Origin of the sequence: Alistipes senegalensis JC50, from assembly GCF_025145645.1 — a bacterium.
Taxonomy (GTDB): Bacteria; Bacteroidota; Bacteroidia; order Bacteroidales; family Rikenellaceae; genus Alistipes; species Alistipes senegalensis.
The window spans coordinates 1,614,205-1,671,875 of record NZ_CP102252.1; the positions used below are offsets into that span (position 1 = coordinate 1,614,205).

Below are 57,671 nucleotides of genomic sequence, written 5' to 3' on the forward strand. Positions count from 1 at the left end.
AAGTTCGGCAAGGAGAACCGGCTGGGACTTTCGGTGGGCGTCATCGACATCCTCAACCGTCCGGACTATGCTTCGACGGTGTTCGAAACCGACTACATGCGCACCTCCTCGATCTCCTACCTGGGCCGTTACGGCTATCTGCGCATCGCGTACACATTCTGAACGAAACGGAACCGAAATGCGAACGAGTTTCGGATTATTTCGGGTATTTTCACATATTTTTGTAACTTTGGAGTCGTAACGACATTTATAGACCCCAACCCATGATGAAACGACTGCTAACCATCCTCTCCGCCGCGCTGACCGCAGGCGCGGTGTCCGCCGCTGCCCCGCAGCAGCTCATCGACATCCGCACCGACGACGTATCGATCGTGCTCGCCGCCCGTCCGGACGGAGAGGTTCATTTCCGCCACTTCGGAAGCCGCATCGACGACCCCTCTCCGCTGGCCGACTACAAGAGCTCCCGCCGTGCCGACCACGGAACCGACGACCTGGCCTGCCCCGCGATGGGCGGGCGGAATTTCCGCGAACCGGCCCTGCGCATCACCCACGCCGACGGGGATATGAACACCGATTTGCGCTACGTGTCGCACTCGTCACGGCAGCTGGCCGATCCCAACGTCACCGAGACGGTCGTGAAGATGACCGACTGCTGTCAGGCGCTGGATGTCGAACTGGTCTTCACGGCCTACGCCCGGGAGAACGTCATCACCACGCACACGGTGATCCGCAACCGCGAGGAGGGTCCCGTCACGCTCCACAGCTTCTATTCCTCGGCCGTGACGCTGAAATCCGACAAATACCTGCTGACGCACCTCTACGGCGCCTGGGCGCGCGAAGCGCAGGTCGATCACACGCTGCTGACCCACGGGTCGAAAAGCATCGAGTCGATGCGCGAGGTGCGCACCACCCACACCGAAAATCCCGCCTTCATGCTCACGCTGGGCAGCGGATCGTTCAGCGAGAACTGCGGCGAGGTCATCGCCGGGGCGCTGGCGTGGAGCGGGAATTTCCGGCTCAACTTCGAGGTGGACGAATACGACGTGCTGACCGTGCTGGCCGGGGCCAACCCCAACGGCTCGGAATACCGGCTGCGCCCGGGCGAATCGTTCACCACGCCGGAGATGATCTACACCCACTCGCTGCGCGGCGCAGGAGGCGCCTCGCGCAACCTCCACGACTGGGGGCGCAACTACGGCGTCTACCACGCCGAACGGGTGGTCCCGACGCTGCTCAACAGCTGGGAAGGGGCCTATTTCGACTTCGACGCCAAGGTGCTGAAACAGATGATCGACGACGCGGCCTCGATGGGGCTCGAAATGTTCGTGCTCGACGACGGATGGTTCGGCAACAAATATCCGCGCAACGCCGCCAACGCCGGACTGGGCGACTGGCAGGTCAACCGGAAGAAACTCCCGGCAGGCATCGACGACATCGCCTCGTACGCACACCGCAAGGGGCTGAAATTCGGCATCTGGATCGAACCCGAAATGGTCAACCCCAAGAGCGAACTGGCCGAGAGGCATCCCGACTGGATCGTGCGCCCGCCGAAGCGCGAAGCGCCCGAAACCCGCAGACAATGGCTGCTGGACCTCTCGAACCCCGCCGTGCAGGACTTCGTCTTCGAGACGTTCGACAACACGATGAAGCTCTCGGACAAGATCGACTACATCAAGTGGGACGCCAACCGCAACGCCAACAACGTGGGTTCGGCCTACCTCCCCGCCGACGAACAGTCGCACTTCTGGATCGACTACGCGCAGGGATTCTATAAGGTGATGGAGCGCATCCGCGCCAAGTATCCCGACGTGCTGATCCAAGCCTGCGCTTCGGGCGGCGGCCGCGTGGAGTACGGGGCGCTGCGGTATTTCGACGAGTTCTGGACCAGCGACAACACCGAAGCGTTGTCGAGGGCCCGCATCCAGTACGGCACGAGCCTCTTCTATCCGGCCGTGGCGATGGGTTCGCACGTCTCGGCCGTGCCCAACCACCAGACGGGCAACGTCACGCCGATCAAGTTCCGCTTCGACATGGCCTGCGCCGGACGCCTCGGCATGGAGCTCCAGCCCAAGCAGATGACCGACGCCGAGAAGGAGTTCGCGCGCCGCGCCATCGCCAGCTACAAGGAGTACCGCGACATCGTGATGCAAGGCGACCTCTACCGCATCGGCACGCCCTACGACGAGAACGGATGCTACGGCGTGCTGTACGTCGCCAAGGACAAGCGGCAGGCCGTGCTGTTCGCTTACAGCCTGCGTTACCAGGGGCGTTCGCTGATCCCGAAATTCCGCCTCGACGGACTCGACCCCAAGACGGGATACACCGTGCGGGAGCTGAACGTCGATAAACCCCGCTTCTGGTTCGACGGAAAGACCCTCAGCGGAGAACTGCTCATGAACGCCGGCATCAATCCCCATCTGTCGAAGATATACGACAGCGCAGTATTCATCCTGAAAGCCAAGTGACGGGTCCATGAAACTGCGGAAGCCCATATTCCTGCTCCGAAGCCTGCTGTTGTCCGGCATGGCCGTGCTGACCGCCTGCGGCCGGAACGACACCGCCACGCTCGAAGGAGAATTGGACTATATGATCAGGAACAAGCGGCTTTTCGACGAAAAGAAGGAGGAGCGCATCGACGGATTCCGGCGGATGCTGTGTATGACCAGACTGACCCCAGAGCAGGAGTACGCGATCAACGACAGTCTCAGCGAAGTTTTCTACAAATACCGGCTCGACTCCGCCATCCGCTACGGAGAACGCAATCTGGAACTCGCCCGCCGGCTCGGCGACCGGGAGCGCTGCGCCTCCGCCGCAATCCGGCTCGCGCGATTCTACTCCTCCCGCGGCGCCTGCATCGAGGCCCGGCAGCTGCTCGACTCGATCCGCAGGGAGCTGCCTCCCGGCTTTCTCGAACTCTATTACCGGACCTACATCTTCTTCTACGACTGCTACGGGGTCTTCTCCGGCTCCAGCCGGCCGACGAACAACCGGGCGGTTTACCGGGATTCGCTCCGGCGGCATCTCGGAATCCCGGCCAATACGTCCGAAACCAGGGAGCAGGCCGAACAACGGCTGCTGAACCAACTCACGCAGATACCGCCCGGAACCCCCGATTATGCCATGATCGCCAACTCCCTGGGCAGCCACTACCGGGCGAACGGCGACGACTGGCTGGCGAAAAAATATTACACCCTCTCGGCGATCGCCGACATTCAGAACGCCACGAAGGAGAACGACGCGATACTCTCCCTGGCGAAAGTCTACTTCGATCACAAGGATTATTCGAGGGCCTACAAATACACCCAGTCGGCCCTCGAAGACGCCCTTTGCAGCAACATGCAGTTCCGGATCGTGCGGATGACGGAACTCGCCTCGATCATCATCGCCTCGCACCAGGACAAAGAGGCCAAAACCAAGGTCAAACTGCAACACTATCTGATCCTGATCAGCGTCCTTTCGGCGGTGCTCATCCTGCTGTTCGTATTCGTCTACAAGCAGGTGAGGAAGCTCTCGCGGGTGCGGAAAGAGCTCTCGGGGACCAATGCCGAACTCGCCCGGCTCAACATCGAGCTGAACGAGATCAACGAACAGCTCTCCGACGCCAACGCCGTCAAGGTGCAGTACATCGCCCGCTTCTTCGACCTCTGCTCGATGTACATCGACAAGATGGACAACTACCGCAAGTCGCTGAAAAAACTGGCGCAGGAGCGGCAGCCCGACGAACTCTACCGCCGGCTGAAATCGACCTCCATGCTCGAAAACGAGCAGGAGGAGCTTTTCCGGAATTTCGACGAAATCTTCCTGAACCTCTACCCGACCTTCATCGAGGAGTTCAACGAACTGCTGGTCGAGAGCGAGCGGATCACGCCGAAATCCGGGGATCTGCTGAACAAGGAGCTGCGCATCTACGCCCTGATCCGGTTGGGCATCACCGACAGCGTAAGGATCGCATCGTTTCTGCGCTGTTCGCTGAGCACGGTCTATAATTACCGGACCCGGATGAGAAACCGGGCCGCCGCCTCGCGGGAGGATTTCGAAAAAAAGGTCATGAAAATCGGAGGCATACACAGAAACGACGCGTGAAAAGTTACAGAATCACTACATTTTTTCGGCCCTTCCGGAATATCAACCGGCTGAAAAATAGTAATATAAACAAAAACAGGCACTACATTTTCAGGTATAGTTTTCCGAACCGATATTTATAAAGGCTATTTTTGTAAAGCAGACCGCCGATCTCGGGATTCGGGGGATTCTGCCGAGTTAATCAACCTTTACCAAACTACAAATGAACCCCATCAGAATCGGTTTGATCGGCCTCGGCCGAATGGGAGGATTTTTCCTCGAAGAACTCCGGAAGAGCGAAAAATGGGAGGTCGCCAGCATCTGCGACATATCGCCCGAATCGCGCGCCCGGGCCCGGGAACTCGCCCCGGAGGCGAAAGTGATCGCCGACGAACAGGAAATCTTCGACGACCCCACCATACAGGCCGTGGGACTGTTCGCCCTGGCCGACTCGCGGAAATCGCAGATCGAAAAGGCTTTCGCCAGCGGAAAACACGTCATTGCCGAAAAACCCATTTCCGACAACGTCGAAAACGAATGGAAAGCCGTGGAACTGGCCGAAAACACGCCGCTCTTCTCCACGGTCAACCTCTATCTGCGCAACTCCTGGTATCACAATACGATCAAGGATTTCATCGCCCAGGGCGAGATCGGCGAACTGGCCATCATCCGGGTCTGCCACATGACCCCGGGACTGGCCCCCGGCGAAGGGCACGAGTTCGAAGGCCCGGCATTCCACGACTGCGGCATGCACTACGTGGACATCGCGCGCTGGTATGCCGGTTCGGAGTTCAAGACCTGGAACGCCCAGGCCGTGCGGATGTGGAACTACAAGGAGCCGTGGTGGCTCCAATGCCACGGCACGTTCGAGAACGGCGTGGTGTTCGACATCACCCAGGGGCACGTCTACGGACAGCTGGCCAAGGACCAGACGCACAACTCCTACATAGACATCATCGGCACGAAGGGCATCGCCCGCATGACCCACGACTTCAAGACCGCGATCGTCGAACTCCACGGCGTGACGCAAACCCACCGGCTCATACAGCCCTACGGCGGCAAAAACATCGACGTGCTGTGCAAACTCTTCGCCGAGTCGATCGAAACGGGCCGCCGCAGCGCGTCGCTCCCCACGTTCCGCGATGCGGCGAAGGCTTCGGAATACGCCTGGCGGTTCCTGCAGGACGCCCGCAAACACGACCTGCCGGCCATCGGCGAGCTGGAGACGCTCCGGCAGATCCACGAACGCCGCCGCACGATGAAAAACGGATACGGCCTGCTCCGCAAACATGCCTGAACGACAAACGACAAGATCTGATTAAACCTCTAAAAAACTATCGACCATGAACAATCCACTATTTTTCGGCAACCTGGGTGCCGGCGAGATCATCGTCATCGCGCTCATCGTCCTGCTGCTTTTCGGCGGTAAAAAGATCCCCGAGCTCATGAAGGGAATCGGAAAGGGCGTCCGGAGCTTCAAGGAGGGGATGAACAATATCGAAAAGGATATCGAAAATCCCGACCCGGACCCCAAAGACAAGACCAATCACTAATCCAACCTTAAAATCTCTGAAACGATGTCAAACGAAATGTCGAGAAGAAAGTTCCTGAAAACAGGAGCTGCCGCCGCACTCGGTCTGGCGGTCGTGCCCAGCACGGTGTTAGGTAAAAAATTCGGCCACACCGCCCCCAGCGACAAGCTCAACATCCTGGGCGTGGGTATCGGAGGCCGCGGCGCCTCGGTGCTGAAAGGGCTCGAAAGCCAGAACATCATCGGCCTGTGCGACGTGGACTGGAAATACGCCGACCACGTGTTCAAGCGCTACCCGGCAGCCAAGAAGTACAACGACTACCGCAAGATGTACGACGAACTGCTCAAATCGGCCGACGCCGTAATGGTCGCCACGGCCGACCACACGCACGCCATCATCGCCGCCGACGCCATCACGGCCGGCAAGCACGTCTACGTCGAAAAGCCGCTGACCCACACCGTCTACGAATCGCGCCTGCTGACCAAACTGGCCGACAAGCACAAGGTAGCCACCCAGATGGGCAACCAGGGAGCTTCGGGCGAGGGCGTCCGCAAGGTCTGCGAATGGATCTGGAACGGCGAGATCGGCGAGGTGCGCAAGGTGGAGACCTTCACCGACCGTCCGATCTGGCCGCAGGGACTGGCCCGTCCCGAGAACGACGAGCGCATTCCGAAGACGATGAACTGGGACGCCTTCATCGGTCCGGCCCCCTACCGGCCCTACAACTCGATCTATACGCCGTGGAACTTCCGCGGATGGTGGGACTTCGGCACCGGCGCCCTGGGCGACATGGCCTGCCACATCCTGCATCCGGTGTTCAAGGCCCTGAAGCTGGGCTCCCCGACCAAGGTTCAGGGCAGCTCGACGCTGCTTCTGAACGAATCCGCCCCCATGGCGCAGCGGGTGAAGTTCGTCTTCCCGGCCCGCGACAACATGCCGAAGGTGGCCATGCCGGAGGTCGAAGTGCACTGGTACGACGGCGGTCTGATGCCGGAGCGTCCCGAAGGGCTGCCCGCAGGCAAGGACCTGAACATGAGCGGCGGCGGCGCGATCTTCTACGGCACGAAGGATACGCTGATCTGCGGATGCTACGGCAAGGACCCCTACCTGGTTTCGGGCCGCGTGCCCGAGGCTCCGAAGGTGCTGCGCGAGATCACCGAATCGCACCAGATGGACTGGGTGCGCGCCTGCAAGGAGGACCCCGAATACCGCACGCCGAGCGCCTCGGACTTCAGCGAGGCCGGACCGTTCAACGAGATGGTCGTCATGGGCGTACTGGCCGTGCGTCTGCAAAGCCTCAACCGGGAGCTCGAATGGGACGGTGAAAACATGCGTTTCACGAACATTCCCGACGATGCCATGATCAAGACGGTCATCAAGGACGGTTTCCACATCAAGGACGGACACCCGACCTTCGACAAGACCTGGACCGATCCGGTCAACGCGCAGCAGTTCGCGCAGGAACTCATCAAACACACCTACCGCGACGGTTGGAAACTGCCCGACATGCCGCGCTGAACAAATTCGTAAAACCTAAAAAAACAGAAAGAATATGAAAAAGACTCTTTTATTCTCGGCTTGCGTGGCGCTGACCGCGTCACTCGTATCGTGCGGAGGCCCCGGCGGCAAAGCGAAGACGGCCGGCGACGCTTCGGCCAAGGCGGAAAGCGAAACGCCCGCAGTTCCCGAATACACCGTCGTGGACAACGCGCAGGTGGACCTCGCGTCGTTCCCGCAGGACAAGGACGGCTACTACGTGATCTTCGACGGCAAGACGCTCAACGGCTGGCGCGGCTACGGCAAGGAGAACGTTCCTTCGCGCTGGACGATCGACGACGGCGCCATCAAGTTCAACGGCTCGGGCGGCGGCGAAGCCCAGACGGGCGAGGGCGGCGACCTGATCTTCGCCAAGAAGTTCAAGAACTTCGAACTGGAGATGGAGTGGAAGGTTTCGAAGGGCGGCAACTCGGGCATCTTCTACCTGGCCCAGGAGGTTACAACCCAGAAGGACGGCAAGACCAAATACGAGCCGATCTACATCTCGTGCCCCGAGTACCAGGTGCTCGACAATGCGAACCACCCCGACGCCAAACTGGGCGTTGACGGCAACCGCCAGTCGGCATCGCTCTACGACATGATCCCGGCCGTTCCGCAGAACCAGAAGCCCTTCGGCGAGTGGAACAAGGCCAAGATCATGGTTTACAAAGGCACGGTCGTACACGGACAGAACGACCAGAACGTCGTGGAGTACCACCTCTGGACGCCCCAGTGGACCGAGATGCTGGAGAACAGCAAGTTCAGCCCGAAGAAGTGGCCGCTGGCGTTCGAACTGCTCAACAACTGCGGCGGCGAGAACCACGAAGGCTACATCGGTCTCCAGGACCACGGCGACGACGTTTGGTTCCGCAACATCCGCATCAAGATCCTCGACTAATCTCCCGCGACCGTGAAGACCCGTTTTCTGACAACGGTTTGCGCACTTCTCACCCTGGCGGTGCTCCTCGGCGGATGCTCCGCCGGGGCGGAGAAGGCGCCGAAAAAGGAGGTCGGCATCCAGCTCTACTCCGTGCGGAGCCTGATCGGAGCCTTCGGCAACAATCAGGAGGACTACAAACCCGTGCTGAAACAGCTCGCCGACATGGGCTACACCTCGGTGGAGGCGGCCAGCTACAAGGATGGCAAAATCTACGGACAGACCCCCGAACAGTTCCGCAAGGACGTGGAGGAGGCCGGCATGAAGGTGCTCTCCACGCACTGCACGATCAATCTTTCGGACGAGGAGCTGGCCGCAGGCGACTTCTCGAAGGCCCTCGCATGGTGGGATGAGTGCATCGCGGCGCACAAGGCCGCCGGTGCGGAATACATCGTCGTCCCGTCGATGCGGAAGGTCTCGACGCTCGAAGAGCTGGCGACCTACTGCCGCTATTTCAACGAAGTCGGCGCCCGCTGCAAGGCCGCCGGACTGAAATTCGGCTACCACAACCACTCGCGCGAATTCGAGAAGATCGAGGACCGGGTGATGCTCGACTACATGATCGAGAACACCGATCCCGACAAGGTGCTGTTCGAAATGGATGTCTACTGGGCCGTGATGGGAAAGGCCAGCCCGGTGGACTATTTCAAGAAGTACCCGGGGCGGTTCAAGCTGCTGCACATCAAGGACCGCCGTGAGATCGGCCAAAGCGGGATGGTGGGATTCGACGCCATCTTCGCCAACGCGGAGACCGCCGGCGTCGAGAACATCATCGTCGAGATCGAGGGATCGAGCTACGACGACATCGTCCGCAGCGTCCGCGAGTGCATCGACTACCTGCTCGAAGCGCCCTTCGTCGAAGCCTCTTACGGGAAATAAACCGCGGCTGTCATGGAAGAAAAACAAATGACGTTCTGGGCGCACCTGGAAGACCTCCGCTGGAGCCTGATCCGCGTGGTGGCCGTGCTGCTCGTATTCGTGATAGTTTGTTTTTGCGCCATGCCCTATCTGTTCGACCACTTCGTGCTGGCACCGACCACCTCGGACTTTCCGCTCTACCGGTGGCTGTCGCAGATCAGCGGCTCGAACAACCCGCTGCTCCCGGATTTCAGCAACGACAACTACTCCGTGGAGATCATCAACATCAACGTCGCGTCGCAGTTCCTGACCCACATCAGCACGTCGTTCTGGTTCGCGCTGGTGCTGATGTTCCCCTACCTGATCTTCGAGATCTGGCGGTTCGTGCAGCCGGCGCTGTTCCGCGAAGAGCGCCGGAGCGTCGGACTGGCATTCATCGGAGGCACGTTCATGTTCTTCCTCGGGTGCGCCGTGGGCTACATGCTCGTGTTCCCGTTCACGTTCCGCTTCCTCACGGAGTACCAGCTGAGCACGTCGATCGTCAACCAGATCTCGCTGACCTCCTACATGGGGAATTTCCTGATGCTGATATTCGTCATGGGGATCGTCTTCGAACTGCCGCTGCTGGCGTGGCTGCTCTCGAAAATGGGGCTGGTGACCAAGTCCTTCTTCCGGCAATACCGCAAGCACGCCGTGGTCATCCTGCTGGTGCTGTCGGCGCTCATCACCCCCTCGGGCGATCCGTTCACGCTGATGGTCGTCTTCCTGCCGATCTACCTGCTCTACGAGCTCGGCATCAAATTTTCGAGGGACTGACCCCGACATCCGTTCTGCCGAAACCGGGATTTCCGCCGTGGAAATCCCGGTTTTTCATCTCTCCGGCAGTGCCCGGACAAGCTGCGCCCGGCAAAATACAGGCAAACTTGCGTTTGCTCCCGGCTTGCACTACTTTGGCTGCGCCTTAGACAGGCGGCGCCTCGGCAAAATGCAAGCAAGCTTGCGTTTGCTCTCGGCTTGCACTATCTTTGCATCCAAAGACTTCCGAACATGATCGAACAAATCATCTCCCGACGACTCCGAATCGCCCTGCCGCAGGTGCAGGGCACCGTGCGCCTGCTGCGCGACGGTGCGACGATCCCCTTCATCAGCCGCTACCGCAAGGAGGCGACCGGCTCGCTCAACGAAGTGCAGGTGGGCGCCGTCAAGGAGCAGCTGGAACGCCTCACCGAACTCGAATCCCGCCGCCAAACCATACTCACGACCATCGAAGAGCAGGGGAAACTGACTCCGGAGCTCCGCCGGCGCATCGAGGAGTGCTGGGACCCGGTGGAGCTGGAGGACCTCTACCTGCCCTACAAGCCCAAACGCCGCACCCGCGCCACCGTGGCCCGCGAACGGGGGCTGGAACCGCTCGCCGACCTCGTCATGGCACAGCGGGCCCGCGACACGGCACAGCAGGCCCGGCGTTACGTCTCGGCCGAGGTGCCGACCCCCGAAGACGCCCTCGCCGGGGCGTGCGACATCATCGCCGAACGCATCTCGGAGAACGAACAGGCCCGCAACGGCCTGCGCCGCACCTTCGCCCGCGAGGGCATCGTGCACACGAAGGTCGTGAAGGGCAAGGAGGCCGAAGGAGCCAAATATTCCGACTATTTCGACGCCGCGACGCCGCTGCGCAGCATCTCGTCGCACCGGTTTCTGGCCATGCGCCGCGGAGCCGACGAAGGCGTGCTGAAGATCACGATCGACATCGACGCCGACCGCTGCATCGAGGGGCTTTGCCGCCAGTTCATCCGCCCCGGCTCGGCGACGCGCACGTGGATGGAGGCAGCAGCCGTGGATTCGTTCAAACGCCTCATACGCCCCTCGATCGAAACCGAACAGCTGGCGGCGGCCAAGGAAAAGGCCGACGACGAAGCCATCCGGGTCTTCGCCGAAAACCTGCGGCAACTGCTGCTTTCGCCGCCGCTGGGACAGAAGCGCGTGATCGCCCTCGACCCCGGGTTCCGCACGGGGTGCAAGGTCGTGGTGCTCGATTCGCAGGGCGGCCTGCTTCACAACACGACCGTCTATCCCCATGCGCCGCAGAACCGCTATGCCGAGGCCGCCGAAACCCTGAAAACGCTGGCCGCGAAGTACAAAACCGAGGCGTTCGCCGTCGGGGACGGCACGGCGGGCCGCGAAACCGAACAACTGGTCCGCGGACTGGGGCTTGCAGGCGTCGAGATCTTCATGGTGAGCGAGGACGGCGCGTCGGTCTACTCGGCATCGGCCGCGGCCCGCGAGGAGTTTCCCGACCACGACGTGACGGTGCGCGGGGCCGTGAGCATCGGACGCCGCCTGATCGACCCCCTTTCGGAGCTGGTCAAGATCGACCCCAAGTCGATCGGCGTCGGACAGTATCAGCACAGCGTCGATCAGGGAAAACTGAAATCCCGGCTCGTCACGGTCGTGGAGAGTTGCGTCAACCGCGTCGGCGTGAACATCAACACCGCTTCGAAACACATTCTGACCTACATTTCGGGACTCGGCCCGGCGCTGGCGGAGAACATCGTGGCCTACCGCGCCGCGAACGGGGATTTCAAAAGCCGCCGAGAGCTGCTCAAAGTGCCGCGGCTGGGAGCCAGGGCTTTCGAACAGGCAGCCGGATTCCTGCGGGTCGTGGGCGGAACGAATCCGCTGGACAACAGCGCCGTACACCCCGAATCATACCACATCGCCGGGCGCATGGCCGCCGATGCGGGCGTCACCGTGGAGCAGTTGCTCGCGGACAAGGCCCTGCGCAAATCCATACGGCCCGAACGATACGTGGACGGCGACGTGGGGCTGCCGACCGTGACGGACATCCTCGAAGCGCTCGACAAGCAGGGCCTCGACCCGCGGGAGCAGTTGCAGGTCTTCGCGTTCGATCCCAACGTGCACACGATCGACGACCTGCGCCCGGGGATGCAGCTGCCGGGCATCGTGACGAACATCACGGCGTTCGGGGCTTTCGTGGACATCGGCGTCAAGCAGGACGGACTGGTCCACATCTCGCAGCTGGCCGACCGCTACGTCGCCTCCCCGGCCGACGTGGTGCACCTGGGACAGCACGTCGAAGTGCGGGTGACGGGCATCGACACCGTCCGCAACCGCATTTCGTTGACCATGCGCAGGGACGGTTAGGCGACACCCTCCCCCGGCTTACGGCCGTTCGCTCAGCTCTTTATAAAGCTCCATCCTCAGTTCGCAGCAGTTTTCGATTATTCCGGCCGCCTGCTGAACGCGGTCCATGTGCATCTCCATTTCCTGCGGAGCCATACGGAATTCGGCGCTGTAGGGCGTTTTCATCAATACCTCCTTCAGCCGCGGCAGCGTGAAGATGTTTTCGATATGGTTGTCGTCGAACACGAGCATCAGTTTGGTCGAAAGCGTCCGCATCCGGTCGTGCATCACCACCGGATCGTGGATGTCGAACTCCTGCCCGTGATAGACCCAGTAGAGCGTGTGGTAGAAATAGACCGCGGCCTGCGCCGTGAACTGCGCCGCCAGACGCACGTTGCGGCCCTCGACCAGGGCGTTCTGCGCCTGCTCGAGCAGGTCGCCGCCAAGCGTACGGAACGTGTCGAAATGGAACCGCGCGTCCGCATACGCCTTTGCAAAGTCGATCGGACGCTTCGGGCGGCGGAAACGGCAGTGGTCGCTGCAATAGAGCAGTTCGCCCTCGCTGTGGGCGAAATAGAGGAACGGCGTCCGGTTCGATTCGACGCAGTTCAACGGCAGGATGTAGAGATTGATGTAGGCGATCTTTCGCAGGCGGGGCGGCATTTTGCAACGCAGAATGCGTTTGGCCTGAATCCAGTCGTATTCCGGCGTATCGCGCACCACGACGAGCAGGTCGTAGGCCGCGGCATCGCTGTGCGGCGTGCCGCCGGCCAGTTTCCCGAACAGCAGGATATATTCGGGCTTGAAATAACCGTCGGTGAGGATGCGGACGATCTGCGCGGCTTCGGCGGGATCGTAAAGTCGTTCGGCAGGCTGTTCCTGCACGGAGTTTTGATTCGTTTCCATGTGATCGATTGTTGAAAATTGGACATAATGAGGGCTATCCTTATCGTGCGGCATCGCACGACAAAGAGAATAACGACTTGGTCAGCAACCAGTTGCTAATCGGGCGAATGGAAACGGAAACGAATCGGGAGGTTGCACGGCGGAAACCGCCTGCGGCTGGCCTTGCGGCGTGTCTGCGTCGGAACGCGGACGATGTGTGATGTTCGCATAAAAACAAAAAATGCGCAGCTGCGAACATCACACATCACTATATTTCAAGCTCTGGGAGTACCGTTCACGGACGAAAGCCCCAACGGTTCTGCGCAAATGGTTAAGTGCCATACTGCCCAAGAGCGTATAGAAACGTAGTGGTTATATCTATGATGTTCGCAGGAGCAAAGATAAGAATTAATCATTGTTTTTTCTATTTATTTAGAAATGTTTGTATTTTTATAACGACAAACCTTTTATGGTTGTATCTTTGCACTCCAAAAATAAAAGGATAAATGTGATCAAAAGAATAATAATGATTATATTTGTTAATCTATAAAATTACAGTGATTATGGCATTGACTCTAAAACAAGATTTTGCACCAATCATAATTATTGGGCATTGGAATAAATATATTTTCACTCAAGAGTGGTTGACAAAACTATCTTGGGGACAAGATATACCTATGCGAATAGATATTCCCCTTAACTTAGATGCCTCTGCAAAAATTAACGCACTAGATATTAGTATTAATACTATAGGAGAAAGATTGATATTTAGCACGGTAAAAGCATCAACAACAACATTCAATTTAATCCAGAACAAAGCAATAGAGATTTGTCGATTATTATCACAAACACCTATTTCTTCTTTCGGCTTAAACATACTTCTAGACTGCCCTATCGAGGAAGTTGATCTAGAAAAAACAGGGTTACATATGAATTTTGGAGACAATATCGTTAATTCGATAACTAGAACATTCAATCTAAAAGATTGTGTATTAACTCTTACTATTTCTCAACATGATGAATTATGTCGATTTGATTGTAATTTCCATTATCAAGTATCGAATATCGAAACATTAATCGACATTTGCTCTGAAGAAATTTTGCTTGACAAGAAAAATACGTATGCAAACGATTTTATCAGTGAAAACTTCTTAAAACCGTAATGTAATGACAGACAATCAAAATAACATCCAAAATGGCGATTTCAAACCTCAAGAAACTGTAACTAGCTTTTCTGGAGAGTTAAATGATTGTGTTTCCACAAACAAAGACACAAATACCACATCAATAAATGAATCGCTAAAATTAAAACAAGACACAGAAACAGAAATAGAGATTTCCACTCGTCCAGCTAATGTATTCGATGTAGCCACATATATATTAGAACATATCGGCCCATGCTCATCTATGAAGCTACATAAATTATTATACTATTGTCAAGCGTGGTCTCTTGTATGGGATGATAAACCATTATTTGATTCCCCCATAGAAGCTTGGGCGAACGGTCCTGTTGTGCGAACTATATTTAATTTCCATAAAGGTCTCTTTCTTGTCAACACAAAGACTTTTGCTTTGGGAAATCCTAATATATTAAATACTAACCAAATTGAGACTATTAAAAGTGTTTTAGATTTTTATGGGAACAAGCCGACCCAATGGTTAGTTGATTTGACACATAGTGAAGACCCTTGGATAAAAGCTAGAGTTGGTCTAACTCCTACAGATAGAGGATCGAACGTAATAAGCCTTGAATCAATGGCGGAATATTATAGTTCATTATAAAAAGATGCCACCAAGAACTCCAGTTGTAAAGTCATCCCCATCTTTTGAAAAAAAACCTATTGCAAGAGAAGGAACCAACTACAAACGGTTCAAACCATCATGGCAATTAAATTGTTTCGATATCAATTGTAAATGGGGAATTTCATGCTTTGATACGATAAAATTTCAGTGGTCAACCGAACTTGTTCAGGATTTATTAGATAAATCCCATAATGATTTATATACTATCCTTGATCATCTTGCAGGAAAAGAATTAGCATCACATAATACTTTTTTTTCTAAATTAATTACCTGCAGAGATCAACACATTGATTTTACCACATTAAAGCATCTATCTAACAACATTATACGCAATTTTTTCCTTAACGAAATATTCCCAAAATTAAAATGTTTTGAAACCTGTACATGGGAAGAAATAGAACGCGAGAAGACAGGAAAATTAGGACGTTCAAAACACCATTATATTAAAAAAGAAGACCTTAGCCCAGATGCACAACAACGATTGTCTGAACTAAAAATGGATGATATTGACGAAGTATTTTCACTACGTCTTGATGGAACAAAGCGATTGATAGGGATTAGAGAATTGAATTATTTTAAGATATTGTGGATCGATCTTAACCATGAAGTATGCATCTCCCATCTAAAAGGAACATGATTTTAATAAAATACGACTTTCCCTCGGAAATTAATACCTCTTCCTTGTTAAACGCCTCTTGCATGACAAATGTATGACAAAACAAAACCAAAACCGCGTTGCAGCAATCTGCAACGCGGTTTTAGTGAGGTCTGAAGCGGATTCGAACCGCTGTACAAGGTTTTGCAGACCTTTGCCTAGCCACTCGGCCATCAGACCATTATTTCCCGCATATGCCCCCTTCCTCGGCCAATCTCGAAATCCGGCTCGGAAAACGCTAACGCCCAATTCCGGACGCATCGGGAGTGCAAATATACAAACATTTCTAATTTCTGCAAAACTTCCGCCCAACTTTGCGTTATTTCCCGGATAAATTCTCGTTATTTCCCAAAATTCGTTACTTTTACCCATCGAAAAAAACGTCATTCCATTCGCGTCCATGACCATCGAGGATATTGCCCTTCAAATGACTCCGGGCATCGGTCCGAAAGGCGCCGTGCATCTGCTGGAGCAGTTCGGCGATGCGCGGAGCGTCTTCGCAGCCACCGCCGACGAACTGACCGGCAAAGCGGAACTGCGGCCCGATCTGGTGCAGCAGATCGTCCGCCGGAAGGGCTTTTCCGCGGCTGAAAAGGAGCTCGCCTACTGCCGCCGCAACGGCATTGCGGCCATCGCCTCGACCGACCCGGAATACCCGCCGCTGCTGCGCGAAATCCCCGACTATCCCCACGTGATCTACGTCCGGGGCAGCGTCGAGGCCCTCTCGGCGCGATGCGTTTCGGTCGTGGGGACGCGCGAAGCGACGCCCTACGGGCAAACGGCCTGCAACCGGATTGTCGAAGGGCTGGCGGAACGGGTTCCGGGGCTTTGCATCGTGAGCGGACTCGCTTTCGGCATCGACGTTGCGGCGCACCGGGCGGCCCTCGCGGCAGGCGTGCCGACCGTCGCGGTGCTGGCCAATCCGCTGCCCGGCGTAACGCCCGCACAGCATACGGACGTGGCGCGCGACATCCTCGCCCACGGAGGAGCGTTGGTCACGGAACTCCATTCGCAGTCGAAGCAGAACGGCAACTTCTACCTCGCCCGCAACCGCATCATCGCGGGGCTGAGCGCCGGATGTATCGTCGTCGAATCGCCGGACTCGGGCGGTTCGCTCTTCACGGCCCACTGCGCCGACGCTTACGACCGCACGGTGATGGCCGTGCCGGGACGCATCACCGACCGGGCGTCGTCCGGCACGAACCACCTGATCCGCAACCGCAAGGCGCAGTTGGTGCTGACGGCCGACGACGTGGTGCGCGAACTGATGTGGGACCTCGGCGAAAACCCCTCCCGGCTGCGTCCGAAGCCCGCAACCCCGGAACTCACACCCGACGAAGCCGGACTGCTGGGGTGTTTCCGCACCGACGATCCGCTTTCGGTCGAGGCCCTCGGAGAACTCAGCGGGCTGAACCCCGGCGAACTGGCGACGCTGCTCGTAGGACTGGAGCTGGCCGGCGCCGTGCGGCAGCTGCCCGGAAACCGATACATGAAGCTATGAAACTGATCGACACCCATTCGCATCTCTACGACGAGGCGTTCGACCCCGACCGCGAAGAGGCTCTGGCACGCGCCGCGGCCGAAGGCGTCGAAACGCTGTTGCTGCCGGCCATCGACTCCGAAAGCCACGGGAGGCTCTTCGAACTCTGCCGCCGCCATCCGGAACGCTGCGTCCCGATGATGGGACTGCACCCCACGTCGGTCAACGACAACCCCCGCTGGCGCGAGGAGCTGGCGTCGGTCGAACAATACCTGCAAACCCCGCCCGAGGGCATTCCGGCCTTCTGCGCCGTGGGCGAAATCGGGCTGGATTTCTATTGGAGCCGCGATTTCCGCGAGGAGCAGATCGAAGCCTTCCGCCGTCAGATCGAACTGGCCCTGCAATACGGACTGCCGATCGCCGTGCATACGCGCGATGCATGGCCTGAAACCGTCGCCCTCGTACGCGAATTCCGCGGCCAGGGGCTTCGGGGCGTCTTCCACGCCTATTCGGACGGCATCGAAACCTGCCGGGAACTCCGGGAGCTGGGCGATTTCGTCTTCGGAATCGGGGGCGTGGTGACCTTCAAAAAAAGCCGGCTGGCCGAGGTCGTGCGCGACATGGAGCTGCGGGAGATCGTCCTCGAGACCGACTGCCCCTACCTGACGCCCGCACCCCACCGGGGCGAGCGCAACGAATCGGCCTACGTGCGCTACGTGTGCGAAAAAGTCGCCGAAATCAAGGGGCTGACGCCCGCGGAAGTGGCTGCCGCGACGGCCGAAAATGCAAAACGAATCTTCAAAGGAATCTGACCCTATATGCGTTCATCCATCCTGATTATCTACACGGGCGGAACCATCGGCATGAAGACCGACGCCGTCACCGGGGCGCTGGTGCCCTTCGATTTCAGCGCCATTTACGACGAATTTCCCTCGCTGAAACGCCTCAACGTAGACATCGACGTGCACACCGTGTCGCCCGTGATCGACTCGTCGAACGTCGAACCGGCCCACTGGATCGCCCTGGCCGAACTCATCCGCGACAACTACGCCCGTTACGACGGTTTCGTGGTGCTGCACGGCACCGACACCATGTCCTACACGGCCTCGGCGCTGAGTTTCATGCTCGAAAACCTCAGCAAACCGGTGGTTTTCACCGGGAGCCAGATCCCGATCGGCGTGCTGCGCACCGACGGGCGCGAGAACCTCATCACGGCCATCGAAATCGCCGGAGCGCATCTCGACGGCCGGCCCGTGGTTCCCGAAGTGTCGCTCTATTTCCAGAACCGGCTCTTCCGCGCCAACCGCACCACCAAGCGCAGCGCCGAGGCCCTGAGCGCCTTCCGGTCGTACAACTACCCGCCGCTGGCCGAAGTCGGGGTCAACATCGCCTACAACCGGCCGGCGATCCTGCGCCCCGCGGAGTTTTCGCAGGAGCTGCGCATCGCCACGAAGCTCTCCGGAGGCATCGAGCTCATCAAACTCTTCCCGGGAATGGGCGGGGAGATGCTGCGGGCCATGCTCTCGGCCCCCGGACTGCGGGCCGTGGTGCTCGAAACCTACGGCGCAGGCAACGCCCCCACCTCCGAATGGTTCATCCGCATCGTGCAGGAGGCCGTCGATCGCGGGATCATCATCCTCAACATCACGCAGTGCGGCGGCGGCCGGGTTTCGATGGAGCTCTACGAAACCGGACTGAAACTCCAGAAAACCGGGGTCCTGTGCGGCTACGACATGACCACCGAAGCCGCCGTCACCAAATTGATGTACGTGCTCGGGCTGGGACTCTCCGACGACGAAACGCGCGCAATGCTCCGCAAACCCCTGCGCGGAGAATTTACGGCGTGAGACGTTGCACGAAACGATTTTTTTTTCTATATTTCGCACTGCTAATGTATCCCTTCCGCAACGAAACACCAGCGGCAGCGGAGGCAGAAAGCGAGGCAAACGATTGAACTGCAAACGATTGAGCGAATTCGGGATGAATTGTCCGGGATTCGGTCGCACGTGCGGAAACGGTCCGCAGGAGGCGTTCCGAATTACGAAAGACCCCCGCAGGAGTCGTAAAAGACAAAAAAAATGAATTTTTTACAAAAAAATAAGCAACAGTAAGAACCGACCGAATCGCGGAACGGCCGCGAGGGGAAGAAACCAAAACTCAACAAAATAAAAATTCAACTAATCAAATTTATTTTATCTAACACAACTATGAAAAAACTTTTTTTGATTCCGTCGGCTGCCCTGTCCGTACTGGGTACCGTTAGTGCGTTCGCACAGGATGCTGCTGTCGCAACCGAAACGGTTGTCGCCGAAACCCAGATGGCCGGCGACAGCCTGCACCACGTCATGATGCAGAAGTTCCTCGAAGGCGGCTGGGAGTGGATGCTTCCGGTGCTCCTCTGCTTGGTGATCGGTCTGGCCGTAGCCATCGAGCGTATCCTCTACCTGTCGCTCTCGACGATCAACTCGAAGAAACTCATCGCCAAGGTCGAAGAGGCTCTCCAGAACGGCGGCGTCGAGGCTGCCAAGGAGGTTTGCCGTAACACCCGCGGCCCGATCGCCTCGATCTACTATCAGGGTCTGGACCGCTACGACCAGGGTCTGGACGCTGTTGAGAAGGCTGTCGTTTCCTACGGTTCGGTCCAGACCGGCCAGATGGAATCGGGTCTGTCGTGGATCGGCCTGTTCATCGCCCTCAGCCCGATGCTCGGATTTATGGGTACCGTCGTCGGTATGATCGCGGCGTTCGACGCCATCCAGGCTGCCGGCGATATCAGCCCGACGCTCGTTGCAGGCGGTATCAAGGTCGCCCTTCTGACGACCCTCATGGGTCTTATCGCTGCGGTTATTCTTCAGCTGTTCTACAACTATATCGTTTCGAAGATCGACTCGCTCGTGAACGATATGGAGGATTCGTCCATCACGCTGATGGATATCCTGACGGCTTACAACAAGAAATAATCCACCGCGGATAAGATTAAAAAGTCAAAAGCAATTATGAAAAAGATATTGAACGTATTGCTGGGTGTTCTGATGGCAATCACCGTGGTCCTTCTGGTCTACGCGATCGCCACCGGCGGCTCGGAGGCTGCGATCAGCGTGAACCTGATGTGGGGTTATTTCCTCCTCGTGTTCGCGGTTGCGGCAGCTATCTTCTGCGCCGTCTTCGGAATGATCCAGAACCCGGCAGGCATCAAGGGAACCATCCTGTCGCTGGGGTTGATCATCGTAATCGTGGGCGTGTCGTATTTCATCTCGGCAGGCCACACGGTGAACATCGTCGATCTCCAGAACAACGGGTTCTTCGGCCACACTGAAACCGTAATCACCGAAACGAGCATCCTCGTTACCTACGTCGCATTCGTCGCCGCTTTCGTGACGGCCGTAGCGACCGAGATCTGGGGCGCTTTCAAATAATTGAGGAAAGATAATGGCAGTAGATAAAAGAAAAGTACAGGAGATCAATGCCGGTTCGATGGCCGACATCGCCTTCCTGCTGCTCATTTTCTTCCTGGTCGCCACTACCATGAACACGGACACGGGTCTGGTGCGTATGCTCCCGCCGATGCCCCCTGAGGATCAGAAACAGGAGGACATCAAGGTCAAGGAACGCAACCTCTTCCTGGTGTTCATCAACGGCAGGGGCGACATCATGGCAGGAGCTTCGGGCAAGCAGGAACCGATCGATCTGCATCAGCTGACGGAGAGGACCAAGGAGTTCATCGTAAACCCGATGGACGACGAGAACCTTCCCGAAAAGGTGAACAGGGACATCGATCTCCCCGACGGCAGCAAATGGGTCTATCCCGTGAGCGAAGGCGTCGTTTCGCTGCAAACGACCCGCGATACGGGCTATCAGTCCTATATCATGGTGCAGAACGAACTCACGCGCGCTTTCAACGAGGTGCGTGACGAAGTGGCACAGCGTAAATTCGGCGCCAAATTCTCGGACCTTCCCGAGGAGCAGCGCAATGTGATATCGAAGGCAGTGCCTCTGAAAATCTCGGAGGCGGAACCGCGTAACATAAAGAAGTAAGTCATGGCAGTAATGAAAAAGAAGGGCAACAAAGGTCTGCCCCCTATCTCGACCGCATCGCTTCCTGACGTGATCTTCATGATCCTCTTCTTCTTCATGGTCTCGACGACCATGCGCGATCAGGAACTGCTGGTGAGATACAAACTTCCGGAGGCCACCGAGGTGCAGAAGCTCGAGAAGAAATCGCTCGTCAGCTTCATTCACATCGGCCCCCCGTCGATGACGATGCAGGCAAAGTTCGGTACCGCGCCGCGCATCCAGTTGAACGACTCCTACAAATCGACCCGGGATATTCTGGACTTCGTCGCCGCAGAGCGCGATAAGCTCAGCGAAGCCGACCGTGCCTCGATGACCATCTGCCTGAAGGCCGACCAGGCCACGAAGATGGGTATCGTGACCGACGTGAAGCAGGAGCTTCGCCGGGCCAACGCCCTGAAAATATCCTATGCGGCCTCCAAGTCGCTGGGATACTGATCCGGGGAATTCATTTGAAAAAGAGCAGGCTTCGGGCCTGCTCTTTTCGTTTCAGAAGGGGAATTCCAGCTGGTCGATCTCGTGGTTGAACGTCAGCCGGTGATGGGGCGTAAGGCCGTATTCGCGGATCGCCAGCCGGTGTTCGCGCGTCGGGTAGCCCTTGTTTTTCATCCAGCCGTATTGGGGAAACTCCTCCGCCAGACGCATCATATACTCGTCGCGGTGGGTCTTGGCAAGAACCGACGCGGCGGCGATGTCGGCATATTTGCCGTCGCCCTTGACAATGCAACGGTAAGGGATTTCGAGCCGCGTGCGGAACCGGTTGCCGTCGATAGCCAGGAATTCCGGCCCGGGATCGAGCCGCGCCGCGGCCAGCGACATCCCCTCGAACGAGGCGTTCAGAATGTTGATCTCGTCGATCCGGGCCGCTGAAACCGCCTCGACGGCCCATGCCACAGCCTCGCGCTCGATGATCGCCCGCAGCTTGTCGCGGTTGCGCTCGGTCATCTGCTTCGAATCGTTGAGCAGCGGATCGTGAAAATCCGGCGGAAGGATCACCGCCGCCGCAAACACCGGCCCGGCCAGACACCCCCGCCCGGCCTCGTCGCACCCGGCCTCCCGGAGCTCGTATTGATACTGGTTTTCCAACATAGAAGCAAAGTTAGAAAATATTCCGGCTTTTTTCGCTAATTTTGCAGCGAGGAAAATTCCCGTTATGAAATTCGACATCGCCCGGCAGCCGCTCGTTCCGGCTTTTCTGACTCTCGCCGCACTCGCCTATGCCGCGATGCGGGGAGCGGCGGAATACGGCCTCGACCCGGCGTTGCTGAACGGCGCCGCGGCGATTCATCCCGCAACCGCGGTGTCCCCCGAAGCTGCGCTGCTCCAATTCCAGGCGTCGCATCCCGTATGGGCCTGCTGGATCGCGGGCCTGCTGATCCTCTTCACGGGCATGTGCGCCGGCCGGATGACCATTCGCTACAACCTCTATTCGGTCGGCACCTGCCTCGCCATCCCGCTCTACGGCGCCATCGTCTGCGGACTCGCCGTCGGGAGCGACTACCTGCCGGCGTTCACTGCCGCGGCCCTGCTGGCGCTCTCGGTCAAGAATTTCGCCCGTTCGTTCTGCAACGGATACGGCTTCGACGCCATCTTCCGGGCGTCGCTCTACCTCGGACTGCTGCCGTTCGTCAGCACCGCCGCACTGCCGCTGCTGCTGATACTGCCACCGGCCGTCCTGCTCTTCCGGCGCACGCTGCGCGAAGCCGTCGTCGCCGTCGCGGGAGTGCTCCTCCCGGCCTTTACGATCTGCTACATCAACTGGGGCGCCGGAGGAGAGTTCCTGGCCCCGCTCATGGCCCTGGGCGACCCGTTCATCACCGGAAAGCCCTTCGCGCTCCTCTCGGCAGTACCTCTCCGGAACCTCGTCCTGCTGGGCGGCATTTTCGTCCTCGATCTGTTGGCGCTGCTCTTTTTCCTCTCGGACATCTACGCCGTCGGGACCAAATCCCGGACGATACTTATATATAATATAAGTGTCCTCGTCCTGACCGCCGCCGTGCTGTGCGGACCCGCCGCAACCCCGGGCGCCGCGGCCTTCGCAGCCCTGCCGTCAGCCGTGCTATTACCCTTCATGTTCGTACGAATCCACCGGGGTGTCGCCCTGCTTCTTTACCTGCTATTGCTCGCCTCTGCCGTAGCCGAAGCCGTCTTGCAATATTCTATTTAGTTTAGAACATAGCACAAAACGTCCTATTTGGGCATAAATGCCCAAATGTGCTATTTTATATAGTAGATTAAAAAGTATTAATTGTATATTTGAGAACGAACATGAGTGACGCAACGCTTTGTTCAGAAAAACTTAAATTACAATTAGTATGAAGAATTCATTGACTTCATCGGTACAACAGCCGATGATCGTGAAGTACGTAGAGACGCTTCACAACGGAATCCAATCGCAAGTCCTTTCGCGTTATGCCATCGGGTACATCCTCCGCGGCACGAAGTACATCTATGACGGCGATAAGCGCCAGACACTTTCGCGCGGCGACGTGTTTTACCTGGGCATCGGACACCACTACATCGAGAACTTCCCCGAAGGAGGCCAGCCGTTCGAGCAGGTGCTCTTTTATTACACGCCGGCCGACCTGCAACGCATCCTCATGCACCTGAACATCACCTACGGACTGAACATTTCGAACGAACATTCGTGCGAAAACTGCCGCAACCGGTCGCATGTGGCCATGCCCGCCTGGAACTCGCTGCGCAACTTTTTCATCAACACCAACAACTATCTGCGCGACGAGGACTTCCGCCACGACGAGACGGCCGAGAACATCAAGATGACCGAATTGATCTACCTGCTCGCCTCGCACGAGGATTGCTGCATCAAGAGCAAGCTGCTCAGCAACGTCGATTCCGCCAAGGAGAACTTCGAGCAGATCATTTACGACCATATCTTCAAGGACATCTCGATCGAAGAGCTCTCGAAGCTCACCAACCGTTCGCTGACATCGTTCAAGAAGGAATTCCGCCGTCATTTCCAGATGCCGCCTCACAAGTGGTACATCCGCCAGCGGCTCATGCACTCGCGTCTGCTGCTCATCTCCACGTCGAAATCCATCTCGGAAATCGGCAACGAATGCACCTTCCCCAACACCTCGCATTTCATCAAACTCTTCAAGAAGGAGTACCAGATGACGCCCGCCACGTACCGCCACCGCCATATTTCGTCGCTGACATCCGAGCCACAGCCGGCGTTGCAGGAGGCTCCGGAGGCCGTGGAAATGCGCGAGGCGCTTTAATCAAAAACTTATGAATTCGGAGGTATCTTAAAAATTTTAATTATAAACTATAAACAAAAGGAGGTCAGGTTTTAGAAAAATGTTACAAAACATTTGGTTTTTCGTAAATTTCGATTTACCTTTGTGTAACAAACGTGGGATTCTCCCACTCTCATTAACCTAACTAACCTAACCAGAGAGGTCCGATACCGGCAGGTGTCCGACCTCTTTTCTATTTGGTGGAAGGGGATAAGTACAAAAAACGCCTCTCAGACGGCAGGCGCAGAACCGGATGGGTAGCGAGGAAACATTACTTCCGCGGCCTAAAACCCGGCTTTTAGCCGGGCGGGCGCAGAACCCAGATCATTAGCGACGAAACAGCGCGTTCGCACCCTAAAACCCGGCTTTTAGCCGGGCGGGCGCAGATCCGGACGGGCAGCGACGGAACATTGCCTGCGCACCCTAAAACCCGCCTCTCAGGCGGGCGGGCGCAGAACCGGATGGGCAGCGAGGAAACATTACTTCCGCACCCTAAAACCCTGCTCTTAGCCGGGCGGGCGCAGATCCGGAACAATAATTGGCATCATCACGGGGTTTTTCAATTATTTTTCTTATTTTTGCATCAATTGGAAAATAATGATCTTAAATGCCGAAGTTTTATGACAAGGTAGACGTACTGAAAAAACCCGGATGGTTGAAGATCCGTCTCCACCGCACCCCCGAATGGTCCGAGGTGCGGCACATCGTCGAGAAGCACAATCTGCACACGATTTGCAGCAGCGGCATGTGCCCCAATCAGGCCGAGTGCTGGAGCCGGAGAACCGCGACCTTCATGATTCTGGGAGACATCTGTACCCGGGGCTGCCGCTTCTGCGCGACCAAAACCGGACATCCCCTTGCTCCCGACGCCGAAGAGCCCCGAAAGGTGGCCGAAAGCGTCGCCCTGATGAAACTGAGGTATGTCGTCGTAACCTCCGTGACACGCGACGACCTCCCCGACGGCGGAGCCCGGCATTGGGCCGCAACCGTGGAGGCCATCCGGTCGCAGAACAGCGACGCCGTAATTGAGCTCCTTATTCCCGATTTGGACGCACGGCCCGACCTTTTGGACGTGGTCATCGCGTCGAAGCCCGGTATCATCGGGCACAACATCGAAACCGTCGAGCGACTGACCCCCGTGGTGCGCTCCAGAGCCAAGTACCGTACGAGCCTGGAGACCCTGCGGTACCTGAGCGATCAGGGCGTCGTGACGAAGAGCGGACTGATGGTCGGACTTGGCGAGAGCGATGATGAAGTTTTACAAACCCTGCACGACCTGCGCGACGCGGGCGTGCGGATCGTGACACTCGGTCAGTACCTCCGTCCCACTCTGGAGCATTACCCCGTTGCGGCGTATATCACTCCCGAAAAATTCGAATGGTACAGACTCCGGGCGCTGGAAATGGGTTTCAGCTACTGCGCGAGCGCGCCGCTGGTCCGCTCGTCGTACATGGCTGAGGAAGCCCTGCAAAGCGTAAAAAGTTTGTAGCGATGGAAGTCTCCTGCCGGGACCTCGGAACGATGGACTACAAGGAGTGCTGGGATTTGCAGCAGTCTTTGTTCGACGCGTCGGTCGCCCGGAAAAGTGCGGGTTCGAGCCCTGTTCCGGGCATCGGAAACAACCCGGACGATGCGGGCACGATCCTGCTGGTGGAGCATCCGCCGGTCTACACGCTGGGCAAAAGCGGGCACGCCGAAAACCTGCTCGTGGCCCGCGAAGCGCTCGAAGCGATGGGCGCACGGTTCTTTCACATCGACCGCGGCGGCGACATCACCTTCCACGGCCCCGGGCAGCTGGTCTGCTATCCGATCCTCGATCTGGAGCGCATCGGCATCGGGCTGAGGGAGTACATCGACACGCTGGAAGAGGCGGTGATCCGCACGGTGGCCGAATACGGCATCGCGGCGGGACGCATCGCAGGGGCCTCGGGGGTCTGGATCGACCCCGAGGGCAGGCGTCCGCGCAAGATCTGCGCAATAGGCGTGCGTTCTTCGCGTTTTATTACCATGCACGGGTTCGCGCTGAACGTCTCGACCGACCTCGAATGGTTCACGCGCATCAACCCCTGCGGGTTTACCGACCGGGGCGTCACGTCGATTGCATCGGAAACGGGATTGCGGCCATCGATGCAGGAGGTGAAGCGCACGGTTGTCAGGAAACTGGCCGCGGCATTGCGCTGCGAAATTGCGGCGGACCTCTGAGCCGCGCAACCGGGCATCGCCTCCAAAAGCCGGCTTTTAGCCGGTCAACATTTGCAAACGCTGCCGAAGCGACAACAGCGGCAGAGAGTGCCGAAACGATATAAAGACGTAATAACGGTAATTAGAAAGTAATGTTAAAATATATAAATAATAATTCGTATGCCTATAGAAAAACGCTGGGTAGTAAAGCCGCAAGGCGACCCCGCGACGGTAGCCATGTTGGCTGCCGCTCTGCGGATCTCGCCCGTGCTGGCCAACCTGCTCGTACAAAGAGGCATAGACAATGTAGAAAAGGCGGAGAAGTTCTTTAAGCCGAGCCTCGCCGACCTGCACGATCCTTTCCTGATGAAGGACATGGACCGGGCGGTCGAGCGGGTCGAACGGGCCGTTGCGAACAATGAGAAGATCATGGTTTACGGCGACTACGACGTGGACGGCTGCACGGCCGTCGCGCTGGTTTACAAGTTCCTGCGCCAGATCGGGCACAAAAACCTGATGTTCTACATCCCCGACCGTTATACCGAAGGTTACGGTATCTCGATCAAAGGCATCGACCTCGCAGCCCGCAAGGGCGTGGGGCTCATCATCGCCCTGGACTGCGGCATCAAAGCCACGGAAAAGATTGTCTATGCGAAAACGAAAGGCGTGGATTTCATCATCTGCGACCATCACCTCCCGGCCGAGGAGATTCCCAAGGCCGTAGCCGTTCTGGACCCCAAGCGGGTCGATTGCTCCTACCCGTTCGACGAACTGTCGGGCTGCGGCGTGGGATTCAAGCTCGTGCAAGCCTATGCACAGAAAAACGCCATCCCCTTCGAGCAGATCGTGCCGCTGCTGGACCTGCTGGTCGTGTCGATCGCCTCGGACATCGTGCCGCTGGTGGGCGAGAACCGTATTCTGGCCTATTTCGGGCTGAAATACCTCAACCGCGAGCCGTCGAAAGGGCTGCTGTCGATCATCAAGATCTGCGGACTGGACAAGCACAGCATCACCATCGACGACATCGTCTTCAAGATCGGGCCGCGCATCAACGCCGCCGGCCGGATGCGGATGGACGAGAACGACGAGAACGCCTCGCCCTCAGGCGGACACGCCGCCGTGGAGCTGTTAATCGAGGGCAACGAGTCGATCGCCGAGGAGTTCGGCAGCGTGATCGACGCCTACAACCAAGACCGCAAGTCGATCGACCGCTCCGTCACGCAGGAGGCGCACGATTTCATCGAGCGCAACCCCGCCATGAAGGCTCTGAAAAGCACGGTGATCTACAACCCGCGCTGGATGAAGGGCATCGTGGGGATCGTGGCGTCGCGCCTGATCGAGACCTACTACCGCCCGACGGTGGTGCTGACGATGAGCAACGGCTATGTGACCGGCTCGGCGCGTTCGGTGCCGGGATTCGACCTCTATCAGGCCGTCGAGTCGTGCTCGGACCTGCTGGAGAACTTCGGCGGACACATGTACGCCGCAGGGCTCACGATGCGTCCGGAAAACGTCGGGGAGTTCACCCGGCGGTTCAACGCCTTTGTCGAGGAGAACATCGACCCGCAGATGCTCGTTCCGCAGGTGGACATCGACAGCGAACTGCTCTTCTCGGACATCACGCCGGCGTTCCGCAAGGACCTGAACCGCTTCCAGCCCTTCGGGCCGGGCAACACGGCGCCGGTATTCGCCACGTACGGGGTCAGCAACCACGGCGACGCGAAGCTCGTCGGCATGGAGTGCGAACACCTGCGCATGGATCTGATGCAGCGTCAGAAGCCCAACACGAAGATTCAGGCCATCGCCTTCCAGCAGCCCACGCACTACGAATGGGTGCGCTCGGGGCGTCCGATCGACGTTTGCTACCAGATCGTCGAGAACCACTACCGGGGCACGGTGACCACCCAGCTCCGCGTCAAGGACATCAAACCGATCCTGAACCGGTAATTCGCGCCGGAAACGAAAAAAGGGCGGACCTTGCAAGGTGTGGGATTATAATGATGTAACGACTTGATTTATCGGGTCGTTACATTTTTGTATAGGATAATAGGTAACGAAAAGGCAACGGTTTATTTTCAGTTAATTGCACGAAAATACCGCATTTCAAATAACCTACTGCAAGATACGAAAAATTTTCCGACCGGGCAAATTTCGGGACAGCCTTTACCAATGTCAAGTTCCGGAGTGATTTGCTCCGGTATCTGATAAAAAGTTTTGGTTCAAACATAGTTAAGTTTGTTTCTCCGTAGTTCTTTGAGTAAAATTATATAAACCCGTTGGCGGAATTAAAATTACAAAAGATTTATGCATAAAAAGTTATGCATAATACTAATTATTAACACATTAATGGTTTCCGATCAATTAATAGCTAATTCATATATGCACAACCTATATGCAATATTCGCAAAATTTCGCGACATCTGCAAGCAGTTTGCAGGGAACTTGATCAACGAAGAATATACCTCGATGTGGTGTCGTTCCCAGATTTTCCGACTTGGAAGTGGTTGCTCTCAATATGGCTTCTGAATCCATTGGTATTGACAGCGAATCCCTTTTATTCGTTAAACTGAGAGAATATAAATCTGAGATTCCTCATTTAATATCTCGTCAGTAATACAATGGCAGACGAAAGTTCACGGCTTCTCTTTGTGCTGCCATTCGAGAAAAGATGGCAGCAGCTATTGATGGTGGTGAAGACTACTTCTGTATAGATTCAAAACCGATAGAAATCTGTCGTCCTGCCTGTGCCAAGCGATGTTCCATGGGCAAAAATGAAATAGAAAAAGCTCCTTCGTTTGGATATTGTGCATCACAAGGAGTTTATTACTACGGTTCATTAGTGTCCACTAAAAAATCATAAGAGTTCTTTGAAATTATTGAAATTCAAATTGTTATAGCAGATTTTGAGGCGCAACGATTTGAAATTACTTTTGCAGTCTGAATCAGGCTGTTATGAATAAAGACAAATATGTTTTCGCCCAATTAGTCGGCTTCCTGGACAATTTTAAGTTCCTCCGCATTGTAAAGAAGTATGAAGGCGACAAGTATATAAAGAGTTATACTTGTTGGAATCAACTACTTACGATGATGTTCGGACAGCTGTCAAATCGAGAGAGCCTGCGGGATCTCATTGTTGCGATGGAAGCGCATGCCGGAAAACTTTATCACCTCGGCATCGGCAAATCCGTGACCAGAAGCAATCTTAACAAGGCTAACGAGCAGCGCAACTACCGCATATTCGAGGAGTTCGCGACCGACAGTAGTGATGCCAAAGAACAAAAAAATAACATTACCTTTACGGAACGATTTCGGGATTTGCCGTGATCCCAAAATCGTCCCGAATACAACCTCTGACACAGTTTATTTTACGATCCCATCAAGTTGAAGAATTCTTGCACATTCCGCTCCGATTTAGGGCAGACACATTCCTCGAACTTCATTCCGTCATTGAGACTGCCAAGAAGCACAACCATACTTCTTTTAGTGCCATTCAAGCCTTGTTTGAGGTCTGAAACCTTGACATGCACCTACCGCTGAATAGTTACTAAAAAACATTGATTATCAATCATGCGTAAAATTGCGACATATCTGTCAGCAATCATGCTGCTGACGGCCTGCATAACGAATAACCGGCAGAATAACAGAATTTTATACGTTTCGATACAACCGCTGCAAAGTCTTGTGGACAGCATTGTCGGCGGAGATTTCGAAGTCGAAGTACTCGTGCCCGCCGGAGCCAGTCCCGAGACGTTCGAACCTACGCCCAGACAATTTGTGGAGCTAAACGAAGCGCAACTTATTTTCAATGTGGGACTTATCGACTTCGAAACCTCGCTGTTGGGCAAAATCGAACAACAGGAGAAAGTCATCGACCTGAGCCGCGGAATCGACCTGATCGAAGGCTCTTGTTCGCACAGCAGCCACGGACACAATCATACGCACGGTGTCGATCCCCATGTCTGGACCTCCCCGAAGGCGTTGCAGAAGATGGCGGCAAACGCTTTCGAAGCCATTCGCAAAGCCTATCCCGATTCGGTGAAATACGAAACCAATTATAACCGGTTGCAGAAAGAGTTACAAGCATTGGACGCTCGCACGGCGGAGAAAATCGCACGGAGCGGCATCGAATATTTCATCGTCTACCACCCCGCCCTCACCTATTATGCCCGCGACTACGGGCTGCGGCAAGTCGCCATCGAAGCAGACGGTAAGGAGCCATCGGCCAGGCAGTTGACGGCGATCATCCGGCAAGCCCGGGAGGATGGAGTCCGCCGGATATTCTACCAAAAGCAATTCCCGGCATCGACCGTGGAGGTCATAGCCCGAGACATCGACGCCGAATACGTGGCGATTGATCCGCTGGACCGGGACGCCATAGCGAACATCGACACGATAACCGACTTAATCACCGCAAAATGAATCTGGTAACGATGCGCGACGTAAGCGTCGCATACGACGGATACGAAGCCATTCAACATGTCGATCTGGAAATCGGCGACGACGATTTCCTGGGTGTCATAGGTCCCAACGGCGGCGGAAAGACGACGCTCGTGAAAGCCATACTCGGAACCGTGCCCCATACGGGCGAAATATGTTTGGCGCCGGAGTTGTTCCGGGGCAAGGAGCGGCTGATCGGCTATATGCCGCAGTTGTCGGATTTCGACCGGGAGTTTCCGATCTCGGTGCTCGAAGTCGTGCTGTCGGGATTGCAGGGCCGCCGCGGGTTCCGCTCCCCCTACACCCGGGAGGACCGCGAAAAGGCGATGGCGCTGCTGGCCTCGTCGGGGATTGCCGAAACGGCCCGCCAGCCGATCGGAGAGGTGTCGGGCGGCCAGATGCAGCGGGCGCTGCTGGCCCGGGCCGTGATCTCGGACCCGAAGCTGCTGATTCTGGACGAACCCGCGAATTTCGTGGACAACAAGTTCGAGAAAGAGCTTTACCGCACGCTGCACGAACTGAATACGCACATGGCAATCGTCATGGTGTCGCACGACATCGGCACGATTACGAGTGTCGTGAAAGAGATCGTCTGCGTCAACCGCCGCGTGCACCGTCACCGTTCGAACGTGCTGACCGAAGAGCAGCTGCGCAACTACGACTGCCCTATTCAGCTCGTTTCGCACGGCCACATTCCCCACACCGTGCTGGAGCACCACCCGGGGGACGGATGCTGCAACCACGATTCTGTCCGATAACGACCACCGCGACAATGGTCATACAGCCGGGCGCATTAGGGCGGAGAATGCCTCCCTGCGGCGTTATTCGTTTATATCTTTCACGCAGCGCACGCCACCCGAATTGCCTGTACCGGTCAACAAATACAGTACGCCGTTATTCTGGCTAACGGAAAATCCGGGGCGGCTCGAGTCGAACTGGAAGCGGGTGCGCGAAAAATGGTTGTTGAGTGTCCAGTTTCCGTCATTGCCGATTCGGGAGTGCATCAGCGCCAATTCCCGCTGGTTGGGGATACGGTATCCTGCCGGACACGGGGAGTTGCCTGCGCTTGCCGCGCTCCTCAGCGACTCCCAATTATATCCATGGCCTCCGGATGGCGTGTTTAGAACTTCGAATATCCTCCAAGGTTTGTTAGCCGCCTCGCGTTCGTGGTGCTCGGGCAGTTCGGCGGTCTGGAAATAGCCGCGGATGGATTGCTGATCGATTCGGGCAAGCGAGATCCTGCGGGTCGTCGCATCGTAGGTAACCAGATCGTCGGGCATAACGGTTTCGGCCGCCGTGCGCGGAACTCCCAGATTGCGGACACAACGATAATAGACAGGAGTAGTCATCACACCGGTTTGATAATTCTGGGAGAGTCTTCCGGTCGAAGAGCCTTCGGAAGACCACAGGATTGTGGGATCGTCGTAAGTATTACCTGATGTACCCGATTTGCCGAGGACCGTACTGCTGACGAAATACTGCTCCTGCCCCTGAGCCCAGGTCGTTTTCCGATAGAGCCGGGCCCGCGGGTCGAAGCTCCATTCGCCGATCCATAGATCGGTCAGCTGGTTGATGGACGCCAGATACCATTGCACCTCGCTCTCGTCGATCGTGCCGTCGCCGTCGTTGTCGCGGTTCATCCGCAGACACTTGTATTTGGCAGCCTCGTAATCAGACTTCATGGTCCAGGTCGACGTCGTGACGTAATCGCTCCAGCGTTTGGTCGTACTGCCGGCAAGCCACATCCGGAGCGAGTTCGCACGTCCGTTGTTCGGGTCGTTGTATGTCGGGTTGGAAACGGTGTTTCCCGTTTTTTCGAAACTGACCGGTGTTTCGTCCTGCATCATCTGCGTGCCCCAGGCGGTGAAATTATCTTCGTCCATAGAGTTGTACATGGTCTGGATCGAGGACTGGCGGATCGAATAGATGGCGTTGGTCTTCGTGCTCTGGCGATCGGGGCTGTACGCCAGATTCGAAAGGATGTTCATGACCCGCGCCTGCTGGTTGACGAATTTCTTCCACAAGCCGTTCACGGCCGTTTCCGAAGGATCGGTCGGGCTCGTCTCGTAATAATATTCGTCGACGAATGCCGTGAAGCGCATGTAGTCGCTACTGTCGAACAGGTGGTCGGAGCCCCCGCTTCCGCTGGTACGGTAACGCTCCTTGCAGGCCTGAAGGATATTCACCAGCTGGTCGACATACAGCAGTTTGTCCGTCCCGTTCGCCACGTCAGTCATATAGGTGTCCAGCGAGACCGTCCCCGTGTAGACCGCATCGTCGCCCGGATAGGCGCGGAAATCGGTGCTACTGTAGAAGTTGCTGCTGTTCTTGCTGTTGATCCGGAACTTTATCCACTTGTAGTCGGCCGGATGTTCGCCGGCGGCGCCCCGCGAGAAGGGGGTGTTGACGTCCCAGGTCATGGTCTCGTCCACGTTGCTCTGGTGGAAACTCAGGGTGAACACCTCGTTGTACGCGTCCAGCTCCTTGATCTGCAGCGCCATCACGACATCGCCCTCGGCTCCGGGACGCCGTTCGTCCTCCGCCGTGCCTTTACTCGAATCGACTTCGATGATGATTTTATCCACCGATACTATTTTCACGTTGTAGGTGTAGTAAGTGTTGCGGAGCAAGTTGTAGTCGTCGACGCCTTCCACGCCTCCGAGATGGACCGTATAGACCACATCGGCCGATATTTCCACGCCCGACGACGCGTCCTTGTAGCGTATGTCACCCCGCAACTGGACGCAGGTTCCGGTCTTCGGCGCATAGGTATAGTCGCCGTTGGCGACCTCGATTCCCGCGCCGGTCGGGGTCTTGTCTTGTTTCTCGCGCAGCGCATACTGCTCCTCATAGGTGCCCGCCGTGACGGGAATCTCGGCCCGGGGCGTCAGGACGCTCTCCAGCGAATAGAAGGCGAAGGTCTTGCCGTCCTCCTCGAAATGGGCCCACTCCGTATCGAAGCACTCCGCGGGGTCGGTGCACAGGTCGGTGCGCGAAGCCATCATCCCCGCCTTGCGTGGAACCGACACGACGCGCCAGTCGTCGGAAGTGAAGGTGACGCCCGAAGCCTCGGTGACGCGGAAGCGGATTTTGGAGTCGACGCGTGTCAGCGGCACGGTAACCTGAACGGGCCCGTCGGCCGTGACAGTGACATTCTCGGCGACGCCCGTCATCAGGAAGTTGGTGCCCCGTTCGATGAACTTGCCCCGGATGTTCACCACGCACGAATCCAACGCCGCACGCGAGGCGATGCCGTCGAGCATCTCGCGGGTAATGTCGACGACCGTATTGTCCGTATTGGCAATGGCGGCCACGCTTTTCCCCGTGCCGCACGTCAGGCCGCCGATGGTTCCGGTCCAGCTCGATGCGCTCAGGCTGGAGATATAGTTGCGGCAATCGACCGACCCGTCCGGGTTGAATATGAAGATGTAGAGGTTGTTGATCCGCTGTTCGTCGGCATCGGCCGACACGGCGCGGGTCTTCACGTCGTTCTGCGAAGAGGCGACGCTCAGCGTCAGCGAGGCAAACTCGCCATGCGTTCCGGGCAATTCATCCTTCGAGCACGCCGCGACGGCCAGACATATCCAAACTATATGGAATAATCGTTTCATAATCGTCAATCGAAATCGGGGACATCAATGGTTTCCTGGTTCCAGTCCTGCACCACACAGGTCAGCGCCATCTCGCCGAACGGGGTGAACTTCAGTCTGAAAACATATCGCTTGCTGGCTTCGATGCTGCCGGAGACGACGAAATCGCCGATATTCCGAACTATTGCAGATTCCCGCGTCACGCCGTTCGACGTGTAGCGGACCGTGACGGTGAGCAGGTCGTCGTCATCGATCTGTTGCGGCCAAAGCATCGCGCAGCCCGTTGCGGAGGAGACCGGCTGGTAGACGGGATAGACGGCAACCAGCGAATTGCCCTGCAACGTGCCGTCCGCCTCCGAGAGCGCGTACTCCCTGTCGGCGGCGTCCGTCGCTAAGGTCTGCGTGATGGCGTCCGGCAGTTCGTGGTGGCAGGTGGCCTTATGCAGGAACTTTCCGAGACGGATTCCGGTTATGCGTATCGACTGTCCCTCGGAGAGCGTGCCGTCGACGCTGGCTTCGAAGACCACGGCCGCCAACGCATGGCGGAATGTCAGCGGCACCCTGCCGCCCTCTTTCGTCCGGTCGAGGGCCGGGGCGCTCAGCAGCAGGTCGCGGTGATCCGCCACGGCGTCGGGAACGGCATAGGTGACGCGCGGAGCGCCTGTCCCGCATGAGACGGAGACCGCCGCATCGGTGTCATACGGAGCATAGGCGAAGAAGCTGACCTTTCCCTGGGGCCAGTATTTCGTCGGAGAATAGGTCCAGTCCCCTCCGGCGGGGCGTGTCACCCGGACATTGTACATGTAATCGGGCTTCGAAGCGGCGGCATCGTAGCTGCCCTGGGGCGAATAGTAGGCGAAAACCCCGAAGTCGGCAAAGTTGCCGTCGTCGGTCTGTACGCCTTTCGTCCATGGAACGGCCGAATCCCCTATCCGGTCGTCGAACCGGATGGCGTCGTCCGCGGGTTGCAGGGCTTCATCCCCTCCCCTGCCGCACGATATAAGAGTCGTCAGGCTGAAAACCGCCCAAAGCCAATATCTTCGTGTTTCCATATCCGTAACTTGTAAATCGTATCGGACCGCCGGGCGGTCCGGTTTGTACTCCGGGAGGGACATTCAACCCTCCCGGAATTTCGTGAGGCCGGCGCATGCGTGCGGCCAGAGCGTCTTAGATCTCCATGGCTGCGTTGGAATCCTCCCAATCCACTACCGACGTCTCGAACAGGATAGGTTCGAGGTTGCCGGTGACGGTCAGCGTATAGGTAATGCGCTTGTTCATCTTCCAGATCTCTTCCTCCTCCGTATCGCCGGTAACTTTCTTGCTGCTGAACGGAACCGTGTAGTCGGCATACGTGTCGGCCGAACCGAACAGATACTGGGGGGTTGCGTTATTATCCTTGTAATAGATCTTGCAGGAAATCGTAAGGGTGCCGCCGGTCATGTCTCCGTCACCGGTTTTTGCGGCGAACTCCTGCGGAAGCAGTATCAGTGCCTTGTCCGCATCATAGAGATTTTTTGCTTCCGCATTGGTGATTTCCTTGGTCTCGGGGAAAACTGCCGTATATTCGGTCAGGTTGCCTTCAGTAATGCTCCAGCTGGCAGCGCCGGCGGCCGAGAGGGTGAAGGTGCCCTTCGACTCGAGGTTTCTCAGCTTGATGCCGTTCTCCTTCACGTCGATGAAGACACCGTCGCCCTTGGCCTTGGCCTTGAAACGCACCTGCGTCATCGCGTGTTTGAACTGGAGGGGAACCTTCACGGCCGGACTTGCCTTGGCGACATTCAGCGCCGAGGCGTACATGAGATCCACCTGGCCGGCATCGTCGGCAGGAACGGTATAGTCCGTCATGATCATTCCGTCGCCCTTCGTATATGCAACCGGAATCGCAACGCCGTTCTTGGTGTAGGGCGCATAGGCGTAAAAACTGAGGGTTTCTCCCTGGGTCGGCCAGTAGCGGATGTCGCTCGTGTTCTTGTAGTCCCATTTCGTGCCGTCGGAAACGATCTCGGTGCCGGCATCGGCCTTGCCCATGTAGGGGCTGTCCGAGGTGCTGATAAAGGCCGTTACGCCGAAGACGTTGCCCGATGCGGCGAACTCGGGGTTGTTGTCGAACGGATTGCCGCGGGTGATGTTCGAATAGGTGTTGAAGCCGATAGCGTTGCCGGCATTGGTCAGGGCGGAGTCGACCACGCTTTCCTTTGCGCAGCCGGCCAGTGCGAAGGCCGCCAGAGCGATGAGAACAGATCTTTTCATTTTTTTCTTTTTTTTATGGTGTTTGTAAAATCATGTTTCGTCGGTTACATCGGGATGTCGACATCGATGTCCTCCCATTCCTCCAGGTCGGGGTCGAAGGCGCCGTCGCCGTTGCCGATCACCTCGGGAAGTTCGATCTCCACCTCGATATGGATGATCTTGTGCGTCGCGCCCTGCGTCACGCGGATGGCATCGGTGACATCGAGCGAGACGGGATGTTTTTCGCCGTTGAGCAGCACGAACTCCATCTCCATCAGGTAGCGCACGCCCGTCTCATCGTGCAGGCCGAACGTCGCCAGCTGTCTGGTGATGGTGCCGTTGCGCGGGTCTTCCGCATCGAAGCAGCGGTTGTTCAGCACGAACTCGTGGCAGACCTGCAGCGAATGCGGCTTGTCCGAATCGAGGTAATAGCCGCCCGAAAGATTCTTCAGGTGGGTGCGGGGCGCCCCCGCGGCATATTTGAGCCCCTTGACATGCACCCTGATGTCGGCCACCGAGATGATGCGGGTCGGAGCAGTCTGATAGACTGCCGCCGGGGCGGGTTCCATGCCGTGGGGTTTGGTCCGGAAATATTCGATCATCTTGCGGGTCACCTCGATATTTCGGACTACGCTTCCGGCCACCGTGTCGGGCTCCCCGATGAAGGATTCCGCTCGGGTGCCGCCGCCGAGCGACGTGAAGTTGGGGGACACCGCCCTGCCCATCAGGGCGAAGGTCTCCAGCCGGTCGGTTCCCGCGCTTTCGATATTCCTGTATTCATCCAGCGTATTGTTCAGCACGACAACACTATAGGAGCCTTCGGGCAGTGAGAGGTCCACTTTCCGGGAGTCGTTGCTCCGGACCACGTCGAAAGCCGCGCCGTTGCGGTCGAACACGAATGCCGAAACGCCGTTGGGCGTCAGCCGCGCCGGAGTCCAGTCGGCCTCGATACGGACGGTGGCGCGGTCGACGGTGGCATAATAAAGGTCGTCGCGCCAGCAGGAGGAGAGCGCCAGAACGCCTGCAAGAGCCGATATAATCAGTATGTTTTTCATTTTGCAACCTCCTTTTTTCTGTAATGCAACAGCCATACCAGCGAAATCCGCGCCCTCGTAGGACCGATCCAGTTCAGCCGACGGGTCTCCCACGGGTAACGGACGACCTTGATGTCGCCGTACTTCGTGTCGCGCACTCGGTCGTAGGCCTCATAGTTCGAACGCAGGTAACCGACTCCCAACGTGTATTCCATACGCAGGCTGCGGCTGCGTCCGATGCGGTGCGCATAGCCCAGGCTCAGCCCGGCATCGAAGAAGTCGCCCTGGGAACCGTCGTCGTTGAAGACCTGAAAGTCGAATTTTCCGCCGCCGCCGTACAAGCCGAGGTGCCAGCCCGTCATGACATCTCGTTTGGCGCGATCGCCCAGCCAATATCTTATTTCGCCATGTCCTGCCAGAAGCTGCATCGTCAGGTCCGACTTGTTGCTCCGCCACCACGGGAACATCCACTCCCCGGCAACGGACCAGCGTTTGCCCATCGGGACTTCGAGCTCGACGTTGAGCGCCGAGGCCAGGTCGAAGAGCAGGTTGCTCTTCACGGCCAGCAGGGGCTTGCGGACGAACGTCGGTTCCATGGCCGGCGACTCCGGAACGGGTTGCGGAGCCGGCATCTGCACGGTGTCTGGTTCTACGACCGGTCCGGGTTCTGACTCGGGTTCCGGCTCGACCGTCGGTTCGGGCGCATGGGGAACCGACTGGAACACGATGATGCAGGTTGCGCCGGCCCGCAGATAACGCAGATGGTTGTTTACGATGTGCCGCCATGCCGCACCGTCGCCCACCTGTTTTAGCCGCCACTCTTTGGTCGCGGAGTCAACGTCCGAATTGATGATCTCCAGAACTCGCGCCCGATGGGGACATCGGTCGTCATCGGCAATCCGTTGGGCCAGTCCCGCCCAATCTTCGCCGATAGAACATATCTGCACCTTCTCTCGCACGATGTCGGGATGCTTCCAATACACATAGGTGCGCGTAGCCCGAGCCCGTTCTTCCGCGAGTTTGATGTTGCGTTCCAACATGCCCTCGGGTGATGCCGACGCGATGATGACAATGGAATCGAGATTATCCCTGACTTCCGGTCTGTTAAGCATGGTGTCGAGTTTGGCGAGCGACTCCTCGTTTGTCAGATACTTCTTTTCGAGCAGAGACCGGTCGAAACGGAAATACAGACGAATGATCGCGCTCGTATCCCTCCGCAGGGATAAATCGGATACGGCATGTTGCGCATGGCTGTCATTCAGACAACAAACGCACGCCAGCATCAATAAGAATATCTTCCGTCGCAACTCCATTGGACCTGTTTCGATAAAGTTTCTAAAAATTCCAATCCATCTCTGCCTTTGAGTTTTTCCTCCGCTCTCTTTTCGCTTTTGTAGGCCCGCATGACGAACCAGCGGGCTGTTTCCGATTCCTTCCGTATTGGGCGAGACGATATCTATACATGTTTATACTTGTTTTTCAATCAATCAGGGCGCATACCCGTAGTTCATGCCAATAGGTGTATTAATATGTATTACAATCGTTTATATCACCCCTCCCGGAATATCAATCATCTATTCCGTAAATCTGTAAACAGATATTCTGCTCGTTTTACGCTCTTTCTCTCCGCAAGAGAAAGAGCGATGGATATAATAGGTTGTAACTATCTGGTAAACAAACGGAAATCACACTCAACGGGCGGTTTATTTATATAACATTGTTGGATAAAAACCTTTCGGCGAGTTCAGCAGCCGAAAATTTCATCCGTTTTATACCGTTATTTCCATTAAATTACATAACTTTGTGTTTGTCAATATTTCTCTTGCGGAGAGAAGCAGTCTGTTTCACAACATTTTATCTTTCTACTCTCCCTATCAATCAATCGAAATCATCCATCGGAAATGTCTCTCTGCTCCATTTTTACCGGTTGCAGGCCGTTTGCGATTTCCTTGGGCGGATTCCGTCTGCCGATACATCTCTTCATGAGAGAAATAGCGAAATGATTAGCGTTTATTCCCAGCGCCCTACGCACGAAAGCCTCCGAATCAGTTCAACAAATTCTCCTGATTGCTTAACATTTCGAATTGAAATGACCGGGATAATTTTATTTTTCACCGAATTCTGTTGCCGTATTTCATATTTTTCATAACTTTGCGGCAGTGAGATATTTCTCTCATGAAGAGAAGTTGCATCTATCGGTCAATCCGTTAAATGCTATTTCGAGGATTTAGCCGTCGTTTATTTCTTCAATTATCACTACCGAACCACCGATTCCTTCCGGAGAGAGATTTTCCGGTGGATTGATCCGTCGGAAAAAATATCTCTTTCAAGAATAAGCCTTGAAAGAGATTTCCGAATAGAGGCTGATAAGGACCTTGTGCGGTTACAATGCTTTCAGAATTCGGCTGTTCGCCTTGTCCACAGCCGATGTGTCCAAAGAGGCGAGATAGATCCGCGTGGTCTTCTCCGAATCATGTCCCATCGCCTCGCTGATGATCGCGAGCGGAATGTTCCTGTCCTTGGCGATGGAAGCCCACCCGTGGCGGGCGACATAGCTGGTCAAGGGTATGTCCAGTCCCAACTGCTCGCCTAATTTTTTCAATTTGTCATTGACCAGATGCGCCGCATTCTTGTACTGCCGGCGAGCGTCGGCATGCATGTCCCGAATTACCGGCAGCAGATAAGGAGTGGCGTTCGTATCATATTTATCGACGATCTCCTGCATGGGTTTTTCCCATTTGACGAACAACTGCTGTCCCGTTTTCTGCCTGCGGTAAGAGAGTATGCCGTTTTGCAGATCTTTCTTCTTCAGGTAAGCCATGTCGATGAACGACATTCCCCGGGTGTAGAATGAGAACATGAAAATGTCGCGGGCGAAATCCATCGCCGGAAACAGTGCCAAATCCATATCCCGGATCTGGCGGATGACTTTCAGGGGTACCGCCCGCTTAACAGTTTTGCCAATGCCCGTGTAGACATACTTGAACGGATCGCGCTGCACGGTCATTTTCTTCTCAACGGCCCGGTTATAAATGGCTCGCAGTCCCCGCATATAGTAAGAGGAGGTATTCGGGCATACGCCCCTCGATTTGAGATAAGTCTCGTATTCGATCATCAGGTCGGAGTCCATCTCATCCCAAGACACCTCGGTATTCCTGCGGAAACGCCCGAAGCTGTTCAAGACGGTCGTGTAGCGTTCGCCCGTGCGGATTTTCCCGATCTGTCTCAACTGCCCGACAAGACTCCGGGCGAAAGAGAGAAAGCCTCCGGTATCCGAAGGCGTAAGATAGCGTGCGACCACATCCCCGGCCGTATAACTTTCGCCCGTATGTTCCAACCGGGCGATAATGCGCTCCAGGCGGGCGGTGTCTTCCACGATCCGGCTTTTCAATGCGACAAGGTAAGCGTGTCGGGGTCCTTTGCAATCCGGCCGGAGCAATCCTGCACGCAGAGCGGCCCATTCCGACGGTAACAGTTTATGACCGCTGTTGATCTGTCGGGTTACACGGTTATGGATGATCTGATAATACAGTCGGCCTTCACGATCCGCAACGGACGAGGCCCGGAATTTTACTTTTACGCTTGCCATACGTTTATTGTTGTTAAAGTTGCCGGGCCAAGGTAACGAGCAAGCGTACAATTCTATATTTGATTCCGATAACGCTGTCGGTCGGACGATGCTCCCGATCTTATATTCGCAACCATTCCTTAGCCTGTTTTACGAGGTTCAGAATCTCGATACTGAGGGCTTTCAACTCGCGGGTCCGTTGCTCCAATGCGGCGATCTGATGCGGGATAGCAACGTTGGAAAAGTGCGAATTGACAGCCTTTACAATCTGGTTGTAGTTGTTCGCAAGTTTCTGAAACTGGAAATAAAAGTCGTTCAGTCGGGCGATAAACGCGTCTTTGACGGGTCGCGTTTGATGACGACGAACTCTTCGGCGAAGATGCGTTTGACGATAAACCGACTGCGGTTATGCTCAAGTCCGGCTTTGCAGAGCAACTCGTTGAAGCGGATGTTTTGCTCTTCATTGAGCCGGAAGGAGTATTTATAACTCGGAGTTCGAAATTGTTGTGTGTGTTTTCGGTCGGTATTCATAATATCGGTTAAAAAGGCGTTCGACTTGGGAGAACGCCCGGCCTCGCAGAGCGGGCACCTTTCGTATGCCGAAAAAATTTTCGGCATACGAAGGTACAGCTCGCTCCCATCTGGCGATGGGAAAAAGCCGCGCCGGAGAACTGCTATCGAAAGTTTGAAAACTCCTCCGCTACGGCTTCCGGGACTGGGGCTGTTCCCGGTGCAATATTACAACCGTCCGGTACGAAAAAAAAGCCCGCCGAACGGACTGGAGCGGTCGTGAGCGGACATCGGAATCGAGGTATTTCTGTCGGTTGTATCTTGCAGCATGAAAGGCAAGTTTTCTTATTCCGTTCATTATCCCGATATAAACTGTATTAAACAGAAAACGGTATTTTGAATGGTTTAAAACATAAAACCAAACACACGAGCTTTATGACCGTATAACGAATATTCAATCTCAAAAACATTGTACCATGGATTCATTAAAAGAAACTGACAAACCTGCAACAAACCTTCCGAAGCATCCCCGTATCGAAGTCGATGAGGAGTTGATGCGTCAGATGATCGCCGGACAAGCTCCTTTGGACTCGAAAGTCGTCCGTAGGATTCCCGAGCCGGAAGAGGAAAATACGGACGCTCCCGAGGGAAACACATCGGCACCAACTGCTGAAAAAACAAATGTCGACACCCAAACGACTACTGTAAAGGAGCCTGCTGGATTCCGACGGAAAAAGATCATACTGCCGGATTTCGAACGCACCTTCTTCGCTCCGGTAGATTGCCGTAACCGCTCGGCGATTTATGTCAGTGCGCAAACCAAGCGCAAAGTGTCGGAAATCCTCCACCTGTTGGGGAATGAAAGCACAAGGCTTACGGCTTTGGTCGACAATATGCTGCGCTTTGTCATGGACATTTATAGCGACGAGCTGAATTATCTCCATGAAAAGAAAAATAAAAGACGGCCGTTTTGAAAAAGCAGAGGAATTTCGACGGCAGATCACAGGACGGGATGAAATCCGCCGATCGCGGCTGAACATCAGAACCGGATCGTCAGGAGCCGCAGAATGTCGCCTTTTCCGACGGTAGCGACCAGCAAAACGCCGGGGATGGAAATATGCAAGGCTCGCCCCTCGGGCGATTCGCATGGCCTTGCATATTTCCATCTCTGACGATAAATTCCCTGCCGGCGGGAAAACTTACATCGAAAATTACCCTGCTATTGACGAAGTAAGATCGGGAATCGAATTAGCTGTAAGATAGGAGGCCATTACCGTGCGACCTTGAAGACGCTGCTGAGTTTCTCGCTTAATGCCGCCATATCCCGGCCGATCTTGTCGTTAGTGATGCGCGCATAGATTTGAGTCGTGGTGATCCGTTTGTGCCCCAGCATCTTGCTGACCGTTTCCAGAGGTACGCCTTGCGAGAGCGTGACCGTCGTGGCGAAGGTATGACGCGCCATATGGATCGTGGGGTTGAACGACAGACCGGCATGTCTGGCAACATGCCTCAGCGACATGTTCAGCGTCTTATGGGTACCTTTGAGCGGGAAGACCCGGTCGCCCGAGAGGTGCATATCCTTATAACGCTCGTAGAGCATTCCGGCAACGGGAAGAAGTTTGACACGGAACTGCGTACCTGTTTTCTGACGCCTGTCGATAATCCAGCGCTCCCCGTTATCGTCCGTATGGATGTCCGCGTGGGTGAGTTTCACCACGTCCGCATGGCTCAGGCCCGTGAAAGCACAGAAGACGAAGGCATCCCGGTTGATACCCGTTCGGTAATTGGGGAGCCTGACATCTATCACGGCTTGTAACTCCGAAGCCGAAAGGTAACGGCGTTCTGAGTATTCCGGCCTCACGTAGAAACCTGCGAAAGGATCGGCGGCAATCCAGCCGTTCTTATACGCCGTGTAGGTCATCAGCTTCAATTTCTTGAGCGTAGAATGGATCGTCCCGGAACGCATCCCTTGTACCGAGGAGAGGTAGACCACGAACTTTTCGATAAAGTCCCGCTTCAATTCTTTGAAAGGAATATCCTTGACATGATATTCGTATTCGAGGAAGGAGGCCAGACGGCGGCGGCGTTTGCAGTAGTCCTCATAGCTGGAATAGGCCCGGTCTTTGCCCACGCGTTTGAGAAACCCTGCGAGGTATTCGTCGAAGGTCTGTAACAGCAGGCGGCAGTCGTCACCCATACCGAGGAAAGCGTTGCGAACCTTTTCGGCCGTAACGTATGAATCACGGTCGCAGAGACGTTGGTACTGCTTGCCGATATTGGTCTTGATATTTTCCAGCTTCTCGTTGATGCGCTGCGATTCGAGGCTTTTGCCGGAGGCTTTGTTCGCTTTGGCATCCCAGAGGGAAGAACGGACGGAGAGTTTGCAGCTGAACTGCGACATCGTACCGTTGATCGTAATACGGCCCATAATGGGAACCTGACCGTGTTTTTCCGACTGCCTTTTCACATAGAAAAGGACTTTGAAAGTGCTGCGTTGCATAATAACTTGAACTTTGTGGATGGGTTAAACGTTTAGTCAAGTTATTTGTTATGCGGTAATTCGATGCAACACACTGAAAACAACTGTCTTAAATGCAAATTAAAGCATTTCGGGCAGGTAACGGATAAGTAACGAAACTCACCGTTAAACCTGCCCGATTCTGCTATTTTATTGCTTCGGGCACATGCGGAAAAGAGAATTAAATACTTATAAACAAGACATTTACTCTTTTCTGCATATTCCGTTACCTACAAATACCGAACCCTTGCGAGGGTCCGCCCTTTCCGTTTCGGCAGGCTATATGAAAAACGCCATCGCCGAGAGCAGTTTGCGCAACTCGGCCAGCGCACCCGAAATGTGATACTGCACGGTCTTGGGACTGATGTTGAGCGCCTCGGCAATATCGTTGTAGGACATGTTCTCGTAACGGCTCATGCAGAAAACCCGCCGCCGCTGCTCGGGCATGTTGCGGACGGCCAGGTCGATCATCTCCAACAGATCGGCCGTTGACACGCGGTCGTCGGTCTGAGGCGCGGCGGGACTCTCCGCGGCCCCAGCCTCAGCCTGGTATTTATACTCCACCTGCCGGTGCTTGTAGGCATTGAAGACGGCGTTGCGCGTCATGCGGAACAGATAGCCGCGGAACGACAGGATGTTCCCGAGCCCCCGGCGCTGCTCCCAGATTTTCAGGAAAATATCATGCGTGACATCTTCGGCGTCGGTCCGGTCCTTGAGCAGCCGGAAGGCGAAATCGCGGACCTTGGAGGCATAACGCAGGTAAAGGATGTCCAGCGCTTCGGAATCCCCGTCACGGAGTTTTTTCAGGATGATATGTTCGTCGCAATCCATAATCGGTCAGTGCAAATATAGATTTTAAGCGAACAAATTAAAAATCTTTCGCCCTTTTTTCACGACTTTTTAACAGACCGGCGGAAATATAAAAAAAATTGTACGAACTGACTGGCCATCGCCGCCGGTAAATTGTCTTATCTATGGAACCGGCTCCTAAAACAACCTTTTAACCTGAAAAACTAAAATGAAAAAACAGCTACTATTCATTGCGGTCCTGTTATGCGCATGTCTGGCGGGCGGTTGCAAGGACGACGATCCGTCGGCCCCCGACAGTCTCTACATGCACAGCACGTCGGGCACGGTGGAAGCCGCTGCCGGCACGCAGTCCGTGACGATCTACACCACCTGCGGCTGGAAGGCCACAGGCGACGACTGGATCACGGTCGAACCCCTTTCGGGAGGCGAGAAGGGCATTTTCGCCGTCCACCTCGGCTTCGGAGCCAACGACACGGGCGCACCGCGCACCGGCCGGGTCGTCTTCGAGGCCGGAACCTATTCGGAAACCTACACCCTGACGCAGAAAGCGCAATAAACCGCAGCCCTCCAAAAACCGGCACACGATGAACAAAACGGAACGCAAGCGAATCATCGACTACATATTCCGTCATCCGGAGACCCCGGAAGAGATCCGGCAGCAGTTCGAGCGCTGGATGCTGGCCCGGGAACACGACTCCGGCATCGACGAAATCCTGTGGGACATCTGGGAAAACCATGCGGCGCCCGTCTCGGAAGAGGAGGACCGCAGGGGACTCGAACGGCTCCGGGCGTCGATCCGCGCAAGCCGGGTCCGCACGCTTCCGCGCCGCGTCCTGCGCTACGCAGGCATGGCCGCCGCCGTCGTGCTGGTATTCCTCGGGGGCTATTTCGCCGCCACGCAGACGCTCGCACCCGAAAAGGAGGTCACGTTGCTGACCGCCAAGGGACATGTCGGGGAGTTCACCCTGCCCGACGGGACGAAGGTGTGGCTCAACGGCGAAAGCCGGTTGAAATACAATGCGGATTTCTCGGGCAGGACCCGCGACGTGGCCCTGACGGGCGAAGCGTTCTTCGAAGTGCGTAAAGACACGCTGCGGCCGTTCCGCGTCAGCATGAACGACTTGCAGGTCGAGGTGCTGGGCACCTCGTTCGACGCCATGAACTACGCGTTCGGATCGAGCGAGGAGGTGGTGCTCAAAAGCGGCTCGGTGAAGATCTCCGGAGAGCATCTCCGGAGGCCCGTGACGCTGCGTCCCGACGAGCGGTTCTCGCTCGACCGGCTTTCGAAGCGCGCCTGCGTCGAGAAGGTCGATGCCCGGAATTACAGCCAGTGGTTCTCGCCGCGTCTGATCTTCGACAACACGCCGCTGAAAGACATCGTCATCAACCTCGAACGGAGATACAACATCGAAATCTCCCTCTCGTCGAACATCTCTCCCGAAAAACGACTGTCGCTGGTCGTCTGCCACGAACCGCTGGAAGACCTCATGGAGGTGATGTCCTCGCTGATGTCGATCCGCTACCGCATAGACGGCAACCGCGTTCTGATCACCCAGAGATAAAGCCTGTAACATAGACGGTCTGTTCCGAAACCTCCTGCAACGAGAGGCTCCGGCATACCTTTCCATTTGAAAAATCGAACCAAACACAAACCGAAACTATCATGAATGAACTCAACGTTTTGAAAAGGATCTGCCGGCATCTGTGGCTGGCGCTCCTCCTCTGCGCGGTGTCGGCCGCCACGGCTTCGGCCCAGGTCCCGACCGTCACCGTCGATGCGAAGAACGTTACCATCAAGGAGCTGTTGCAGCGCATCGAAGCCAACAGCCAGTACACGTTCGCCTACATCGACGCCGACATCAACCCCGACAAACGGGTGTCGGTGAAGGCCGTCAACCGCAACATCGCCTCGATCGTCGCCGAGGTGCTTCCCAATGTGAATATGGAAGTTAAGGGATTGAAAATCGTCCTCACAGCCAAACGGGGGGGGGAATCGCAAACCCGTCCCGCGGCTGACGCCGGACGCACGGTGAAGGGCCGCGTGACCGACGAAAGCGGCGCGCCGGTGATCGGCGCCACCGTCATCCTGAAAGGCACCACGGTCGGCACGGCGACCAACGCCACGGGCGAATACGCCATCGACATCCGGCAGGCCGACGCCGTGCTGGTCTACTCGCTCATCGGCTACAACAAGGTCGAGGTGGCGCTCTCCGAGGGCCAGACGCAGGCCGACGTTACGCTGAAAAGCGAGGCGATCGCCATGGACAACGTGGTGGTCGTGGGCTACGGCGTGCAGAACAAGCGCGACGTGACGACGGCCATCTCGTCCATCAAGGCCGAAGACTTCGCCGCCATGCCGACGGCCGACTTCCGCGACGCCATGGCCGCCAAGATGCCGGGCGTGCAGGTGCTCACGCTGGGCGGCCAGCCCGACGGCAACGTCTCGATCCGCATCCGCGGCATCCAGTCGGCCACGTCGGGCAACGACCCGCTCTATGTCATCGACGGCGTTCCGTGCGACGCCCGGGCCTTCTCGAACCTCGAAAGCAGCGACATCGAGAGCCTCGAGGTGCTCAAGGATGCCTCGGCGGCGGCGATCTACGGTTCGCGCGGCTCGTGCGGCGTCATCCTCATCACGACCAAGCGCGGCCAGGGCGAACGTCCTGTCGTAAGCTACGACGGCCAGTTCAGCGTCTCGAACGTCTCGAAGACGATCGACATGCTCAACGCCTATGAATTCGCCAAGATCTTCAAGGAGGCCCGCGACGGCGCCTACCTGTTCAACGTCCCGACGGGTTCGATCGACGACCCCTACGAGGACCGTCCCCAGGTCTACCACCGCGTCGACCCGCTCATCACGGCCTATCTGCAGGACAAGACCGGCACGATGACCGACACCGACTGGCAGGACGCCATTTTCCGCACGGCCTACTCGACCAAGCACTCCGTATCGGTCTCGGGCCGCACCAAGACGCTGGGCTACTACATCGGCGCCAACTACCTCTACCGCGAGGGAACGATCGTCGGCTCGGATTTCGAACGCTACAGCCTGCGGGCCAACATCGACGGCAAGCGCAACCGGCTGAAATACGGCGTCAGCTTCTCGCCCTCCTATTCGAAGACCAACTACATCTCCTCCGACACGCAGTACAACGGCGACGGCGTGATCGCCTCGGCGCTGATGGCGCCCCCGGTCTTCCCGGTCTACAACGCCGACGGCTCCTACAACTGGGACATGAACGGATTCCTGCGCGTCAACAGCTGGGACACCCAGACCAACGAGGTGCTCAACCCCGTGGCGCTGGCGCTCGAAATCGACGACGTGCGCGAAAAGATCAACATCCTGGGCAACGCCTACGTCTCCTATGAGTTCGTCAAGGGGCTGGAGTACAAATTCACGGCCGGCGGCGACTACTACTCCTACATCCGCAACTACTACCGTCCGTCGTACATCCCCCTGCGCGGCCTCAAGTATCTCGACGCCCCGTCGGACCCCAAGGCGCAGAACAACATGCAGTCCTACTTCCACTGGACGATCTCCAACCAGCTCTCTTTCAACCGCACCTTCGGCGACCACTCGATCAACGCCGTGGCAGTCTACGAAGCCGAGAAGGAGAGCATCCAGACCTCGCAGATCGTCGGCACGGGAGTCAAGGGCGACGACAAGATCCGCACCACGAAGGGCAAGACCATCGACCTGACGGAGACCTACAACAACAAGTACGCCTACACCTTCGCTTCGTGGCTCGTGCGTGCGCAGTACTCCTACAAGGGGCGTTACATGGTTTCGGCGTCGATCCGCGGCGACGGTTCGTCGCGCTTCGCCCCCAACACCCGGTGGGGTTATTTCCCGGCAGCCTCCGTGGGCTGGCGCATGAGCGACGAGAACTTCCTGCGCAACGTGAAATGGCTCGACGACCTGAAACTCCGCGCCAGCGTGGGTCAGACCGGAAACGCCCAGATCGGCAACTCGGAGTACCTGGCCCTCTACGGCATGACGAACATCGATCTCGGCAACGGACTCACCTCGCAGGTCTATCCCTCGCAGATCGCCAACAACGATCTGGGCTGGGAGAAGAACACGCAATACAACATCGGTCTGGATGTCAGCCTGTGGCGCGGCACCCTCGGATTCACCGCCGACTACTACTACTCGAAGACCACCGACATGCTGTTCGACGTTCCGGTTTCGTCGGTGTCGGGCCTCACCTCGTCGAACGTCAACATCGGTTCGATGCAGAACCGGGGTATTGAGCTGGCGCTCACCTCGCGGCGCAGCTTCGGCGACTTTTCCTACGCCTTCGCCGCCAACTGGTCGCTCAACCGCAACAAGGTGCTGAGCCTCGGCGACGAGAATGCCGACATCATCAAGGAGTCCTCCTACGCCGGCGGCTACTACCTCACGCGCGTCGGCCAGCCCGTCGGCTGCTACTACCTGCTCGTGCAGGACGGCATCTTCCACAATCAGGAGGAGCTGGATTCCTATCCCCATTTCGACACCACGACTGTGGGCGACTTCCGCTTCGTCGATGCCAACGGCAACGGCATTCTCGAAAAGGACGCCGACCGCGTGATCGTGGGCAACTACATGCCCGACTTCTACTACGGCTTCTCGGTCAACCTCTCCTGGAAGGGCTTCGATCTGGCAGCCAACTTCCAGGGCGTCTACGGCAACGAGATCCTGAACCTCGAACGCCGCTACCTGCTCAACATGGAGGCTTCGTCGAACATGATGAAGGAGTCGCTGCAACGCTACCCCTACGGCGAGCTGAACCGCGCCACCCGCAAGTCGAGCGGCAACAACGGCGCCTGCACCTCGACGTTCCACCTCGAAGACGGCTCCTACCTGCGTCTGCAAAACCTCTCGCTGGGCTACACCTTCCCCGACAAATGGACCCGCAAGGCCGGCATCTCGAAACTGCGCATCTACGTGCAGGGCACGAACCTCTTCACGTGGACCGACTATACGGGCTACAACCCCGAGGTCAACAAACGCTCGACCGACGCCCTGCGTCCGGGCGAGGACTACTGCTCCTACCCGCTGTCGCGCACGTTCAGCGTCGGTGTGAACTTCAACCTGTAATCAAAAATGACGATGACCATGAAACCGAAACATATCCTTGCGCTGGGACTCCTCGCACTGGGCCTGGGCTCGTGCGGCGAAAGTTTCTTCGAACAGTACCCGAGCAACAACATCACCGAAGGCAACTTCTACAAGACCGACGACGATTTCAACCAAGGGGTGGCGGCCTGCTACTACAAGCTCAAGACGCAGATGAGCTTCCACCTCACGGAGATCGGCTACCGCAGCGACGAGAACATCCTCGAGTCGATGGCCGTATCGACGCAGGACCGCTACGACATCGACAATTTCGCCGAAACGGCCAGCAACGGCATCCTGAACGACATCTGGGACGCCTGGTACAACGGCATCTACCGCTGCAACGACGTGCTCGACCACCTGGCCGGGGCCAAGATCGCCAACTACGACAAATACCGCGGCGAATGTCTGTTCCTGCGGTCGTGGTGGTATTTCAACCTCTACCGCGTCTTCGGCGTGGTGCCCATCGCCCGCACCGTCGTGGCCCCGGCGGCCGCCAAGCTCATCCCCCGCTGCACGGAGGAGGAGATGTACACCCTGCTGACCGAGGACCTCTCGGAGGCTGCGCGCCTGCTGCCGTCAACCCCCGGGTCGGAAAAGGCCCGCGTGGCGAACATCGCGGCCTACACGCTGCTGGCGAAGGTCTACCTCACGTTCGGCAAGCCCGCCGAGGCCAAGACCGTCCTCGAAGAGGCGATGAAGAACACCGCCTACGGGCTGGAGACGACGACGAAAAGGGTCTTCGACGTAAGCAACAAGATGAACAAGGAGATCATCTTCGCGCTCTACTACAACAAGACCAACGACAACGGCCACGGATACTGGTACAGCGCCAACACGGAGGTATTGGCCGACATCCGAAACCCGACACCCGAATTCAAAGCGATCTACGACGGTGAGAAGGACAACCGCCTGCCGCTGATCGGCACCTACACCAAGATTTCGAGCAACCTCTACGCCATGACCAAATGGTACGACACCTACGACGCGACCTACACGACGCAGGTGGGCAACGATTTCCCGCACCTGCGCTATGCCGACGTGGTGCTGATGTACGCCGAGGCGCTGGCCGAATCGGGCGGCAGTCTGGACGACGCGCTGGTGTGGCTCAACAAGACCCGCGTGCGGGCCGGACTCGACGAACTGACGACCGACGAGGTCAAAAGCCTGGCGGAGTTCCGCCGCGAGCTGGCCGACGAACGGGGCCGCGAATTCGCCCTCGAAGGCCACCGCTGGTTCGACCTCGTGCGGCTGGGGCTGGCCGTCGATTATTTCCGCGGACTGGGCTACTCGCTCGACGCGCACAACCTGATCTTCCCGATCCCGCAGAGCCAGATCGAAATCGTGAACAACCCGTCGATTCTGTGGCAGAATCCCGGTTTCAATTAACCAACCACTTAAGTCAGAACAAGCATGAAAAAGATAGTAATCGACCTTTTGCTGACATCGTTCATCGCCGCGGGCCTCACCGCATGCTGGAGTGAGGATATTCCCGAAGCCGGAGCGGCCCGCCGCCAGGTCACCGATCTCACCGCCACTCCGGGCGACGAGGAGGTGCAGCTCGCCTGGAGCCTGCCCGAAGGCTGGAATCCGACGGACTTCATCGTCTACTACACCGACACCGACTCGGAAACGGTCACCCTGCGCACGGACGGCGAGATGAACTGCACGATCGACGGACTCGTCAACGGCACGCAGTACACCTTCTACGTGCAGGCGGTCTACGGAAAACTCGTCTCGAACTACGTCGCCGTCGTCGGCCGGCCCGCCACGACGCGCTTCCCGGTCACCGACCTGACGGTCGATGCGGGCGATTCGTTCGTGAGCCTCGCGTGGACCAAGCCCGCGACGACGGTGCTCTCCTACACGCTCTCCTACTACAACGAGGACACGCCCGACAATGTCGAACAACAGACGCTCGACAAGGACGCGACGAGCGTGAAGCTCGAAGGGCTGACCAACGACAAGAACTACTACTTCTCGCTGGCGGCCAACTACGAAAAGGGCGCTTCGGAGCCGGCCACCGCCAAGGCGATGCCGACGCTGGCGATCCCCTACATCCTCGACCGCGACCAGGCGGCCAAGAACCAGCCGATCACCTTCACGTTCAACACCGAAGACTACCCGACGGCCACCGATGTCAAGTGGACCTTCCCGGGCGATGTCGTCAAGGAGGGAACCGTCGTGAAATACGGACTGGGCACGGTCGGCACGCAGACCGTGAAGCTGAGCGCCACGATCGACGGCAACGCCCGTTCGTGGACCCTCGAAGTCGAGATCCGCGAATACGTCATCTTCAACACCGACTGGGCGCAGGACGGCTCGAACTACAACGGATTCAAGGGCACCTGCCCGGTGTTCTCGCCCGACGGAAAGACCGTCTACATCGTCACCTTCAACAAACTCTCGGCCCTCTACGCCTTCGACATCGCAACGGGCAATGAGAAGTGGCGCTACGTACCGTCCGCCAATACCGGCAGCTACAACATGCTCACCGTGAACCCCGTGACGGGCGACATCTACTACGGCACGCAAACCGCCGGACAATTCTACGCCGTCACGCAGGAAGGCAAGCTGAAATGGACCTTCGCCGAAGCCGGCTCGATGCAGAGCGCCGCCCCGGCCGTCAACGCCGCCGGAACGGCCGTCTATATCTGCGACAAGAGCGGCAACACGTTCGCCATCGACGCCGCATCGGGGCAGAAGATCTGGAGCTTCGCCGCGGGCGTCGCCGGAGGCGGCCTGCTGGTCAACGGCAACGAACTGCTGATAGGAGCGGGCGCCAACGCCTTTTTCCTCAACATCGAGACCGGCGAGCAGATCGCCAAGATCGCGCTGGGTTGCTCAATGTCCGACATCGCCGGATTCGCCGTCAGCAGCGACAAGACGCTGGCCTACTTCGGAGCCAAGGACGGCTACTTCGGGGCCATCGATCTGACGACGCACACGGCAAAAACCCCGCTGCTGGCCGGCACGACCAATCCCAACACCATCTACGAACCCGTCGTGGCCCCCAACGGTTCGGTCTTCGCGGGATCGAAGAACGGTTCGGTCTACAACGTCAAGGGCGACCTCTCGGCCGTCAACTGGGAACACGTCCACACCGGAACGCCCGTCAGCAACACCTACAACTACTCCCACCCGTGCGTAGACTCCGAGAACCGGTTCTACATCACGGCGGGACAGACGACCAACACGTCCTACATCTTCGATGCCGACGGCAGGGTCCTCGACTCGTGGAGCTATACGGGAGCCACCGCCGCAGCGCAGCGCCAGATGGGCGGCAACAACTACCTCGACGGCGTGTTCTACTCGGCATTCATCGGCAACGCCGACCAGAACGGCATGTTCGTCGGCAAATACGTCGGCGGCGAACGCGCATCGGGCTGGAGCACCCACGGCGGCGACATCTGCGGATCGTGCTGCGTAAAATAGGAGGAAGCGATGAAAAAACTACTGTTCATAATGGCAGCGCTCCTGCTGGCCGCCGGAGCCGCCCGGGCCGAATACCCCGTGGGCGTATCGCTCGGCATGGTGAAGGTCCCCGAGCCCGAAAAACTCGCGCAGATCAAAGCCGCGGGCATCGACCATGTGGAGGTCGTCTTCAACTACTTCTGGCGCAACGCCCCCGAGAACGAGTGCTACACCCGCGCCTACCGCGTCAAGGCGATGCTCGACGAGGCCGGGCTCACGGTCTGGTCGTGCCACCTGCCTTTCAGCCGTACGCTCGACATCTCGGTGCTCGATCCGCAGCGGCGCGAAGAAAACGTCCTGCTGATGGAGCGGATGATCCGCCTGGCGGAGATCTTCCACCCGCAGCGGCTGGTGCTGCATCCCAGTTCGGAGCCGATCTCCGACGAGGAGCGCGAAACCCGCCTGCAAAACTCCGCCAACTCCATCGGCCGCCTCGCGCTGGCCGCCAAAGGGATCGGCGCGGTGCTCTGCGTCGAGAACCTGCCCCGCACCTGTCTGGGCCGCAATTCGGACGAAATCATGCGGCTGATCGGCGACTTCCCCGAGGTAATGGTGTGCTTCGACTCGAACCACCTGCTCCAGGAGGAGCACGCCCGGTTCTTCGAGAACGTGGGCAGCCGCATCGGCACGATCCACGCCTCGGACTACGACCGCCGGGACGAACGCCACTGGCTGCCGGGCGAGGGCGTCATCGACTGGCCCGACTTCCTCCGCCGCCTGCGTGCGTCGGGCTACAAGGGGGTCTTCATGCACGAGGTCCGCGCCGGGGAGAACGCCACGCCCGCAAACGTCGTGAAAGCCTACAAGGAGGTCATCTGCGGCAAAACGAAAAAACAACCCACCCAAAATGCACAAAACCATGAATAAGATAAAAAACCGCCTGTTCCGGGTTCTGCTGCTCTGCGCCGGAACGGGACTCCTCGTCGCGGGCTGCTCGAACGACGACGATGCGCCCCGCGAGATCGCGTCGAAGACCACCCTGACGCTGACGAAATACTACAACGACAAGGGAGCGACGACGCTGCCCACCTGGAGCAAAAGCGACAAGGCCGGAATGTTCGTCGCGGACCGAAACGCCCCGGAGGCCGTCTATGCGGCGCCGATCCAGTCGGGATCGCAAAAATCGCTCTTCCTCTTCACGCTCGACGCGCCGCAGCATGCGGCCTCGACGGTCGTCGCCTTCTGGCCCTCGGACGCCGGCCTCCGCTGTGAGAACGGCACGCTGAAAACCGTCGTTCCCACGGAGCAGACGGGCGCTGTCGCCCCGATTCTCGCCGGCAAGGCCACGGCGCGGGTCAACGCCTACGAAGGTTGCAGCATGGAACTGACGAACCTCTTCTGCACGATGTACGTCAGCGTGAAAAAGGGCAACTACTCGATCGGCAAGGCGGTCGTAAAGGCCAACGGCGGCGAAGGGATCGCCGGAGAGCTCACGATCGGCATCGACGACTGGTCGGCATCGGCATCGGCGCAGACGATCACCGTGACGCTGCCCGCACCCCTCGACTGTTCGAAAGAGACGCAGCTGATACCCGTAATGATCGCCCCCGTGGCCCTGTCGCAGGGCTACACCGTGACCCTCACCGACACCGACGGCAATTCGTTCTCGGTCGGGAAGACGGAGCCCGTGACCCTGGAGGCCGGGGGCAAGCACGACACCGACGACGCCCGTTCGAGTTTCGTGACCGAACTGGTCTTCTGCGGCGACAACATGGTCTACATGATCGACGCCGGACTGGCCGACGAGACCACCTACAAGGATGCGGTCACGTGGAGCTGGGACGCGACCGAAGCCGCCTCCGTGCTCGGGCTGGACAAGAGCCGCTGCAACCATCTCGACGACTGCAAGCCGGTGGACAACGGCAAGAAACTCCTGTGCACCAGCTCCTACAACTGGTGCGTGCTGCTCGACATCGCCACGAAGGAGGTGCTGTTCCACACCACGGCGACGCCCAACGCCCACTCGGCGGAACTGCTGCCCGGCAACCGCATCGTCGTGGCCTGCTCGGACGGCAGCGGTGCGGGCAACAACTCGGTGCAGCTCTACGACATTTCGCAGCCCAACCTGATTCTCCACCAATCGACACTCGGTTCGGCGCACGGCGTCGTGTGGAACGAAACGACCCAGCGCCTCTATGCGATCGGCGGCCAGAGCCTCCAGATCTACAAACTCAAAGACTGGGAGACGGCAGCCCCGTCGCTCGAACTGGAAAAGACCGTACAGACGCCCCAGGGAGGTCTGCACGACATGAGCTACGTCAATTCGAACACGCTCTGCATCGGCGGACGCCGGGCCTATCTCTACGACATCGGCGCCAACCAGTTCACCGAAATGACGCTCTTCGCCGCATCGACGGCGATCAAGTCGATCAACTACAACGACGAAACGGGCGAACTGTGGTACACGGACTCCACCAATCCCGAGGGCTCGCAGTCGTGGTCAACGCAGACCATCCGCTACTCCACGGACAAGAACGCCTCGACGGAGACACGGACGATCAAGGTTCCCGATCTGGATATGTACAAGGTCCGCGTGATGAACTGGTAGCGCGGAACGGACTTCGGCAGAAAATCGTGTATGTCAACGCGAATACACGATTTTCTCATTACATTCACCGCATTATTGACATCAAACCCAACGATCCATGAAAAAACTGCTCATTCTTCTCTCGGGGCTGCTGCTCCTGCAAACCTCCTGTTCCCGACCCGCTTCCGCCCCTGCCAGCCGGGCCGAGGGCATCGTGGCCGAAATCCACAACCCCTCCTCGCGGAAGGTCCTCGTCGCCTGCCACCGCGGCGACTGGCGCAACTATCCCGAAAACTCCCTGGCGGCCATCGAGTCGGTGATCGGCCTGGGCGCCGACATCGTGGAGATCGACCTTGCGCTGACCTCCGACAGCGTGCTGGTGGTCTGCCACGACCGGACGCTGAACCGCACGACGACGGGCAAAGGTCTCATCGCCGAAATCCCCTATGACTCCGTCCAACGGTGTTTCCTCAAATCGGGCCACGGCGTAGCCACGTCGCACCGCATGCCGACGCTGCGCGAAGCGCTGGAACTCTGCAAGGACCGCATCGTGGTCAATATCGACAAAGGCTACCAATACTACGATCTGGTGCAGAGGCTCTCGGAAGAACTCGGAGTCACCGGACAACTCCTGATCAAAGGCAAAAGCCCCGTCGCGGATGTCGCCGCGAAGTTCTCCCGCTACGAACACAACATGATGTACATGCCCATCATCGACATCCTCAAACCCAAAGGACAGGCCCTCTTTGCCGAATACCTCGATACGAACACCGTGCCGCTGGCCTGCGAAGTCTGCTGGTCGGAATACACCCCCGAAGTCGAAGCCTGCATGCGGAAAGTCGTCGCCGGAGGCTCGAAACTCTGGGTCAACGCCCTGTGGCCGTCGCTCTGCGGAGGTCTCTGCGACGATGCCGCTTTCGAAGGCGATCCCGCCGCCGTCTACGGAAAACTCGTCGATATGGGAGCCACCATGATCCAGACCGACCGTCCCGAACTGCTGATCTCCTATCTCCGCTCGCGGGGGCTCCATGACTGACGCCATGAACCGCTTCACGGAATTCTACCGCATCAGTCCCCCGGCCCCGGCCCGCGAGATGGACGCCGACGCGCGCTCGAAATACTACCGCCGTCTGCGTTTGCAGGCATTCGCGGCGGCGACGCTCGGATACAGTCTCTACTATGTCTGCCGCACGAGTCTCAATGTCATGAAGAAACCCATTCTCGACAGCGGAGCGCTGGATGCTTCGCAGCTGGGAGTGATCGGATCGGCCCTGCTATTTGCCTATGCCGTCGGGAAATTCGTAAACGGATTCATTGCCGACTACTGCAACATCAAACGCTTCATGGCCACGGGACTCATCCTCTCGGCGGCGGTGAACGCCCTGATGGGACTGCTGGGACTGGCGCATTCCGTAATTCCCACGGCAGTGATATTCGTGACGTTCGCCGTGATGTGGGGGATCAACGGC

At 57.2% G+C, this 57,671-nt stretch carries 48 protein-coding genes, 1 tRNA gene and 2 pseudogenes (2 of these 51 only partly in view); 39 read left to right on the top strand and 12 right to left on the bottom strand.

From position 1 onward, the window contains the following. The 10 genes from NQ519_RS06395 to NQ519_RS06440 all read left to right on the top strand — a co-directional run. Window positions 1–162 carry the 3' portion of a peptidase associated domain and porin domain-containing protein gene (locus NQ519_RS06395; RefSeq protein ID WP_019151993.1) on the top strand. 2,559 nt of this gene lie to the left of the window's left edge, so 162 of the gene's 2,721 nt are visible here — the last part of the coding sequence; its start codon lies off the left edge, out of view; the stop codon is at window positions 160–162. A gap of 101 nt (window positions 163–263) precedes the next feature. After that, a complete protein-coding gene (locus tag NQ519_RS06400; protein WP_019151992.1) occupies window positions 264–2,465 on the top strand; it encodes an alpha-galactosidase in 2,202 nt (733 codons plus the stop codon). 7 nt (window positions 2,466–2,472) lie between these two features. Then, window positions 2,473–4,083 (top strand): DUF6377 domain-containing protein, encoded by a 1,611-nt coding sequence (locus NQ519_RS06405; protein ID WP_019151991.1) that lies wholly within the window; start codon window positions 2,473–2,475, stop codon window positions 4,081–4,083. 202 nt (window positions 4,084–4,285) lie between these two features. Beyond that, window positions 4,286–5,359 carry a Gfo/Idh/MocA family protein gene (locus NQ519_RS06410; protein ID WP_019151990.1) on the top strand — a complete coding sequence of 358 codons (1,074 nt, stop codon included), beginning with the start codon at window positions 4,286–4,288 and terminating at the stop codon, window positions 5,357–5,359. A 46-nt stretch (window positions 5,360–5,405) separates the two neighbouring features. Continuing rightward, complete coding sequence (locus tag NQ519_RS06415; RefSeq protein WP_019151989.1) at window positions 5,406–5,615, top strand: Sec-independent protein translocase subunit TatA/TatB; 210 nt, start codon at window positions 5,406–5,408, stop codon at window positions 5,613–5,615. 24 nt (window positions 5,616–5,639) lie between these two features. After that, a complete protein-coding gene (locus tag NQ519_RS06420; RefSeq protein ID WP_026076774.1) occupies window positions 5,640–7,112 on the top strand; it encodes a Gfo/Idh/MocA family protein in 1,473 nt (490 codons plus the stop codon). A gap of 34 nt (window positions 7,113–7,146) precedes the next feature. Next, window positions 7,147–8,028: a 3-keto-disaccharide hydrolase gene (locus tag NQ519_RS06425; RefSeq protein ID WP_019151987.1), complete on the top strand. Its 882-nt coding sequence runs from the start codon at window positions 7,147–7,149 to the stop codon at window positions 8,026–8,028. A gap of 12 nt (window positions 8,029–8,040) precedes the next feature. Then, window positions 8,041–8,946, top strand: coding sequence for a sugar phosphate isomerase/epimerase family protein (locus NQ519_RS06430; RefSeq protein WP_026076773.1), 906 nt, complete (start codon window positions 8,041–8,043; stop codon window positions 8,944–8,946). 12 nt (window positions 8,947–8,958) lie between these two features. Continuing rightward, the gene (tatC, locus tag NQ519_RS06435) at window positions 8,959–9,741 is read left to right on the top strand and encodes a twin-arginine translocase subunit TatC (RefSeq protein ID WP_019151985.1); all 783 of its coding nucleotides are present in this window, start codon (window positions 8,959–8,961) and stop codon (window positions 9,739–9,741) included. Between the two features lie 231 nt (window positions 9,742–9,972). Beyond that, the gene (locus tag NQ519_RS06440) at window positions 9,973–12,090 is read left to right on the top strand and encodes a Tex family protein (RefSeq protein ID WP_019151984.1); all 2,118 of its coding nucleotides are present in this window, start codon (window positions 9,973–9,975) and stop codon (window positions 12,088–12,090) included. An 18-nt stretch (window positions 12,091–12,108) separates the two neighbouring features. Here the strand turns inward: NQ519_RS06440 and NQ519_RS06445 are convergent, their stop codons facing one another. Next, window positions 12,109–12,975, bottom strand: coding sequence for a nucleotidyltransferase domain-containing protein (locus NQ519_RS06445; RefSeq protein ID WP_019151983.1), 867 nt, complete (start codon window positions 12,973–12,975; stop codon window positions 12,109–12,111). A gap of 542 nt (window positions 12,976–13,517) precedes the next feature. On the opposite strand from NQ519_RS06445, the gene NQ519_RS06450 reads away from it, so the two are divergent. From NQ519_RS06450 to NQ519_RS06460, 3 genes are read left to right on the top strand one after another with little or no spacing between them, the layout of a single operon-like run. After that, complete coding sequence (locus tag NQ519_RS06450; RefSeq protein WP_147513242.1) at window positions 13,518–14,117, top strand: hypothetical protein; 600 nt, start codon at window positions 13,518–13,520, stop codon at window positions 14,115–14,117. 4 nt (window positions 14,118–14,121) lie between these two features. Next, a complete protein-coding gene (locus tag NQ519_RS06455) occupies window positions 14,122–14,736 on the top strand; it encodes a Panacea domain-containing protein (protein WP_227901003.1) in 615 nt (204 codons plus the stop codon). A gap of 4 nt (window positions 14,737–14,740) precedes the next feature. Further along, entirely contained in the window at window positions 14,741–15,394 is a 654-nt protein-coding gene (locus NQ519_RS06460) for a hypothetical protein (protein ID WP_147513241.1), read from the top strand. Between the two features lie 127 nt (window positions 15,395–15,521). Here the strand turns inward: NQ519_RS06460 and NQ519_RS06465 are convergent. Then, window positions 15,522–15,592, bottom strand: a tRNA-Cys gene (locus NQ519_RS06465). A gap of 220 nt (window positions 15,593–15,812) precedes the next feature. Here NQ519_RS06465 and dprA point away from each other — a divergent pair. The 7 genes from dprA (at window position 15,813) to NQ519_RS06500 (ending at window position 21,401) form a co-directional block, all read left to right on the top strand. Further along, entirely contained in the window at window positions 15,813–16,913 is a 1,101-nt protein-coding gene (gene dprA, locus NQ519_RS06470; protein WP_019151981.1) for a DNA-processing protein DprA, read from the top strand. After that, window positions 16,910–17,704 (top strand): TatD family hydrolase, encoded by a 795-nt coding sequence (locus NQ519_RS06475; protein ID WP_019151980.1) that lies wholly within the window; start codon window positions 16,910–16,912, stop codon window positions 17,702–17,704. The genes dprA and NQ519_RS06475 overlap by 4 nt, the downstream gene beginning before the upstream one ends. Window positions 17,705–17,710: 6 nt before the next feature. Further along, window positions 17,711–18,739: an asparaginase gene (locus NQ519_RS06480; protein WP_019151979.1), complete on the top strand. Its 1,029-nt coding sequence runs from the start codon at window positions 17,711–17,713 to the stop codon at window positions 18,737–18,739. A 360-nt stretch (window positions 18,740–19,099) separates the two neighbouring features. Then, window positions 19,100–19,852, top strand: coding sequence for a MotA/TolQ/ExbB proton channel family protein (locus NQ519_RS06485; RefSeq protein WP_129650998.1), 753 nt, complete (start codon window positions 19,100–19,102; stop codon window positions 19,850–19,852). Window positions 19,853–19,888: 36 nt separating this feature from the next. Next, entirely contained in the window at window positions 19,889–20,308 is a 420-nt protein-coding gene (locus NQ519_RS06490) for a hypothetical protein (protein WP_026076772.1), read from the top strand. 13 nt (window positions 20,309–20,321) lie between these two features. Further along, a complete protein-coding gene (locus NQ519_RS06495) occupies window positions 20,322–20,927 on the top strand; it encodes an ExbD/TolR family protein (protein ID WP_019151975.1) in 606 nt (201 codons plus the stop codon). 3 nt (window positions 20,928–20,930) lie between these two features. After that, window positions 20,931–21,401, top strand: a complete 471-nt coding sequence (locus tag NQ519_RS06500) for an ExbD/TolR family protein (protein ID WP_026076771.1) — start codon at window positions 20,931–20,933, stop codon at window positions 21,399–21,401. Window positions 21,402–21,452: 51 nt separating this feature from the next. Here NQ519_RS06500 and NQ519_RS06505 read toward each other — a convergent pair whose 3' ends face one another. Beyond that, complete coding sequence (locus NQ519_RS06505; RefSeq protein ID WP_019151973.1) at window positions 21,453–22,052, bottom strand: ribonuclease HII; 600 nt, start codon at window positions 22,050–22,052, stop codon at window positions 21,453–21,455. Between the two features lie 64 nt (window positions 22,053–22,116). Between NQ519_RS06505 and NQ519_RS06510 the strand changes: the two genes are divergently transcribed. The 9 genes and pseudogenes from NQ519_RS06510 to NQ519_RS06550 all read left to right on the top strand — a co-directional run bounded on the left by NQ519_RS06510 (window position 22,117) and on the right by NQ519_RS06550 (window position 31,599). Next, complete coding sequence (locus NQ519_RS06510) at window positions 22,117–23,130, top strand: hypothetical protein (protein WP_019151972.1); 1,014 nt, start codon at window positions 22,117–22,119, stop codon at window positions 23,128–23,130. A 148-nt stretch (window positions 23,131–23,278) separates the two neighbouring features. After that, complete coding sequence (locus NQ519_RS06515) at window positions 23,279–24,205, top strand: AraC family transcriptional regulator (protein WP_026076770.1); 927 nt, start codon at window positions 23,279–23,281, stop codon at window positions 24,203–24,205. Between the two features lie 625 nt (window positions 24,206–24,830). Next, window positions 24,831–25,712 (top strand): lipoyl synthase, encoded by an 882-nt coding sequence (lipA, locus tag NQ519_RS06520; protein WP_019151970.1) that lies wholly within the window; start codon window positions 24,831–24,833, stop codon window positions 25,710–25,712. Between the two features lie 2 nt (window positions 25,713–25,714). Beyond that, entirely contained in the window at window positions 25,715–26,425 is a 711-nt protein-coding gene (lipB, locus tag NQ519_RS06525; RefSeq protein ID WP_019151969.1) for a lipoyl(octanoyl) transferase LipB, read from the top strand. Between the two features lie 159 nt (window positions 26,426–26,584). Next, entirely contained in the window at window positions 26,585–28,351 is a 1,767-nt protein-coding gene (recJ, locus tag NQ519_RS06530) for a single-stranded-DNA-specific exonuclease RecJ (RefSeq protein WP_026076769.1), read from the top strand. 357 nt (window positions 28,352–28,708) lie between these two features. Continuing rightward, window positions 28,709–29,237: pseudogene (locus tag NQ519_RS06535) on the top strand (transposase family protein); the annotation flags it as partial. A 119-nt stretch (window positions 29,238–29,356) separates the two neighbouring features. Then, window positions 29,357–29,728 carry a DUF4372 domain-containing protein gene (locus NQ519_RS06540; protein ID WP_015546452.1) on the top strand — a complete coding sequence of 124 codons (372 nt, stop codon included), beginning with the start codon at window positions 29,357–29,359 and terminating at the stop codon, window positions 29,726–29,728. Window positions 29,729–29,971: 243 nt separating this feature from the next. Continuing rightward, the gene (locus NQ519_RS06545; RefSeq protein ID WP_026318415.1) at window positions 29,972–30,823 is read left to right on the top strand and encodes a metal ABC transporter solute-binding protein, Zn/Mn family; all 852 of its coding nucleotides are present in this window, start codon (window positions 29,972–29,974) and stop codon (window positions 30,821–30,823) included. Beyond that, a complete protein-coding gene (locus tag NQ519_RS06550; protein ID WP_227901002.1) occupies window positions 30,820–31,599 on the top strand; it encodes a metal ABC transporter ATP-binding protein in 780 nt (259 codons plus the stop codon). The genes NQ519_RS06545 and NQ519_RS06550 overlap by 4 nt, the downstream gene beginning before the upstream one ends. A gap of 63 nt (window positions 31,600–31,662) precedes the next feature. On the opposite strand, the gene NQ519_RS06555 is transcribed toward NQ519_RS06550, so the two are convergent. The 7 genes and pseudogenes from NQ519_RS06555 to NQ519_RS16195 form a co-directional block, all read right to left on the bottom strand. After that, on the bottom strand, window positions 31,663–34,452 hold the full coding sequence (locus NQ519_RS06555; RefSeq protein WP_227901001.1) for a fimbrial protein: 2,790 nt from the start codon (window positions 34,450–34,452) through the stop codon (window positions 31,663–31,665). Window positions 34,453–34,457: 5 nt separating this feature from the next. Then, on the bottom strand, window positions 34,458–35,483 hold the full coding sequence (locus NQ519_RS06560) for a fimbrillin family protein (protein ID WP_015546455.1): 1,026 nt from the start codon (window positions 35,481–35,483) through the stop codon (window positions 34,458–34,460). A 115-nt stretch (window positions 35,484–35,598) separates the two neighbouring features. Next, the gene (locus tag NQ519_RS06565; RefSeq protein WP_019151965.1) at window positions 35,599–36,681 is read right to left on the bottom strand and encodes a fimbrillin family protein; all 1,083 of its coding nucleotides are present in this window, start codon (window positions 36,679–36,681) and stop codon (window positions 35,599–35,601) included. 44 nt (window positions 36,682–36,725) lie between these two features. Further along, window positions 36,726–37,715 (bottom strand): DUF5119 domain-containing protein, encoded by a 990-nt coding sequence (locus tag NQ519_RS06570; protein WP_019151964.1) that lies wholly within the window; start codon window positions 37,713–37,715, stop codon window positions 36,726–36,728. Then, window positions 37,712–38,806, bottom strand: coding sequence for a DUF3575 domain-containing protein (locus NQ519_RS06575; RefSeq protein ID WP_227901000.1), 1,095 nt, complete (start codon window positions 38,804–38,806; stop codon window positions 37,712–37,714). The genes NQ519_RS06570 and NQ519_RS06575 overlap by 4 nt, the downstream gene beginning before the upstream one ends. Window positions 38,807–40,077: 1,271 nt before the next feature. Next, entirely contained in the window at window positions 40,078–41,283 is a 1,206-nt protein-coding gene (locus NQ519_RS06580) for a site-specific integrase (protein ID WP_026076766.1), read from the bottom strand. Window positions 41,284–41,383: 100 nt separating this feature from the next. Next, window positions 41,384–41,793: pseudogene (locus NQ519_RS16195) on the bottom strand (plasmid mobilization protein). A gap of 455 nt (window positions 41,794–42,248) precedes the next feature. On the opposite strand from NQ519_RS16195, the gene NQ519_RS06595 reads away from it, so the two are divergent. Next, a complete protein-coding gene (locus NQ519_RS06595; protein WP_014774946.1) occupies window positions 42,249–42,746 on the top strand; it encodes a DUF3408 domain-containing protein in 498 nt (165 codons plus the stop codon). A gap of 296 nt (window positions 42,747–43,042) precedes the next feature. Here NQ519_RS06595 and NQ519_RS06600 read toward each other — a convergent pair whose 3' ends face one another. Then, window positions 43,043–44,272 carry a site-specific integrase gene (locus NQ519_RS06600; protein ID WP_227900999.1) on the bottom strand — a complete coding sequence of 410 codons (1,230 nt, stop codon included), beginning with the start codon at window positions 44,270–44,272 and terminating at the stop codon, window positions 43,043–43,045. A 297-nt stretch (window positions 44,273–44,569) separates the two neighbouring features. Then, on the bottom strand, window positions 44,570–45,121 hold the full coding sequence (locus tag NQ519_RS06605) for an RNA polymerase sigma-70 factor (RefSeq protein ID WP_019151960.1): 552 nt from the start codon (window positions 45,119–45,121) through the stop codon (window positions 44,570–44,572). Between the two features lie 187 nt (window positions 45,122–45,308). Between NQ519_RS06605 and NQ519_RS06610 the strand changes: the two genes are divergently transcribed. The 9 genes from NQ519_RS06610 to NQ519_RS06650 form a co-directional block, all read left to right on the top strand. Continuing rightward, a complete protein-coding gene (locus NQ519_RS06610; protein ID WP_019151959.1) occupies window positions 45,309–45,656 on the top strand; it encodes a BACON domain-containing protein in 348 nt (115 codons plus the stop codon). Between the two features lie 28 nt (window positions 45,657–45,684). Continuing rightward, the gene (locus tag NQ519_RS06615) at window positions 45,685–46,662 is read left to right on the top strand and encodes a FecR family protein (RefSeq protein ID WP_019151958.1); all 978 of its coding nucleotides are present in this window, start codon (window positions 45,685–45,687) and stop codon (window positions 46,660–46,662) included. 101 nt (window positions 46,663–46,763) lie between these two features. Further along, a complete protein-coding gene (locus NQ519_RS06620) occupies window positions 46,764–50,183 on the top strand; it encodes a SusC/RagA family TonB-linked outer membrane protein (RefSeq protein ID WP_227900998.1) in 3,420 nt (1,139 codons plus the stop codon). An 18-nt stretch (window positions 50,184–50,201) separates the two neighbouring features. After that, window positions 50,202–51,590: a RagB/SusD family nutrient uptake outer membrane protein gene (locus NQ519_RS06625; protein WP_026076765.1), complete on the top strand. Its 1,389-nt coding sequence runs from the start codon at window positions 50,202–50,204 to the stop codon at window positions 51,588–51,590. 24 nt (window positions 51,591–51,614) lie between these two features. Continuing rightward, window positions 51,615–53,636, top strand: coding sequence for an outer membrane protein assembly factor BamB family protein (locus NQ519_RS06630; RefSeq protein ID WP_019151954.1), 2,022 nt, complete (start codon window positions 51,615–51,617; stop codon window positions 53,634–53,636). A 9-nt stretch (window positions 53,637–53,645) separates the two neighbouring features. Continuing rightward, on the top strand, window positions 53,646–54,542 hold the full coding sequence (locus NQ519_RS06635; protein WP_019151953.1) for a sugar phosphate isomerase/epimerase family protein: 897 nt from the start codon (window positions 53,646–53,648) through the stop codon (window positions 54,540–54,542). After that, the gene (locus NQ519_RS06640; protein WP_227900997.1) at window positions 54,535–56,223 is read left to right on the top strand and encodes a DUF6528 family protein; all 1,689 of its coding nucleotides are present in this window, start codon (window positions 54,535–54,537) and stop codon (window positions 56,221–56,223) included. The genes NQ519_RS06635 and NQ519_RS06640 overlap by 8 nt, the downstream gene beginning before the upstream one ends. Before the next feature lie 97 nt (window positions 56,224–56,320). Beyond that, window positions 56,321–57,238, top strand: coding sequence for a glycerophosphodiester phosphodiesterase family protein (locus tag NQ519_RS06645; RefSeq protein ID WP_227900996.1), 918 nt, complete (start codon window positions 56,321–56,323; stop codon window positions 57,236–57,238). Window positions 57,239–57,242: 4 nt separating this feature from the next. After that, window positions 57,243–57,671: the 5' end (the start) of an MFS transporter gene (locus NQ519_RS06650; protein ID WP_019152376.1), read on the top strand. 942 nt of this gene lie beyond the right edge of the window; only the first 429 of its 1,371 coding nucleotides appear in the window; the start codon lies at window positions 57,243–57,245; the stop codon falls past the right edge of the window.

Excerpts from the sequence above, each read along its gene's own strand:
- NQ519_RS06480 (WP_019151979.1), top strand. The coding sequence starts at position 17,711 with ATGCGTTCATCCATCCTGATTATCTACACGGGCGGAACCATCGGCATG.
- NQ519_RS06410 (WP_019151990.1), top strand. The coding sequence starts at position 4,286 with ATGAACCCCATCAGAATCGGTTTGATCGGCCTCGGCCGAATGGGAGGA.
- NQ519_RS06625 (WP_026076765.1), top strand. The coding sequence starts at position 50,202 with ATGAAACCGAAACATATCCTTGCGCTGGGACTCCTCGCACTGGGCCTG.
- NQ519_RS06575 (WP_227901000.1), bottom strand. The coding sequence starts at position 38,806 with ATGCTTAACAGACCGGAAGTCAGGGATAATCTCGATTCCATTGTCATC.
- NQ519_RS06635 (WP_019151953.1), top strand. The coding sequence starts at position 53,646 with ATGAAAAAACTACTGTTCATAATGGCAGCGCTCCTGCTGGCCGCCGGA.
- NQ519_RS06445 (WP_019151983.1), bottom strand. The coding sequence starts at position 12,975 with ATGGAAACGAATCAAAACTCCGTGCAGGAACAGCCTGCCGAACGACTT.
- lipB (WP_019151969.1), top strand. The coding sequence starts at position 25,715 with ATGGAAGTCTCCTGCCGGGACCTCGGAACGATGGACTACAAGGAGTGC.
- NQ519_RS06490 (WP_026076772.1), top strand. The coding sequence starts at position 19,889 with ATGAAAAAGATATTGAACGTATTGCTGGGTGTTCTGATGGCAATCACC.
- NQ519_RS06405 (WP_019151991.1), top strand. The coding sequence starts at position 2,473 with ATGAAACTGCGGAAGCCCATATTCCTGCTCCGAAGCCTGCTGTTGTCC.
- NQ519_RS06450 (WP_147513242.1), top strand. The coding sequence starts at position 13,518 with ATGGCATTGACTCTAAAACAAGATTTTGCACCAATCATAATTATTGGG.
- NQ519_RS06505 (WP_019151973.1), bottom strand. The coding sequence starts at position 22,052 with ATGTTGGAAAACCAGTATCAATACGAGCTCCGGGAGGCCGGGTGCGAC.
- NQ519_RS06600 (WP_227900999.1), bottom strand. The coding sequence starts at position 44,272 with ATGCAACGCAGCACTTTCAAAGTCCTTTTCTATGTGAAAAGGCAGTCG.
- NQ519_RS06475 (WP_019151980.1), top strand. The coding sequence starts at position 16,910 with ATGAAACTGATCGACACCCATTCGCATCTCTACGACGAGGCGTTCGAC.
- NQ519_RS06540 (WP_015546452.1), top strand. The coding sequence starts at position 29,357 with ATGAATAAAGACAAATATGTTTTCGCCCAATTAGTCGGCTTCCTGGAC.
- NQ519_RS06560 (WP_015546455.1), bottom strand. The coding sequence starts at position 35,483 with ATGGAAACACGAAGATATTGGCTTTGGGCGGTTTTCAGCCTGACGACT.
- NQ519_RS06620 (WP_227900998.1), top strand. The coding sequence starts at position 46,764 with ATGAATGAACTCAACGTTTTGAAAAGGATCTGCCGGCATCTGTGGCTG.
- NQ519_RS06595 (WP_014774946.1), top strand. The coding sequence starts at position 42,249 with ATGGATTCATTAAAAGAAACTGACAAACCTGCAACAAACCTTCCGAAG.
- NQ519_RS06630 (WP_019151954.1), top strand. The coding sequence starts at position 51,615 with ATGAAAAAGATAGTAATCGACCTTTTGCTGACATCGTTCATCGCCGCG.
- NQ519_RS06455 (WP_227901003.1), top strand. The coding sequence starts at position 14,122 with ATGACAGACAATCAAAATAACATCCAAAATGGCGATTTCAAACCTCAA.
- NQ519_RS06500 (WP_026076771.1), top strand. The coding sequence starts at position 20,931 with ATGGCAGTAATGAAAAAGAAGGGCAACAAAGGTCTGCCCCCTATCTCG.
- NQ519_RS06615 (WP_019151958.1), top strand. The coding sequence starts at position 45,685 with ATGAACAAAACGGAACGCAAGCGAATCATCGACTACATATTCCGTCAT.
- NQ519_RS06580 (WP_026076766.1), bottom strand. The coding sequence starts at position 41,283 with ATGGCAAGCGTAAAAGTAAAATTCCGGGCCTCGTCCGTTGCGGATCGT.
- NQ519_RS06425 (WP_019151987.1), top strand. The coding sequence starts at position 7,147 with ATGAAAAAGACTCTTTTATTCTCGGCTTGCGTGGCGCTGACCGCGTCA.
- NQ519_RS06550 (WP_227901002.1), top strand. The coding sequence starts at position 30,820 with ATGAATCTGGTAACGATGCGCGACGTAAGCGTCGCATACGACGGATAC.
- NQ519_RS06495 (WP_019151975.1), top strand. The coding sequence starts at position 20,322 with ATGGCAGTAGATAAAAGAAAAGTACAGGAGATCAATGCCGGTTCGATG.
- NQ519_RS06400 (WP_019151992.1), top strand. The coding sequence starts at position 264 with ATGATGAAACGACTGCTAACCATCCTCTCCGCCGCGCTGACCGCAGGC.
- NQ519_RS06485 (WP_129650998.1), top strand. The coding sequence starts at position 19,100 with ATGAAAAAACTTTTTTTGATTCCGTCGGCTGCCCTGTCCGTACTGGGT.
- NQ519_RS06570 (WP_019151964.1), bottom strand. The coding sequence starts at position 37,715 with ATGAAAAACATACTGATTATATCGGCTCTTGCAGGCGTTCTGGCGCTC.
- NQ519_RS06645 (WP_227900996.1), top strand. The coding sequence starts at position 56,321 with ATGAAAAAACTGCTCATTCTTCTCTCGGGGCTGCTGCTCCTGCAAACC.
- NQ519_RS06555 (WP_227901001.1), bottom strand. The coding sequence starts at position 34,452 with ATGAAACGATTATTCCATATAGTTTGGATATGTCTGGCCGTCGCGGCG.
- recJ (WP_026076769.1), top strand. The coding sequence starts at position 26,585 with ATGCCTATAGAAAAACGCTGGGTAGTAAAGCCGCAAGGCGACCCCGCG.
- NQ519_RS06610 (WP_019151959.1), top strand. The coding sequence starts at position 45,309 with ATGAAAAAACAGCTACTATTCATTGCGGTCCTGTTATGCGCATGTCTG.
- NQ519_RS06415 (WP_019151989.1), top strand. The coding sequence starts at position 5,406 with ATGAACAATCCACTATTTTTCGGCAACCTGGGTGCCGGCGAGATCATC.
- NQ519_RS06640 (WP_227900997.1), top strand. The coding sequence starts at position 54,535 with ATGAATAAGATAAAAAACCGCCTGTTCCGGGTTCTGCTGCTCTGCGCC.
- NQ519_RS06420 (WP_026076774.1), top strand. The coding sequence starts at position 5,640 with ATGTCAAACGAAATGTCGAGAAGAAAGTTCCTGAAAACAGGAGCTGCC.
- NQ519_RS06460 (WP_147513241.1), top strand. The coding sequence starts at position 14,741 with ATGCCACCAAGAACTCCAGTTGTAAAGTCATCCCCATCTTTTGAAAAA.
- NQ519_RS06605 (WP_019151960.1), bottom strand. The coding sequence starts at position 45,121 with ATGGATTGCGACGAACATATCATCCTGAAAAAACTCCGTGACGGGGAT.
- NQ519_RS06515 (WP_026076770.1), top strand. The coding sequence starts at position 23,279 with ATGAAGAATTCATTGACTTCATCGGTACAACAGCCGATGATCGTGAAG.
- NQ519_RS06545 (WP_026318415.1), top strand. The coding sequence starts at position 29,972 with ATGCGTAAAATTGCGACATATCTGTCAGCAATCATGCTGCTGACGGCC.
- NQ519_RS06565 (WP_019151965.1), bottom strand. The coding sequence starts at position 36,681 with ATGAAAAGATCTGTTCTCATCGCTCTGGCGGCCTTCGCACTGGCCGGC.
- dprA (WP_019151981.1), top strand. The coding sequence starts at position 15,813 with ATGACCATCGAGGATATTGCCCTTCAAATGACTCCGGGCATCGGTCCG.
- lipA (WP_019151970.1), top strand. The coding sequence starts at position 24,831 with ATGCCGAAGTTTTATGACAAGGTAGACGTACTGAAAAAACCCGGATGG.
- NQ519_RS06440 (WP_019151984.1), top strand. The coding sequence starts at position 9,973 with ATGATCGAACAAATCATCTCCCGACGACTCCGAATCGCCCTGCCGCAG.
- NQ519_RS06510 (WP_019151972.1), top strand. The coding sequence starts at position 22,117 with ATGAAATTCGACATCGCCCGGCAGCCGCTCGTTCCGGCTTTTCTGACT.
- tatC (WP_019151985.1), top strand. The coding sequence starts at position 8,959 with ATGGAAGAAAAACAAATGACGTTCTGGGCGCACCTGGAAGACCTCCGC.